Here is a 56,439-nt window from a genome sequence, read left to right on the forward strand (position 1 = left end):
CTGGAGCGGTTCGTGGCGGCATCGTTCAAATGAGTGCTAGTCCCTATTGACTAAGCACACCGAACACGGTGGAGCCATGGGTGTCTGCAGCGTATTTAGTCAGGGATTAGAGGTGTTTAGGAGGACGGTGCGTTACCTGCAGCCCGCTGCAGCGTTTGCGCAGGTCAGGTGTTCGTGAGCGATATCAGGGCCTTGGCACTGCAGTCGGCTGCAGGTGGGCGGCTGCGCGGAGGTGGGCTGCAGCCGGAAAGCGCCGCTTCTCTTGACTGTCTATAGAGCAGCCAAAATGCTCCGCCTGGGGGCTGTGGGATTGTTCCCGGCCCCCTTGCGTCTTTCCCGCGCTGATCTGCCGCTAAAGAGAGAGGATCAGGCGGCCGGTGGCGCTCTGCTGTTCCTCGTTTTGGGCTAGGAGGTTATCGAGCATCTTGGAGACGAACCTCTGCTTTGACTTGCGAAGCTGCGCGACGGCATCTATCTGACGTTGCAGCCGCGAGGTCGGGCCGCGCTTGCCGGGAGTGCAGGCAGGCACCTTGCCGACCAGCAGCTCGTTGAGGGCCAGATCGAGCAGTTCGCAGAGGACAGTGAGCATGTTCGCGCCGCCGGCGACCGCCCGACCTCATACTGGGCGAGGGTCTGCTGGGAGGTGCAAAGCTGGTCTGCGAGCGGTTGTCGAGTCATGCCGGGTTGCGCTGGCTACTAGTTGCTTGAAGCAAACATTCGTGCTCAAGCTCACGGACCTCCGAAAGAGCTTGACTCATTCGCGGCGTGTACTGGCACTTGGGTTTAGATCATCTGGCAATTGATCCAGTACTCTCCCATCGGTTGACAAAACAGGCTCTGTAAGTGGATTCTCACCTATGCCTTGTTCGCTCATCGGAACATCAAAGAGCGCCGCTGAAATCGTTGAAGCTCCGGCTAGAACAAAACAACCAAGAATAAAGCGCAAACCAAACCGAAGAGGCAGTTGACCAGAAATAAACAGGAACCCAATGATCGCGACAGAAAGCGTGAGAAGGATTAAACCAAAGCTGCCGCCGATTACAGAAGTGATCCATGCAATCGAGCTTGCCAGCACAGGTTCACCAGTTGGCTCAAACAATGATTGCTGCTGACTGATCACCATCCTCTACTCTGCCACCAGCACTTCACTAACGCACCGCCTACCATTGCGTCGTTCGAGCTGCACATACACATCCACGCTTTCGCGAACGTAGTGCCGCACATCGTCTCGGCTGAGTTTAGAACCTGATTGAAGCACGAGAAGTGAGAGCTGTTCAATTGCCCTCGCTGGTGTGTCGGCATGTACGGTCGTCATGGACCCCGGATGGCCGGTATTGACTGCGCGCAAGAATGTAAAGGCCTCCACCCCGCGCAATTCGCCCAAGACAATCCGATCGGGCCGCATCCTCAACGCGGCGATCAGTAGGTCTTCTGCGGTTACATTCGCTTCACTTTCTTCACCGCGTGCCGCGATCAGACCGACAGCATTTTGATGCCGAATGAACAGTTCGGGCGTATCTTCGATGAGTACGAGGCGTTCGGTTTCAGGTATTTCGCCGAGAAGCGAGTTGAGAAACGTTGTCTTCCCAGACGACGTACCGCCGGATACCAGAATGTTGCGTCGCTCCTTCACCGCACCTCGCAAATGGCTGGCTGCATCCCTCGCTCCTAAAGGCACAAGCTTCCGATCGGATAACCGGGACGCTGGACCGGCGTGCAACCCGTCAAACGCGTCAGCTTCTTCCCAATCAGAAATCGAAAGATCGGCGGAGACATGCCGGCGGATTGCCAGCGCATACCCTTCGCGTGTCGCAGGCGGTGCGGCAATCTGCACGCGGCTGCCATCGGGTAAAGACGCTGCTAGAAGCGGGTGCGCGCGCGAAATGCCCTGCGATGAATACGCCGCGATCTGGCGGGCAAGTCGTTCCAGCAATGCCGAACTGACACTTGGATCGTCGCGCCGTTCAATCCCGCCGCCCAGGCTCTCTATCCAGACCTCGCCTGGTCGATTGATCCAAATGTCGGTAACATCGTTGCGCCCAAGGTAAGGCGCGAGCGGGGCCAGAAAACTGTCCAGATAATATCCTGCGGTCTCCCCGGTGTCTCCATCAAGATCGGTCAAGCTCACGGATCAACACTCGAAAAGTCGAGATCGCGCGCGACGAACACCGATACGCTTGTGCCATGCTTAACCTTGAGCGTTGGGCGGATCGATTCTGTATCTGCAACCTGGACATTCTGGGTGCTGCCCGGCAGCGCGACTATGACACCGTCGCTTGCTTCGTTAACCGCAAGCCCAACTCCAACATCCAAGATCGAGTTCAGCAAGGCTCCGCCAAAACGCTGCCAGAACTTACCGTCTACCTTGCCTTTGATACCCGCTCTTCCAAGCGGATCTGATGAGGGCGAGTCGAGCGCGATCGTTGCGCCATCAGGCCGCATGAGCCGGGTCCACTGAACCAATGCCCGGTTCTGTCCGCGATCAATTCCGGTTTCGTACTCGCCATACAGCCTGCTACCGCGAGGTATCAGAACACGGGTGCCATCGAAGCCGTACATATCGCGCTGGACCAGCGCCCTGGCGCCGCCCGGGCGGGTGGAATCTAACGCAGTTTCAAGCACTGCGGGTATGACTGTGCCTTTGGGGATGGTCTGCGACGGATTGCTGAGGCGGCTCGCTGTCACGCGCTCTAGATCGGAGGTTGCCGCTGAGCTTGGCGCAGGAGGGCGAGGCGCACGGTTCTCGAACACCACCTGCGGGAGGGCTGGAGCAGGTGTGACGGGCTGCACGCGCGGCACAGGTTGAAACGTTGGAAGCAGCGCGGGCAGGACAGGAGCTGGCGGTTGAACGCGCGCCTGTACCGGTTGACGCGGCTCGATAACGGCCGGCTCTGCGAGTGGCTGCATATCAGCAAAGCGTTCGGGAATTCGCAGAGGGTCGGGAGAAGCAATGCGGCCATTGGTGGGGCCGCTTTGGGCTAGCGTTGAGGATGTATCAGCCGCTTCGCGCGCTGAGGACAGGGCATTGAAGAGCCACGCACCGGCAATCGCGAGCACGACGAGAAAAGCCCAAAGGGTCCAGTTTCCATTATTACCAGTAGCCACTACTGGCCGGATGTCACCGGGCTGTCGGTCGCTGCCCGAACCTGCTAGCTTCGCCTCATTCATTGGTCCTCCTCCGGCTTGGTGCTGCGCCGAGCGGTCGCCTTCTCTTTATCAATGCGGAAAACGAGCCGCTCGTGAACGCGGTCGATGACGAAGCGATCGCCGCGCATATAGCCTGCGACCACTTCTTCCTCGCCAGTGGGTCCGATAGCAAAAACTGCTGGAAGGGCTTGGCCTTCAGCGTATTTGATGACGGTTTTAGCGCCATTGTCTCGAACCAAAGCGGGCCGCACAGATTTATCGCCGCGCAATCGGTATGACCAGGCAAGGCCGGTTAGTTCTTCAGCCTTTTGCTGCTGCAGACCTTTAGCCAATCGTTCCGACCCATACTGAAGCCGTACCAGATAAGCTGCTTGCAATCCGCGTCCGGTTTCAAGGATAAACTCATACGAGCGCATATCGGTGTCCACTGCCAGACTGGCAGGTGCTGCACCCGCTTGCGGCGTGACTTGAATGCTGTCTTGCTCGATGGAGACCATCACGTCCCAGGCATTACTGCCGGAAAGGCTGGCCCGGCGGATTGTTTCGCCTGGCTCGAGCATCAGGGTCAATCCGGTCTGCGGCAAGGCCGTTAGAACGATTGCCTCGCCTGAGCGCCATTGCACTGTCTGAATGCGCGGCGTGTCTTGGCCAGGCGTAGGAAATATCTGTGCCGCCAAGGGGGAACAGATTAGGCAAAGCGCTGCGGTCAAGACGATTGGCTTCATGGTTGGGGCTGCGCTTCTGGCTGCTCAATGCCGTTAACGATGTTCTCTTCAGGCAGTGTTTCTGCATCTCGGCGATAGCTGGTGACCTGAAAGCCAAGCGGATTTATGTACCTGTCAGCCTCGGTCATCGCAGCGGTGCTAAAGCCGTACCCAATGATGGCGATCCAATGTTGTGAAATCTGCGGCGCTGCGCCCGGATCAATGCGGGCCGTGGTGAAGCGCACCATTGAACGCCCTTCCGAGAGGGTCGAGACGCTCTTTATCTCAGTCTTGATCGTCGCTCTGCCCGGCAAGTACGCAAGCGGGCTGGCCGGATTGCTTGCGTCCATTGCGCGGCTGTATTGCTGCGTTACCGTATTATCCGACCACAATCCCACCTTGCGATAATCGGTCTGCAGGCTGTCCTGCGAAAAGCTTTCGCGTGCGGTTACATACTGAACCAGCATTGAGCGGGTTAGCGCGGCATCGGGCGTGACAAGCATCTCGTCAATGGGGCTGAGGCCTTCCACATTGCCGGTTTGGCGGTCGACCAGTAGCGTGTAGGGCTCGACCGTCTTGAGCGGAACGAGAAGAACAAGTGCAGCCGCTTCGAGCAGCGCGATCAGCGCAGCGATGATCGCGACAGCCCAAGCGCGCCGGTTGGAGCGTTCGAGGTCCTCGGTAACGCTTTTCGCCCAGCTTTCGGCGACAGGCAGGTCGGGAAAATCGTGGTCTGGCCTAGCGGTCATGAAGTTTTGTCCCGCATGGTTGCGGCCCGTGATGGTCTGGTGGCGGAACGGCGGTAGGAATTACCCAGACGCGGCGATCTCGTCGCATTGTCTGGTGCTTCGCCAGCGTTTGCTGTTCTCGGCGTCTCGCTGCGCAGCAATCTCGAACCCAAATATTCGTTTTCGCGGCGGATCGAGCTTTCGATCTTGTTGCTGATCCGCTCCGCGCGCAGGATTTGAGGCTGCGATTGGAGCTGGTTCGAAGATACAAGGATTGGAGACGCCGCGGCCGGTTCGGCAAACCGCGCGAAGTCTGGCAGTGTAAGCCATCCGCGGTTGAACACAATTTTGGCGAGGAACCACAGCATCACCAGCTGCACGATTGCAAAGGCAAGCATGATCGCAAACAGTTCGGTCGGCGCTGACGGAACGGCATAGCCCAAGCTGCGCACGCGCACTGCATCGGCGAGGAATGGCTCAAGGATGGCCAGTTGTACGCTTAGCACCATGGTCGCCCCGACCGAGCCCGCCACGGTCAGGACAATCCCCTTTAGCCATCCGGCAAAAATCCCCCGCGTTTGATTGAAGAAGTATAACGCGGCCACAACTGGTGCGAGTGCAAGCAAGAGACCCGCTCCGATCCGCAGCAGCGCGAGCGAACCTATGACGCTCGCGAGATACAGCAGCCGTGCCGAGCCGAATGCGGAATCGTCTTGCAGGGCGGTCCCTTCGAAGGTCGCACCCGGCTCATTCTGATCAATGAATTGCCCTGTGTTTCGCCCGGTTCCGATCGTCGTCAATTGCACCACGGCATTGTCGACCTCCTGAAGCCGCGCAGGAAATCCTTCGGCGTTCGCGTTCCCGCTGCCCGCTTGGATCACGCTTGCGATCTCAGCAGGGCCTTTGAGGGTCACGTCGTAGACCACCGTGCGGAAGGCAGGCCAGGAAAACGCGAGTGTCAGGACAATGCCGATCTTGAGCACATCATAGACCAGATCGCGAGCCCCCGGAGTAGGGCCGAACAAAAGGCGGATGCCGAAAAAGGCGATAAACAGGGTAAGAAGGCCTGCGACCAAAGTGGATGCGACCGAACCAGGCTGACCCAGCGCCATATAGCCATAGCTGCCGATCACCTGCGCCTGACAATCGATATGCGACAGCACGCGCACAAGAAACTGTTCGCCCGTGATGATAGCAGGACAGGCCATCAGGCAGCTTTCTCCAGCAAAACGTGAAGCCAATTGGCGGGATCGGGGCCGGTCTTCCCGACCAGCTCGTCGAACAGCCTGACGGTCTTTTCGCGGCCCGACAAGATCGTCAGCAGGTCCTGCTCGCCCGACAGGTCAAGCCGCGCCACCACGCTTTCACGCCCATGCTTGATCAAAAAGCAATGCGAGGTGTCGGGCAAAGTGCGGACCAGATCAAATTCGTGGCGAGAAAGCCCGAACCCGTTGATGTAATGCTCCGGCCGCGCTTTTGGATTGATCATGAATATCTGCGTTGCAGCCTGTTCAATGATGGCGCTGGCGATCTGGCTTTCGAGCGCATCCTGCGCGCTCTGCGTGGCGAAACCGACAATGCCGTTGCGTTTGCGGATTGTCTTTTCCCAATCCTTGATCCGGCGCACGAACACTTCGTCATCAAGCGCCTTCCAGCCCTCGTCAATGATGATGATAGCGGGCTCGCCGTCCAGTCTTTGTTCGACCCGGTGGAAGAAATAGAACATCGCAGGCGTGCGGGCAGTTGGATCGTCAAGGATCGCGGTCATGTCAAAGCCGACTGTCTCCGATGAAAGGTCGGTCAGATCCTTGGCATTGTCGAACAGCCAGGCGCGCTCGCCCTGACCCCACCAGGGACGCAGTCTCGAATACAAATCATCTGAATGCGGGCGCGCTCCGCCCCGGAACAGCTCCACGAGGTAGCGAAGGCGGCGGCGTTCGATTGGCTGCTGGAAGCTCGTGTCGATAGCATCACGGATCTGGTCGAGTTCAGCGCTGGATGCGGTTCCAGCGAGCAGGGTTAGCCACTCGATCAGGAACTAACGGTTGGTCGGCGTGTCATCAAGCTGCAGCGGATTGAGACCGGAGCGCGTTTCAGAGGTTAACCGGTCATAGGTCCCGCCAATTGCACGCAAAAACAACTCCGCACCGCGATCCTTGTCGAAGAAGATGATGCGCGGATGAAAGCGGCGAGCCTGGGCGAGCAAGAAGTTAAGCACAACGGTCTTGCCGGAACCGGACGGCCCGATAACCGTAAAATTGCCAAGATCCTGATTGTGCCAATTGAAGAAATAGGGCCCAGCAGCGGTCGTCTCCAGCAAAGTAACTGCCTCGCCCCAATGATTTCCCTGCGCGCGCCCAACCGGAAAATTGTGCAGGCTGGCAAGGCCAGCAAAATTGGTTGTCGAAACCAGACCGCGCCGCCCGATATAGCGAAAATTGGCTGGGAACTGCGCCCAGAATGCCGGCTCCAGCGCAATGTCCTCGCGAACCGCATTGATCCCTAGATCAGCCAGCATCGCCGTGACTTCGGCAACGTGATCCTGAAGAGCAGCGATGCTTTCGGCATGGACTGCGATAGTTGTGTGATGCTCTCCAAACCCGGCGCGTCCGGCTGCGACTTCATCTTTCGCACCCGTGAGCTCGTCTCGCAGCGACAGCGCTTCATCCTCGGCCGATTTCATGCGCCTTAGCGCAAGGTTCATCTGCCCGAGTGCCTGCGCGCGCTCAACCATCGCAAAGCTCTGTGTGACGTGCAGTTCGAATGGAAGCCGGTACAGCTCGTCAAACATCCCTGGAAAGGTCGCTCCGGGATAATCTTTTACCGATATCATCGCGATGAAGCGGCGCGGCAGCTGACCCATCGGAGCAAGTTCGACCGTGTCCTGACCAAAACTGATTCGCCGGGCTGGGATAAAATGCCCAAGGTCCCCATGCGGCATCGCCACAGGACGCATATCGGCATTGAACAAGCAGGAGAGGAACTCCAGCGGTTCTGACCGTTTGCCATCGGGCGTGTCGTAAGCGCTCAGAGCCCGCGGATCATAGGCTGACAGGGACGCCGTCAGAGCTTCCCTCGCGCGGTCCAATGCGCTTTTCTCAGCAGCAATGAGCCCAGCATTGGTATTTGAACTGCGCGCGAACCGGCCGCGTAGCCGGTCGAGTAAACCGATGCGCCCTTGAAGCGGGCGACGCACGATCGTGAGAAACAGCTCATTTACATAAAGCTGTTTGCCGCTGAGCTTCTCCCGCCAGCGCTCGTCCAGCTGGACAGAGAAATCATCCGCCGTAACAGGACTGAGCGCAGCCTCGGCGCTCCTCCGCACTACGTGATGGTAGATTGCAAAGCGAGACGAACCAAGCGTCCGCAGCATCGCATCGCGTAGGCTGCTGCGGTAATTCAATTCCTCGCTATCTGCGGTTTCGAACAGCAGGCCGCCCAGCCTGACTGTTTGCATGAGCAAGCCATCGCGGGTCTCAATCGTTACATCGTCAAGATGCCGCGCGTAGGGCAGGTGCTCGCCAGCAGCAGTCTCGTACTTAATCGTTTTGGGATCGCGCGTCAGGGGCGGTAGGAATTGCATCGCCACACCGAGTAATTCTTGATCCGCGGACAGTTGCGCACCCGCGTTATCCAAAGGTCGAAGATACGCGGTTCGCGCAAGCTCACGAGGATACCTATGCCGTGAATGAGGACGGCAATTAGGAGCACCCACCATGCTCTAAATATCAGAAAGAGCTCTACAGCTATAATCGCGTTGATGACAAAAAATGTATAACTGACCCCGGCGAACATTTGCGGCCGCGTAAGCGCTACGAACAAGGTGTCACGGCGAAGCTCTTCGGTCACGGATTTTCCTTTGCGCACTCCAAGCACTTAATCAGAGAACATCTCTTGTGTCACTTGAGAAAATCTAAAGTAATGCCTCCTGCCAAGCGAAAAAATACGCCAAAACCTGAGAATCGACCATTACTTGCCTTTTAGTTGTCGCGCGCTAACCTCACTCGGCCTCGGGGATTGTCGTAAGTCCGAGCATCGCGATGCTCTTCAATCAAGGAGACATCGTGATGAGGATTTTGTCGAAGCGTCAGGTCAAGGAGCTGGTTCTGTATTCGCCTCAGCACATCGCACGCCTGGAAAAGGCCGGCCTATTCCCCAAGCGGGTACAGCTGGGCCCGTGCCGGGTCGGATGGGTTGAGGACGAAGTGCTGGAGTGGCTCCGCGTGCGCCTGGAAGGCCGAGACTAACCTGTCCGGCACTCCTGAAAAGGAGCGGGTGATCGGGGGTGCACACCCCGGTCACCCATTTAGGGGGGGATTAAAAGGGGGGACACATTGTGGAATGTGAGGCGTGTGGGGCGGCTCTTGGGGCGAGGTCTGCGTTTTGTCCAAAATGCGGTGAGCTGACAGTACGCGGAGCGTCGTTTGCAGAGCGCACAGCGTTGGCGCTGTCCGGCGGCGCGGGCCGCGCCGGCGAGCAGCTCTCTGCGCTGTCTGACTATGTCAGGCAACCAGAGAACCGCAAGCAGGTCATTGGAGGAGCAATCCTGCTCGCAGTTCTCCTTGCTATTTTGACAAGCAATTCGATCTCGAATGGAATCGGGTCGGTGTTCGAACGTGAACTTGCAGGACCTCAGCTAACGGCTGAAGGTTTACCCTACTTTACTGCTTACGAAGACGTCTTCGTCTCTGACGCGATCGCCTACCACGTGATAGGTCCTGCAAATGTCCGTGCCTTCCCGACGAGCCAAGACACCGAAGTCCTTTTCAGTTTAGCCGAAGGAACCCTTGCAAGCGCAAGCGAGGTAAAAGCGTTCGACCCAAGCTCTCGGTGGCTCAAGCTCGCCGACGGCCAATATGTATGGGGCCGAAATTTGGAGCCCTTCGAGATCATCGCGGACGGAAACGTCGCTGCGATCCCTGACTTCTTACATGGCACTTGGTCTTCGATGGACACATGCCGAGGTTTTGATGCCAACCACGAGATTGTGATCGAAGCGGATGGCTTCCGGTATTCGGGCATGACCGGAAGATTGGAGAGCATCTCGGCAGATGATCGCGGCAAGCCAATCTACAACTTCGCAATGAGTGATGAAGAATGGAGCTGGTTCGAAAGCTATAGCATCACGGTCAATGAGGGCGCGATGACACTTTTCTTCGATAGTCTGGTCAATCACGAAAGAGGCTTCAGGCCATTCCACCGACCTGAAATCGACTGCACGGCAGCGGTCTTCGAATGATCGATGGGGATAACCCCATTTCGCGGCGCTTCCCATGGACGACCAATCGAAGCATCCAGCGTCCGGAGCTCTTATCGCGCTTGATGAGCCACAGACCCTGGCCATCAGCATACTTGCCTGACCCAAGGTTCTTGGCCTTCATTTGCGTGAGTGCACTGAACTTCAAAAGCCACCTTTCTAGCCACCCTGATGGGTGCGACACAGTGGTATTTGATGTTCAGCGATGCGTCAATGACATCACCTCAAACGCCCGGGTTTCCAAGGGTTTTAGTGATGATATGTTCAACTATGGGAAAAGAGTAATGGTGCGGTCGAGAAGACTCGAACTTCCACGGGCGTTAGCCCACAACGACCTCAACGTTGCGCGTCTACCAGTTCCGCCACGACCGCACTCGGGTAATCTGGACAACAAAGCTGTGCTGCCCCTGGTAGGAGCGCGCCCGTAGCAAGGGGTTCCGGGCAGTGCAAGCGCTTTGACGCGCACTGCGCTGCCGGATGTCGTATTTTGGGATGGCGCGCAGGAGACGAGGCGGGCGCTGCTGCTTGGCCGAAACGCTGCCCGGTGCGATCAGTTAGGTGCCCAGCCGATTTCGACCAAGCGGGCTGCGGCGGGCACGTCGGCGATCGCCTGCGTCACGTTCATGCTCTCACCCGGGGCAAGTTCCCGCTGTGAAGGGACGATGGGCCAAGTGCCGACCTGCCGCCCTCTTTCATCGCTGAAGACCACCAGCAGACTGGGAACCGTAACCGTTTCTTGGCTATCATTGGTGATGGTGCCGCGGACACGAAAGATTTCCGCACCTGTCTCAAGCGTTTCCGTGCGCTGCCCCTCGACAGGAAAATCGAGAGTGAGATCGGAATTGCCGATCCCGAACGTAGGTTGCTGGATCGGGACCCAGCTTGGCAGGCCGTAATAATTGACAGCAAAGACGGTGCCCGTCGCGAGCAGGGCGAACGCCGCTGCGGCGATGGTCCACATTTTAAGCGGATTGCGCCGCGCGCTGAAGGGCGGGGAATAATCGAACCCGGATTCTGCCTCAGTATCTTCATCCTCGTAGGGATAGTGGTAATCAGCGTCATCGCCGGTTTCGGCATCGGCGTGCTGATCGGCCAGCGGGTCTGCGACCGGTTCGCTGGGTTCGTCTACAATGGGCCGGGCCACCGGCTCTTCGGCAAACGGTTTTTCGGTTTCTCCGCGGTCCTTGTTGGTCAGACCCTGCCTTAGAGCACGCGCTGCAATGCCGCCTGCTACCGGATCGACCGGATCAACCCCTTGCGGACGGGAATACGGGGCTTTCACGCTGTCTGGCGTGCGCCAGTGGTTGACCGATGGAGCCGCTGTTTCGGCAGGCGGCGTAGGTGCAGGCGCCGGACTCGGTGTGGGCGCTGGTCCCGCCTCAGGTTCAGCCCGTTCCGGTGACGGAGAAGCCTCGGTAGGGGCGGGGCTGGGGGCCGGGGTAGCGGCGGAAGGTGTTTCATCTGCCTTTTCGGTGAGGTCCAGCGGCTGCGGATCCTGAAACCAGGAATGCTTGCACTTGGCGCAGCGCACCGTCCGGCCTTCGATCCCGATGGCCGAATCCGGCACTACATATCGCGTCGAGCAAGCAGGGCAGGAAATAATCATGGTGTAAAATTCAATAAGCACGGGGGCGGCGGGCACAAGTGCGGGGCACGCTTCACCGCCCGAATCGGTGCTTTTTTCCACATCGCTGCACCATTCGGGTGCTTTGAGGGCGGCAAACCCACACCTGTTTGGCAGGATTGGCTAGCACCGGCACAAGGGCGCTGATAAGCCCGACTGATGAACGAGCGGCCAAGCGAAATTGTGAAATTCGACAATGTCGGGCTGCGCTATGGCACTGATCCAGAGGTGCTGAGCGATCTCAGCTTTACGCTCCATCCGGGCAGTTTCTATTTCCTGACCGGAGCCAGCGGGGCGGGTAAGACAAGCCTTTTAAAACTGCTCTACCTTGCGCAGCGGCCTTCGCGCGGCGCGATCCGCATGTTTGGCGAGGACATGATTACCTTGCCGCGGGAACGCCTGCCGGAATTTCGCCGGCGGCTTGGTGTCGTGTTCCAGAATTTCGGGCTGGTCGATCACCTGTCTGCGTTCGACAATGTTGCCCTGCCGCTGCGCCTGTCCGGCACGCATGAAGGCAAGGTGATGAAAGCGGTGTCGGATATGCTTGAATGGGTGGGCCTGTCGCACCGTGCGCAGGCCATTCCGGCCAGAATGTCAGGCGGGGAGCAACAGCGCGTCGCCATCGCCCGCGCTGTCATCGCGCGCCCCGCCATGCTGATAGCGGACGAGCCGACCGGCAATGTCGATCCCGAAATGGCGCTGAAACTGCTGCGCCTGTTCGAAGCGTTGAATAACCGGGTCGGCACGACAGTCGTTGTCGCCACCCACGACGTGCACCTTTTGAAGAAAGTGCCGGATTCGCTCATCATGCGGCTCAACAAGGGCCGCCTTTCCGACCCGACCGGTGCGCTCCGCTTTCCCCCGCTCCGCGAAACCACGGGCAAGGTGGGCGCATGAGCAACAATCCCGCCGCTCCCGAAGGCAGAAAGCCGCCCAGGACTTTCGCGCCAAGCCCCGATGCAAAGGCAAAGCTGCGCGGTAGCCTGGCGGGAAAATTGCTGCCGCAGACCCGTTTCGGAGGACCGATCCCGTGGGTCATAGCGATCCTAATCGCGCTGGTGGTGATTGCGGCGGCGGGCGGATTGTCGCTGCGCAACCTTGCCGACAGCGCGCGCGCCGATCTTTCCGGCTCTGTAACCGTGCAGATTGTCGAAGCCGATCAGGCACGCCGCGCGCAATTGGCGCAGGATGCAGCCATACTGCTCTCTGCTCAGCCGATCGTGGCCGATGTTCGCATTGTGCCGGAGGCCGAGCTTGCCGCATTGCTTGAACCGTGGCTGGGCACGGCGGCGACGGGCGATACGGTGCCGATGCCCGCTCTAATCGATGCCGAATTGGTGCGCCGCGCGGATGAGGCGGAGATTGCGACGCTTCAGGCGGCGCTGGACGCGGGCGTGCCCGGCGCACGGATTGATGCGCAGTCGGATTGGCTGCGGCCCGTCTACGATGCGCTGGCCGCTTTGCAATATCTGGCGCTTGCGCTGATTGCGCTGGTGGCGCTGGCGACTGCTGCGGCGGTTTGGCTGGCCGCGCGCAATGCCTTTTCGAACCACCGCGATACGGTGGAGATATTGCACCTGCTGGGCGGAACCGACACACAGATCACCCAGATATTCCAAAGGTCCGTCGTGCGCGATGCCGTCTTCGGCGCGGCGATGGGCCTGGTGCTGGGCCTTGCGGCGGTCTGGCTGCTTGGGCGGCAGTTTTCCGCACTTGATAGCGGAATGATTGGCGCGGGCGGTCTTGGTATGCCGGATTGGATTGTGATTGCAGCCATACCCGTCGCTGGCGTAGTGCTGGCCCTGATCACGGGGCGGATCACGATTAAGCTCGCCCTCAAATCTATGTTGTAAAGCTGGACGATGGTGTTTCGACGAGCCTTTTCTGCCGCGGTCCTAATCTGGGCGCTGGGCTTTGTCTGGTTTGCGTTCGCGCTGCCGGAACCGGCCAGCCCTGTTGAAACCGATGCCGTGGTCGTCCCGACCGGCGGCGGAGGCAGGATCGCGCAAGGGATCGCAGTGCTTGATGCGGGCCTTGCCGACCATTTGCTGGTCAGCGGCGTCGACCGCGAAGTGAAGCCCGGCGAATTTGCCGCGCAATTCGGCGTCGATGAGGCGCAACTGGAATGCTGCATCACATTGGGCTTTGCCGCGGTCGATACGCGCAGCAACGCCTCTGAAACCGCCAAATGGGTCGAGGATAACGAGGTCCGGTCGCTCCGGCTGGTAACGACTGACTGGCACATGCGCCGCGCCGCAGGGGAGCTGTCTCGCACGCTGCCAAACGGGGTGACGGTCGTGCGCGATGCTGTGCCGTCCGAACCCAGCTTTGCAAACCTGTTCCTCGAATATCACAAGCTGCTGGCCAGCTGGGCTGCAGGACTGATCGGCCTGTGAAAACCATTGCGGCGATTTTGCGAAGTCTGGTGTTCTACCTCGTCTTTTACGGATTTTCCGCCGTGCTGGTGGTGGCCTCGGTTCTCGCCGTGCCGTTTGGGCGGGAAAGACTAAGAGGTGTGGTCGCCACCTGGGGCGTCTGGCATCGCTGGTGCGTCTGCAACATAATCGGGATTGAGATTGTCCAAGAGGGTGTAATCCCCGACGAGCCTGTGCTGATCGCGGTCAAACACGAAAGTTTTTTCGAAGCAATCGACATGCCGCGCCTCTTCAGTTTCCCGACCGTGTTTGCAAAACGCGAATTGTTCTGGATCCCGGGCTGGGGTTATTCTGCCAAAGTATATGGTCTGATTCCCGTCGCCCGCGATGGCGGCGCGGGCGCTCTGCGCACCATGATCTCCACCGCGCGCAGCCGCGTGAACGAAGGCAGACCTCTGGTGATTTTTCCGGAGGGGACGCGGGTGCGACACGGGCACGAAGTTCCGTTGCAATCCGGGTTTGCGGGCATTTACAAACTACTCGGCCTGCCGGTCGTGCCGATCGCGGTCGATAGCGGGCCGCTGTATCACCGGCTGGACAAACGGCCCGGTACTATCACCTATCGCGTAGGCGAGACGATCCCTGCCGGATTATCGCGCCCTGAAATCGAAAAGCGGGTCCACTCTGCGATCAACGCGCTGAATCGCTGAATTCGCGCCTATCAGGAATGATCCTCTCGCCCGAAGTCGGGGCGATCATCGTCCTGACCCTCCTCAATCACCTGCCTGCGGATCGCGCGGGTCCGGCTGAACAGGTCATGCAAAGTGTCGCCGTCGCCTGACCGGATGGCGCGTTGCAGCGCGGTCAGGTCTTCGCTGAAACGGCCCAGCATCTCCAGCACGGCGGACTTGTTCGACAGAAAGACATCGCGCCACATCACCGGATCGGACGCTGCAATGCGGGTGAAATCGCGAAAGCCGCCAGCGGAATATTTGATCACCTCGCTGCGGGTCACATCCTCAAGGTCGCTGGCGGTTCCGACGATGGTGAAGGCGATAAGGTGCGGGATGTGGCTGGTCACGGCCAGCACCAGATCGTGATGTTCTGCATCCATGATCTCGACCCGAGCGCCCAGCTGCGTCCAGAATGCGCTCAGCGCTTCGACGGCCTGCTGGTCGGCATCCTTGGCCGGTGTGATGATGCACCAGCGATTGGTGAATAGGCTGGCAAATCCGGCCTCCGGCCCGCTTTGCTCGGTGCCGGCGACGGGGTGGGCGGGAATGATCGTGTGGTTCGGCAGCGCGGCCAGCAGCGCCTCGGCAACGCTTTGCTTGGATGAACCCACATCGCTGATAATCGCATGATCGGGCAGGGCCGGGGCCATGGCGCGCGCCGCCGCCTCCATCGCGCCAACGGGCACACACAGAATTACCAGATCGGCATTGGCGACGGCATCTTCGATTCGGTCGCACACCGCATGCACCAGGCCGCGATCCTTGGCCCTTGCGCGGACATCGGGGTCACGGTCAAAGCCCGAGGTGTGAATGCCGGGCGCGTGTTCACGGATTGCGAGCCCGACCGAACCGCCCAGCAGGCCTAGGCCGATTACAGCAACGCGCTGGATCATGCGGTTTCACCGCAAAGCTGGCGCAGGACGGCGATGATCCGGTCCATATCCTGCGTCTTGCCGATGGTGATGCGCAAGGTGTGGTCCAGTCCGGGTTCAGGCAGGTGGCGCACGGCATATCCCGCCTCCGCTATCGCGCCCAGCGCGTCTTTGGCCGTGATGCTGCCGGTAAATTCGACGAGGAGGAAATTCGCCTCGCTAGGCACGCTGGAAAGGCCGTGATTGCCCAGCGCCGCAATCGCCTCTTCCAGACGTGTGCGTTCAGCACGGTTATGCTCCCGGCTTTGTGCGACGAATTCCTGATCGCCCAATGCGGCGAGCCCGGCGCGCTGACCGCTTACCGTGACGTTGAAAGGGCCGCGAATACGGTTGAGCGTGTCGATCAGGCCGGGCGCACCTGTGGCCCAGCCAATGCGTTCCGCGGCAAGACCGTAAATCTTGGAAAAGGTGCGCGTCACCAGCACGTTTTCATTCTCAGCGGCAAGTTCAAAGCCGACATTTTGCAAAGCCGGGTCGAGATATTCTGCATAGGCTTCGTCAATGACCAGCAAAGCGTCTTCTCGCAGCCCTGCGTGAAGGCGTCTTACCTCGTCAGGCGCGATCCAGGTGCCGGTTGGATTGTTCGGATTTGCGAGGAACACTACGCGGGTGTTGTCAGTCACCGCGCCAAGCAGCGCATCGACATTCGCGGTAAAATCGGTGTCTTCGGCTACAACCGGCGTCGCCCCGCACCGGCGGGCGGCGATATCGTATACGGCGAAAGATCGGCGGCTGAACAGCACCTCGTCGCCCGGCCCGGCAAACCCTTGCGCGGCGAGATTGAGGAGTTCGTCCGATCCCGTCCCGCACACGATCCGGTCTGGATCAAGCCCGTGAAGCTCGGCCAGTCTCGCGCGCAAGGCGGCCGATGATGGATCCGGATACGTCGCCGCCTCATCGCGCGCAGCCTCCAGCGCGCTAAGTGCCGCCGGGCTTGATCCCAGCGGGTTTTCATTCGCCGACAGTTTGACAAGCGCGCGGCCATCGCTCGCGGTGGACTTGCCCGGTTTGTAGGCGTGGATGCCAAGGATCCAGGGTTTGGGTTCGGGGCGTGTGGTCATACGGGGCGAGGCGATAACCGCTTCGCCCGCGCAATAACAGCGGCAATTGAAGGTGCTGGGGGCCAAGTCCGATTGACACCGCGTCAGGCCTCCCCCAATTCGAAAAGCCGATGAACGCCGCGACCGCCTCCAACCTCTATTCGCTCCCTGCCGATCTGCCGCTCGATAGCGGTCAGGCGCTGGGCGGGGCGCAGATCGCGTATGAGACATATGGCGATCTGGCGGCGGACCGGTCCAACGCGATACTCGTCTGTCATGCCCTCACCGGCGATCAATATGTGGCGAGCGAGCATCCGATCACGGGCAAACCCGGCTGGTGGGAGCGGATGGTCGGGCCGGGCAAGCCGATCGACACGGATCGCTACCACGTCATTTGCGCCAATGTGATCGGCAGCTGCATGGGTTCTACCGGCCCGGCGAGCGCGGGCAAGGATGGTGCGCCTTATGCAATGCGCTTTCCCGTCATCACCATCCGCGACATGGTCCGCGGGCTGGTCGCCTTGCTTGATGGGCTGGGAATTGACCGGCTGCATGCGGTCGTCGGCGGTTCGATGGGCGGGATGCAGGCGTTATCCCTTGCGGCAAACTGGCCGCAGCGCGCCCAGCGGGTTCTGGTCATCGCCTCGACCGCGCGCCATTCGGCGCAAAACATCGCGTTTCACGAGGTCGGCCGGCAGGCGATCATGGCCGATCCCGCATGGTCCGACGGCAATTATTATGCAGGCGAGGCCTCGCCTGACAACGGCCTCGCGGTGGCGCGCATGGCTGCCCACATCACGTATCTTTCCGAAGCGGGCCTGACAGAGAAATTCGGGCGGCGTTTGCAGGACCGGCCCGACGGGACAAAGGGCGCGAAAAGTTTTGGCTTTGACGCCGATTTTCAGGTCGAAAGTTATCTGCGGTATCAGGGCAGCGGCTTTACCCAGCGGTTTGACGCGAACTCATACCTCTACATCACCCGCGCGATGGATTATTTCGATCTCGCTGAAGAGCATGGCGGCAGGCTCGCCAATGCATTCGAGAATGCCAGCGCGCGGTTCTGCCTCGTCAGCTTTGACACCGATTGGCTGTATCCGACCTCCGAAAGCCGCCACATCGTTCACGCTCTTAACGCGGCAGGGGCTAAGGTCAGCTTTGTCGAATTGTCAGCGCCCAATGGCCACGACAGTTTCCTGCTCGCGCACGAGCAGCTTGACCGGGTGGTTCAGGGGTTCATCGAATGACCGGCGCGCATCCCGCCTTAAGACCCGATCTTGCCGCCATCGCCGCGCATGTCAGGCCCGGTTCGCGCGTGCTGGATATTGGCTGCGGCGACGGCGCTTTGATGGCGGAGCTTGAGGCGGCCAGCGATGTCGATGCGCGCGGGCTGGAGCTCGATCCGCAGATGGTGGAACGCTGCGTCGCTCGCGGGCTTTCGGTGGTTCAAGGGGATGCGAACGCCGATCTGGAAAATTACCCGGACAAGGCATTCGATTACGCGATCCTCAGCCAGACCCTGCAAACAGCAGCCCGGCCCGATCTGATGCTGGATGAGCTGCTGCGCGTCGGGGCCAAGGCGTTCGTCAGCTTTCCCAACTTTGCCCATTGGCAAACCCGCGCCGCGCTGATGTTTGGCGGGCGTATGCCGGTCACGCGCGCGCTGCCTGTCAGCTGGTATGAAACCACCAACATCCACCACGTTACCGTTGATGATTTCCGCGAATTGGCCCGCGCAAAGGGCGCGCAGATAGAACGGGCGTGGTTTTTCGCAGGCGAGAAACAAATCGGCGCGCCAGCAGCAAACTGGCGCGCCGAATTCGCGGTGTTTCAGCTTTCGCGTTAAGCGTCAGCCGCGATTGATGCCGCAGACCTTGTGGCCGTCGGGGTCGAGGAAATAGCACAGGTTCATCGTGCCCATCGAACCTTCACGCGGTCCGGGTGGGTCTTCGACGCTGGTGCCCCCATTGGCGATGGCAACATCGTGCAGCTTTTGAACCTGGTCCAGACTGTCACAGGCGAAACCGATCGTGAAACCGTTCGCGGTGTTTGCAGGCTCGCCATTGATCGGCTCGCTGATAGAGAAAGTGTGCCCGCCGTGGATATAGAACAGCCGGGTCTGGCCGGTGTCGTTGACATGTTCCATCGGCTCGCCCGCGCCCAGCACGCCGAGCACGGCATTATAGAATGTTTTGGACCGCTGAATATCGCTTGATCCGATCATTACGTGGCTAATCATATTTGAATGGTTCCTCTCCAGATTCATCCCCTGACTAAGCGAGCCGCTAAGACGCGGCAAGCGGATCATTGCTGTAGTGGGCGGTTAAGTTGTTCCATGATAGGTTCGCGAACATGTTCACTCATATCACCGCCGCCGCCCTGCTCGCCTTGACGACGCAGGCCCCCGCAGCATCGATGCATCAGGTCCAGCTAAGCCCCGCTTTAAGCCAGCAAAGCAAGGCGCTGGTGCGCTGCTCGGCTGCCTTTGCGCTGATTTCGTACGGGCAGGACATCGGCAATGAAGCCGCGCTGAAATGGCCGGTGCTTGAAACGCGCGGGAAGGAATTTTTCGTGCGCGCCCTGGCGCAGCTGATGGATGAAACCGGGCTTGACCGTGAAGGTATCTCGGCGCTTGTCGGCGCGGAGGCGCAGCGCCTTACTGATGCGGGCGAGACCGAAAAAGTCATGCCTGCGTGCCTGATTATGCTGGACGGTTCGGGCCTCTAAAAAACTGCGTTGACGCAGCGTCATTGTGTTGGCTTTTGCTGATGCTTTCGGGCATTGGTTAATGCGTAATGTGGCAACTCTATCAATTTCCCCTGTGTCCCTTCAGCCGTAAAATCAGGCTTTTGATGGGCGAGAAGAATATTGCCTACGACCTTGTCCGCGAAGATCCGTGGTCGGCATCCGACATGTTCTTCAACCTGAACCCCGCTGGCCGAACTCCGGTTCTAGTGAATGAGGATAAATGTGTAGCTATCGCTGACAGCCGGGCCATCGGGGAATATTTTGAAGAGACGGTGGATCGGTCCCCGATGATCAACGGGACGGCGACAGGCCGCGCGGAAATCCGCAGGCTAACGGCGCTGTTCGATGAAAATTTCTACAACGACGTCACAGCCCCGCTTTTGTCAGAGCGGATGAAGAAACGCATCGTCCTGCGCCAGCCGCCAGACAGCCGCGCCCTGCGCGAAGCGATGAAGATGGCGCATGGCCACCTTGATTACATGGACTGGTTGATCGACAACCGCCCGTGGCTGGCGGGATCGACGATGAGCATGGCCGATCTGGCCGCCGCCGCGCAGATCAGCGTGGCGGATTATCTCGGCGGGATCGACTGGAACGGGCATGAACAAACGCGCGGATGGTATGCGGTGTTTAAAAGCCGCCCCAGTTTCCGCCCGCTTCTCACCGAGCGGATGGATGTTATCAAACCGCCTGCGCATTACGCGCTGGTCGATGGTTAGGGTTGGAACGCCTGCGCCCCAGCACCATTTAAGGTGTGATGGAGAACCAGAATGACCGATGATCCAAAAACTGTTTCAGACACCGAATGGCGCGAAAAGCTAACCCCTGAACAATACCACGTCCTGCGCGAAGCGGGGACAGAGCGCGCCTTCACCGGCGAATATGACAAGCACTACGAAGACGGCGAATATATGTGTGCGGGCTGCGGCACGGTGCTGTTTGAAAGCGATGCGAAATACAATAGCGGCTGCGGCTGGCCCGCTTTCACCAAACCAGCGGACGAGGAAACGGTCGAGGAAAAGCGCGACGTTTCCTTTGGCATGATCCGCACAGAGGTGCTGTGCGCAAAATGCGGCGGACATCTGGGCCACGTATTTCCCGATGGCCCGCCAGAGGCGGGCGGAATGCGGTACTGCATCAATTCCGCCGCGCTCGATTTCGACAAGGACGATTGAGCCTGCTTGCGCAATCCCCGATCCAAACCGCGAACAATGTGAAGCCGAGTGTTCACGCAGGGTTACAACTTGCCTATGCACTGCCGGGACGACCATTTTATTGCATGGACCGGTAAAGCAGCATGTCGAAACGGGGTGACCGATTGCAGAACAAGGGCAAGCGCGGCTCTCGCCGGGCTGCGGCTGAGCGTGCCGGTTCGGGTACCCGTTCACGCCGGGGCAAGAGCAGCCCCAAATCGTCCCGCTCCGCAAAATCCGGCAAGCCGCAATCGCCGATCTGGCGCTGGACCAAAAGGCTGGCACTGTGGGGCGGCGCGGCGGCGCTGCTGGGTGCGATCTTCCTTGCATTTGCGGTCGGTTTTGCGGCGCGGTCAATTCCCAGTTTCTACCAGTTAAAAGCGACACAAAACGCCCAGACCATCCTTGTCCGCGCGCGAGACGGGTCTGAAATCGTCGAATTGGGGCCAAGTTTCGGCGAATGGCTCGATTACGATGACATCCCCGACAACATGAAAAATGCGATGGTCGCTGTCGAAGACCGGCGGTATTTCTCGCACTTCGGGATCGACCCCTACCGGCTCGGCGGAGCGATCATCGAAGGGGTGACCGGCGATGACCGTATCGGCGGCACGTCGACCATCAGCCAGCAGCTCGCCCGCAACGTCTTTCTCAATTCCAACCGTACGTTCGACCGTAAGGCGCGCGAAGCGGTGCTGGCGATGGCGCTGGAATGGAAATTCTCCAAAGAACAGATTCTCGAGCTGTATCTCAACAAGGTGTATTTCGGCGGCGGCGCATACGGTGTCGACAGCGCGAGCCGCAAATTCTTCAGTCACCCGGCCACCGATCTCACCGTCGCGGAGTCCGCGATCATCGCGGGTCTGGTAAAAGCGCCCAGCCGGTATTCCCCCACCGCCGATGTCGATGCTGCCGTCGCCCGTGCGCGCACGGTTTTGCGGTTGATGCGCGAGCAGGGATATATCACCGCGCAGCAGGCCAGCGTCGACGTCGATACCGTTGAATTGAAACAGCAGGCCGGACAAAATTCGGTGCGGTATTTCACCGACTGGGCGCTGCCACAACTGGATATCCTGTTGCCGGAAACTTTCGCTCCGATTGAGGTCTGGACGACGCTGGATGTCGGTATGCAGCGCGCTGCCACCGCCTCGATCGAATCCAACACGCCCGATGGTGCGCAAGGCGCTTTGGTAAGTCTGGACCGCGACGGTGCGATCCTCGCGCTGGTGGGCGGCACCGATTACGTCGAGAGCAATTTCAACCGCGCAACCAGCGCGATGCGCCAGCCCGGTTCGTCCTGGAAACTGTTCGTCTATCTCGCCGCGCTGGAGGCGGGATACACGCCCGACGACCGCGTGGTTGATACCCCGGTTACGATTGATAACTGGAGCCCGCGCAATTCCAACGGGCGCAATATCGGTGAAACCAACATGCGCACCGCCTTTGCCTATTCGGTCAACACCGTCGCGGCGCAACTGGGCAATGAAGTCGGCTTCGGCACGGTTGCATCAATGGCGCGCCGGTTTGGCATCACCACGCCTGTTTCCACCTTCCCCTCGATGGTGCTTGGCTCTTCCGAAGTTCGCCTGATCGACATGACGCGCGCATTTGCAACCGTGTCTTCGAAAGGTGTGGGGGTGCAGCCTTACGGCATCTTGAAAGTCACCGCCGCCAGCGGTGAAACGCTATACGAACGCGAAGAACCCCGGCGCAACACTGTGGTTGCCGATTATGTCGTGGCCGGAATGACCGATCTTTTGCAAACTGCGGTCCAGACTGGCACGGGCCGCGCGGCGCAGATCGGCAGGCCGGTCGCGGGCAAGACCGGGACCACCAGTTCGAACAAGGATGGCTGGTTTGTCGGCTTTTCCTCTGGCGTGACAACAGGTGTGTGGATGGGCCGCGATGACGCGCAGCCTGTGCCCGGCCTACAGGGCGGCCGCTCGCCTGCGCGCGCATTTGCCGCCTATATGCGCTATGCGGTGAAGGATCGTCCGGTCGAACAGTTCGATATAGAGTTGAACCTGCCGGAATGGCGGTTGGAGCCGGATGAGGAATATCTCTACGGCGACCCGGACGATTATTACTTCATCGACGAAGACGGCAATCTGATTGAGCCGGGCCGCCGCGATCCGTCGAACAATCCGTTCGATATTGAGGGCGAGCAGCGCGATCCGCCGGTCGATCAGGGCCGCATTGAAACACCGCGTGTCGATCCGCCGCCTGCGGTGAGCGAGGATTTCCTTGAACGGGCGACAGGCGGGGAATTGCCCGGCGGCGGTAACAATCGCACCGCGCCTGCGCCCGATCCCGGCACCCCGCAGCGCCAGCAGACATCGGGCCGGGTGCCAGACGGCGTGCGCGTGATCCGGCCGGAGCAGGACACCGCCGCGCAGCAATAATTGTGGCTGCATGGGATACGAAAAAGGGCGCTGCCAGCATCTGCTGCAGCGCCCTTTTTCATGTGGGTGTTAAATCCCGCTTAGCGCAGGCGGACCGGCAGGAAGCGCGGCGGCTGTCCGCGGCGCTGGATGCGAAGCAGAACGGCATCGCGTCCCTCTGTTTCGGCAGCGGCAATCGCGCCGCGCAGTTCCTCGACCGTGGTCACGGGATTATACTGCGCAGACAGGATGATATCGCCGCGGCGCAGCCCCTTTGTGCCAGCATCGGAGTTTGGATCGACCTGACCGATGACTAGGCCCGATGTACCCTCATCGACGCCTAGTGAGCGCGCAATTTGCGGGGTCATGGCGAGCACCTGAAGGCCCAGTTTTTCCGCGATGGTGCTGTCGGTTTCTTCCGGGTTCATCGGCTCTTCCGATTCCGGGTCGAAGGTTTGCTGGCTTTGCAGCAATTCTTCTTCACTCGGTCGGCGGCCCAGGGTGGCGGTAACCGCCACTTCGCGCCCTTCGCGCAGCACCGTGATCGGAACGCTGGTTCCCGGTGACAGGTTGGCCACGAGGAAGGAGACGGTCTGTTCCGAGGTAACTTCGTTGCCGTTGATCTCGGTCACGATGTCGCCGGGACGCAGGCCTGCTTCGGCAGCGGCGCTGTCATCCTGAACGCTCTGGATTATTTCACCGCGATTGCGGGCAAGGCCAAGCGAATCGGCAAGATCATCCGACATCGGCTCAAGCCCAACGCCCAGGAAACCGCGCTCGATCTCCATGCCTTCTTTAAGCTGGTCGACAATCGGCGCTGCAATTTCAGAAGGGATCGCAAAACCGATGCCGACACTTCCGCCCGATGGCGAGAAGATCGCATTGTTGATGCCAATCACATTGCCTTGCATGTCGAACAGCGGCCCGCCCGAATTGCCGCGATTGATGCTGGCGTCGGTCTGGATATAGCGGTCATATGCGCCGCCCTGTCCGGTGTTGCGGTACACAGCGGAAACGATGCCGCTGGTGACTGTCCCGCCAAGTCCGAAGGGATTGCCGATGGCAACGACCCATTCGCCGACGCGCGTCGCGGCTGAATCGCCGAACTTCACAAACGGGAATGTGCGCTGCGCATTGATTTTCAGCACGGCGAGGTCGGATTGGGCATCCGACCCGATCAATTCCGCCTCGTATTCAGTGCCATCCGGCATCGTGACGGTGATTTCTTCCAGCGTGGCCCGGTTGTTCGGTGTGACCACGTGATTGTTGGTCACCACGAAACCGTCGGCGGAAATGATGAAGCCGCTGCCCAGCGATTGCGCCTCACGCGTCTGCGGTTGCTGCTGTTGCTGCTGTCCGCCGCGGCGGCGATTGAACAGCTCGGCAAAAGGTGTGCCTGCAAACGGGTTGCGCGTCACCTCGACCCGTTGGCGGGTGGCGATGTTGACCACTGCGGGCTGCAGCTGTTCAGTAAGGTCGGCGAAGCTGGAGGGTGCACCTGCGCGCGGAACCACATCGCTCATCACGCTGCTGTCGTTCTGCGCAACCTGCGCGCCGGCGGGATGGCCGGTCATAAGTGATACCGCAGCGCCGCCAACCAGCAGCGCACTTGTCAGTCCATAAACGTACCGCACGTTATTCACGTCCTCTAATTCCTTCTTTACGGGCCTGTAACGGGCGAAAACCGCCTCGTGTTCCGACCCAGAGTTTCTTACCCCTATCCTGTTACCATGCGCCTAGACCCGCTTAACCGCGATTGAACACGCTTGTAGTCGGTAGCGTATCATCAGCGGTTCGTCGGAAGACGGCCCGATCAGCGGCGTCCTCTGAACTGACGCAGATATTCGTTGTCGGGCGACAGGATGATCGAGCTTTCGCCGCGGCCTTCCCCTTTGGCAAAGCTGCTTTCATAGCTCTGCATCGCACGGTAGAAATCGTAAAAGCTCTCATCCTTGCCAAATGCCTCGGCAAAAATGCGCGCCGCTTCGGCGTCGGCTTCGGCGCGGATGATCCGCGCGTCGCGTGTGCCCTGCGCACGGATGGTCCGTGCCTCGCGTTCACGATCCGACTCCATCCGCTGGAATGCTGACTCAAGTGGGCGGCCCGATGGAAGGTCGGTGCGTTTGATTTGCACATCGATCACCTCGGCACCGTATTGACGAGCCTCGCGGTCAAGGTTTTCGCGAACATTGGCAAGCGCACTGCCGCGCTCGGCGGTCAGCATTGCAGCGAACGTCCGGCGGCCCAGCTCCTGCCGCAGGGCAGAGTTGAGGATCGGTTCAAGCGCGGTGCGCACACCGTCGGTTGTGCCTGCGCGTTCCACCATGCGGATCGGATCGACGATCCTGAACCGGGCGTAAGCATCGACAAGCAACCTTTGCTGGTCGTTGGACAGGACCTCTTCTTCGGTCATTTCGAGGTCGAGGACACGCTTTTCCACGGTCCTGACCGATTCGATCAGCGGCCAGCGGAAATGCAGTCCGGCAGAATAAGACCCGCCGGGTGTGTTCAGTGTGCGGACCGGTTCACCCGTGCGCACGATGACGACTTGTTCTTCTTCATTCACGATAAACGCGCTCATGAAAAAGCCGATGATGGCGATGGCAAAGGCGATGACCGCCCAGCGGTAATTATTCCAGAGAGCTTCCATGATTACTGCCCCTGCTGAGTTTGATTGGGTTGCACGGTGATCTGCGCGCCCTGCGCGGGCGCGGCCCGGCGGCGCAGTTCAGGCAGCGGCAAATACGGTGTCACGCCTTCTGCTTCCAGAATGGTCTTGTCCGTCTGGGCGAGGACACGCTCCATCGTCTCGTAATAAAGACGCTGGCGAGTGACTTCGGGTGCGAGGGCGTATTGTTCGTACACCTTGTCGAATGCTTCGGCTTCACCTTCCGCGCCTGCAATTGTCTGCTGGGCGTAACCGCGCGCCTGGTTGCGCGAGGCATCGGCGTTTTGTTCGGCCACAGAAACGTCGCGGAACGCATCGACGACTTCGCTGGGCGGGTCGGCCTTGGCGATTTCGACGCCGACGACCTGAATGCCGGAACGATATGCATCAAGCGTCGCCTGCATCCGTTCGCGGACCGATTGCTGGATTTCAGCACGGCCTGCGCCGGTAAAGGTTTCATCCAGCGTCTTTTCAGCGACGGACGCGCGCATTGCGGCCTCTGCCACTTCGCTTACGGTTTCGATCGGTTCTGCGAGCTGGAATTTGAAGTCCGCCAGATCGTTGATCCGCCAACGCACGATGTAGCTTAGATCGACAAGGTTCTGGTCACCCGTCAGGATCAGTTTCGCGTTTTCGCCCGAGGTCGGGATGTTGACGGCGCGAACGCCCTCAACGTCTTCGATATCGACGGTCTGGATCGGATACGGTGCCGTAAGGTGCAGACCGGAATCAAGCGTCCGGCTGTATTCACCAAACGTTTTGACGACCGCTTTTTCCTTTGGATCGACCAGATGCAAACTGGATAGCAGGATGCCGATCACCAGGACGCCGACAGTAAGCACGGGGGCGAGGCTGCGTCCGCCCGGTCCTTCGGGAAAGCGGAAACCGGGGCCGCCTGTGCCGCCGCCGCGCCGCGGACCTTCGGGACCGCGGTTCTTGAAAATATCTTCGATACTGGCAGAGCGCCGTTTTCCGGCATCGGTGCCGCCGCCCGGCAGCCACGGATTGCGCGGACCGTCTGATCCGCCGGAACCTTCGCCCGATGGACCGCCGTCTCCTCCGCCGCCATTATTGCCATTGGAGCTTCCGCCGGAGCTTCCTCCCCACGGGTTCTTTTTTCCAGCCATGGCGAGGGACTGTCCGGCGCTGCCAAGGCGTGTTCTGAAACGATCAAAAATCTGCATACATCCGTTATAGGTACGCTATCTGGCGAAAAACAGGGGTGGCGGCTGCGAATTTGATGATAGAGGCCCATCGCTATGACAGAAGGCCGGAAACCCGAACCGAATTCGCGCAGTGAAGATGCGCGCCTACGCGCTGCGTTACCTGACAAAATCGCTGGCCGGGTGCAGTCAGCGCAGCTTGTAAATGGCCGCGCAATCATCGTCGCGGACGCCGGCGACATGCGCCCCGAGGAACGCGATGTGCTTGAGGCGGCCTTCAAACAGGCTTTGAAGGATGTCGCTGGCGTAGAAGATGTGCGCGTCGCTCTCGTCGCAGAGCGCAAGCGGGCGCGGATCATCGCCATCGGATCGGGCAAGGGTGGCGTGGGAAAATCGACGCTGACGACCAATATCGCGGTCGCCCTCGCCAAGGCAGGGCACAAGGTCGGCGTGATCGACGGGGACATTTACGGGCCTTCGCAGCCCAAACTGCTCGCCACAGAAAAATTGAAGCCTGAGGCATCGGGTGAAAGACTGATCGCGCTGGATAGTCCGCACGGCGTGAAAGTGCTGTCGATGGGGCATCTCGTCGCGCCGGGAAAGGCGCTGGCGTGGCGCGGCCCGATGGCGGGAAAGGCGCTGGGACAGCTGGTAGAGGCGGATTGGGGCGACACCGATCTGCTGCTGATCGACTTGCCGCCTGGCACAGGCGATGTGCAATTGTCGATGATGGCTGATAGCAAGCCTGATGGCGCGGTGCTGGTTTCCACGCCGCAAGACCTCGCCCTGATCGACGCTGCGCGGGCAGGCCAATTGTTCGAGCAAGGCGAGGTGCCGATCATCGGTTTGGTTGAAAATATGGCCGGATATGAATGCCCGCATTGCGGCGAGCTGAGCGATCCGTTCGGACAGGGCGGCGTGGAGAAATTCGCCGCCGCGCTTGAAATACCGTTCCTTGGCCGCGTACCGCTGCGGCTGGAAACCCGGATCAGCGGCGATGCAGGTCAGCCTCCTGCGGCAGGCAGCGGCGAAGGGGCCGCCCCATTCGAAGCGATTGCGGCGCGGATCGCTAACTGGCTGAGCGGAAAGGACGTTTAATCCATGCAGGTTTCGCGGCGTGGCATACTGACAGGCTCTGCCATTGGTGGCGGTCTGCTGGTCGCGTGGTATGTCCTGCCCCGCAATTATCCCGTCCCGCTGCAACCCGGCGCGCGCGAGCATGTTTACAGCGCCTATCTTAAAATTGCCGAAGACAGCGTGGTCACTATCGCCGTCCCTCAGGCCGAAATGGGGCAGGGCATCACGACCGTGCTGCCGCAGATCATCGCGCAGGAACTGGGCGCGGACTGGCGGCAGGTCGCAGTCGAGCCGGCGCCGATTTCCGCCGCCTATGCCAACATCCCGCTCGCGCGGCGATGGATGGAGATGTGGGACCCCGTCGCCGCTGGTCTGTCGGAAACGACCGATGACATTCTTGTCGAACGGTTCGCTGGCGAAGCGCGCTTTACCGCGACCGCCGATGGAACTGCGGTCGATGCGTTCGCCGATGATTGCCGCTCCGCTGCCGCCGCCGCGCGGGCAATGCTCGCGCAGGAAGCAGCGGATCGCTGGGACGTGTCTTGGGAAGAATGCCTGGTCGAACGCGGCATCGTTTCGCAAGGGGAAAACCGCGCCACATTCGGAGAGCTGGCAGCAGGCGCGGCGGAGCGCGATGCGCCCGAGCCGCCCCCGCTCCGCCCGGAATTTCCCGAAGCGAGCCCGGCGCCCGATATGGCCGATGCGCCCCCATTTTTCCCCCGTATCGACCTGCCTTCGAAGGTCGATGGATCATACCAGTTTGCCAGCGATGTCCGCCTGCCCGGCATGGTCTATTGCGCGATTCGGCACGGCCCGAATGATGGATCTGAGCTGACCGGTTTCGAGCCGGATGGAGCGGACAATGTCGCGGGCGTCGTTGGCGCGGTGAAATCGCGCAATTGGCTGGCGGTGGCGGCGACGAACTGGTGGAGCGCGCAAAAGGCTCTGGAGGCGATGAAGCCGCAATTTCGCACGGCTTTTCCGGTTGGCAGCGCAGAGATAAACGCACGCCTTCGCACGTCCGTCGATGGCGGAGCCTCTTTTCGGATCGCGGAAACCGGCTTTGGCGAAGAGGCGATGACGCGCATTGACATGGCGCGGCGATACGAGGTGGAGCCTGCCCCTGCGGCTCCGCTGGAAACGGCGAGTGCAGCCGCGCGGTTTACAGACGGCCGGCTGGAACTTTGGATTGCCTCACAAGCGCCCGAACAGGCGCGCAGGGCAGCGGCAAAAGCGGTCGGCCTCGCGGTGGAAGAGGTCGCGCTTTACCCGATGCCGGCAGGCGGCAGTTTCGATGCCCGGCTGGAACATGATCACGCGATTGAAATCGCGGTGATCGCAAAAGAGCTGGGCCGGCCCGTCCAGCTGACATGGTCCCGCCGCGACGAGATGATAAAGGCCCGCCCGCGCACCCCATCTTACACTTTGGTAGGCGCGCAATTGTCACAGACAGGCGATGCCGCGATTGAGGCGCTGCGCCTCAGGATCGCCTGTCCGCCTGCCAGCCACGAATTCGGAAAGCGGCTGTTCGGCAATCGCACCAGTGCTGCAGCCATTCGCGAAAGCGCGGGGAAAAAAGACGCGCTCGCCTGCGAAGGTGCGGTGCCTGCCTACCGGTTGCCCAGCGTCGTGGTCGATCATATCCCTGTTGAGATTGGCCTTCCTGTCGGACGGGTGCGCGGCAATTCGCACAGCTACACCGCGTTTGCGATCGAAAGCTTCGTTGATGAAATCGTGGCCACCACCGGCAGGGAGCCGCTGTCCTACCGGATGGTCATGCTGGGCGATGACGTGCGGCTTGCCGCGTGCCTGCAACGCGCGGCCCAGATGGCCCGCTGGAACGGCGGTGAGCAAGGCAGCGGCCAGGGCATTGCCTGTTACCGTATCGGCGATCCGCGCACCGGCGGCCGCATTGCCTGCGTGGCCACCGCACGTCAGGGCGAAGGCGGCGTGCGCGTGGTAGAAATTAGCGCGGCGGTGGATATCGGGCGGATCATCAATCCCGATATCGCGCATCAGCAGATCGAAGGCGGGTTGATTTTCGGGATCGGCGTGGCGCTGGGCAACGCCTTGCAGTTCCGCGCCGGTCTGCCGGAAAGCTTCGATTACGCTGATCTAGGGCTTCCCACGCTGGAGGATTGCCCTGAAATACAAATCGAATTTATCCCCAGCACTGCCCCCAGCGCGGACCCCGGTGAACTGGGCGCGGTGATCGCTCCGCCAGCGATTGCAAACGCGCTGTTTTCGGCCACGGGCTTGCGACTGCGGCGTCTGCCCCTACTTTCAGGTGGGATCTGATAATCGCTGGGGGGCTGTGCCCTTCGGGTATTTGTTACAATCAAGGATAAAGATCGCCCCAGCGGCGTTGACCCCATCATGACCTGGCACCCCCAACGCCTTCCCAACGATCACCCGCCGGTAAACAGCGGCTCTATTGGCGTGCTGCTGGTCAATCTTGGCACGCCTGATGGCCCTGACCCCGGCTCGGTCAAACGGTACCTTAAACAGTTCCTTTCCGATCCGCGCGTGATCGAGATCCCGAAACTGGCCTGGCAGCCGATCCTGCGCGGTATCATCCTCAACACCCGCCCACAAAAAAGCGCGCAGGCCTATGCCAAGATATGGACCGACCGCGGATCGCCGCTGGCTGATATAACTGCGCGTCAGGCAGAGGCGATTGCCGATGATCTGGGCGAAAACATCGTGGTCGATTACGCGATGCGGTACGGCTCTCCTTCGATCGAGCAGCGCCTGACAGAACTGACCGCGAAAGGCTGCGACCGCATCCTGATCGCGCCGATGTATCCTCAATATTGCGCCGCGACGACCGCGACCGTGTTTGATGAGGTGGCCCGTGTGCTGGGCGAAATGCGCTGGCAGCCCGCGCTGCGGTTCGTGCCGCCGTATCACGACGATGCGCTGTATCTGGATGCGCTGGCCGATGATCTCAGCCGGCAGGTTGGCGCGCTCTCGTTCAAGCCGGAGACGATGCTTATGTCGTTTCACGGCATGCCTCAGCGCACTCTGGAAAAAGGCGATCCGTATCATTGCCACTGCCACAAGACCGCCCGCCTGCTGCGCGAACGGCTGGCGACGCGGGCTGAATTTGACGGTGTGCGGTTTGAAACGACATTCCAGTCCCGCTTTGGCCCGGCCCAGTGGCTGGAACCTGCGACCGACGACACGTTGGTTGCCGAAGGTGAGAAGGGTACAAAGCGTCTGATCGTGGCCGCACCCGGCTTTGCGGCGGATTGCGTCGAGACGCTGGAAGAGCTCGCGCTGGAGGGGCGCGATGAATTTCTTGAGGCAGGGGGCGAGGAATTTGCCGTGCTCGACTGCCTCAATGTCTCCGCCAGCGGGATCACGATGATCGACGCGATGATCCGGCGCGAGCTTTCCGGCTGGATTTAGCGCGCAGGCTTATTTACACAGAGGTCAGTTGTTAATCCGAACTGGATATGGACCTCGCCATGGCTACTCTTGCACCGCATTCGCCGACCACCTTTGAACACTGGTCCAAAGGCGTCCTGTCCGAAGACGACCTGTCCCATATTCCGGGCGAGGCGGGCTGGCCGGTTGTCGGCAACACGTTCAAACAGCTGGCCGATCCGCATGGTTTCACCCGGCGCATGATCGCGAAGTATGGCAAGGTCTATAAAACGCACTCATTCGGCGGCTGGAACATTGCCCTGATCGGCGCCGAGGCGAACGAGATGGTGCTGTTCAACAAGGACAAGATTTTCTCCAGCGAGCAAGGCTGGGGGCCGGTGTTGGACCAGTTGTTCCCGCGCGGGCTGATGCTCATGGATTTCGATCATCACCGGATTGATCGGCGCGCGCTGTCGATTGCGTTCAAGCCGGGGCCGATGCGCCACTATTCGGGCGCGCTCAATCGCGGCATCGCGAAAGATGTCGCGAACTGGGAAGGGCGGATGGAGTTTTATCCCGCGATCAAGAAATTGACGCTGGACCTCGCCGCAGACAGTTTCATCGGCATCCCGTGGGGGCCGGAGGCGGACAAGATCAACGTCGCGTTTGTGGACATGGTGCAGGCATCCGTCGCGCCGGTGCGCAAACCGCTGCCTTTCACGAAGATGAAGCGCGGCGTCGATGGCCGCAGTTTTCTGGTCGATTACTTCACCGCTGAAACGCACAAACGGCGCGCGGAAGGCGGCGGGCAGGACATGTTCAGCCAGTTTGCCACCGCCACACGCGAAGATGGATCGCTGCTGCCGGTCAGCGAAGTGGTCGATCACATGAACTTCCTGATGATGGCCGCGCATGACACCATCACCTCCAGCGCAACATCGCTGATCTATCACCTCGCGAAAAACCCGCAGTGGCAGGAAAAAGTGCGCGAGGAATTGATCGCGGTTACGGGCGGTCCCGATGCGTCGGGCAATCCGCGCCCGCTTGATTATGATGATATGGGCAAATTGGAAGTTACTGAAATGGCGTTCAAGGAGGCGCTGCGCATGGTGCCGCCCGTGCCATCAATGCCGCGCCGCGCGCTGAAAGATTTCGAATACGAAGGGTATCATGTGCCAGCGGGCGCGCATGTCGGGATCAACATTTACTGGACCCACCATTCCGAGGAATACTGGGACAACCCGTCAGCATTCGATCCGATGCGCTTCACGCCCGAGCAGGTAAAAGCGCGGCATAAGTATGCCTGGGTGCCGTTTGGCGGCGGCGCGCATATGTGTCTGGGACTGCACTTTGCGTATATGCAGGTGAAGGTGCTGCTGGCGCAGGTGCTGCAGCAATACCGCATCGAAGTAGCAGACGGTTATTCACCGGACTGGCAGGAATGGCCGATCCCTCAGCCAAAGGACGGGCTGAAAGTCGAGTTCAAAAAGCTTTGATTTGCGCACGCCATCCGACGCGCGACTTCCTCGCTCACGCGATCTAACAATCGCCTCGGCGCGGGCGGGCGGTCGCCCTTGCAGCGGCTATTACCACTGTTCTGTTCTGTTCAGTGCTTCTGGAATGAAGCGATCAGAAATCCCACGCGATGCCTTCGCGTTCCCAGTCGCCGTAGCGGGTCGGGGATAGCGCGCGCGGCTCATCCTTCAATGGATCGACCGCCTTCGGCTCGGGCGCGGGATCGTTGGTCCAGTGCGCTGGCTTCTTGAAATTTTTAGCGGCAGCTGATTTTTGTTTGGTCATGGTATGATGTGAACGCGCAGACTGGCGCTTGGTTTCAATATCTCTATGAGCATCGTCCATGCAAGATGCACCAGGTTTCCCCGCGCGCCGCGCCGCGCTCAAATTGCTCGATGCGGTTTTGCGCCGCGGAGAGACAATCGAGCAATCCGAAAAATCCGCTTTGCAGGGGGTGGACGCGAATGCCGATCGTGCCCTTGCAAGGGCGATTGCGGGTGAGACATTGCGCTGGCTCACCGATCTCGACCTGCTGATCGACAGCGCGACGAAGAAACGCCTGCCGGATGACGCCAAGCCGCGCACCGCACTGCGATTGATGTTGGCGCAGGCATTGCGGCTGGACACGCCGCCGCACGCTGTCATCGCGACCTGCCTGCCGCTGCTGTCGGGCGGCCCGCGCAGGCTTGCGCACGGGGTATTCTCAACCCTGATGAAACGCGAGGTCACCTTGCCTGATGCGCCGACCATGCCCGACGCGGTGCTCGTGCGCTGGGGCGCGATGGCCACCGCGGTCGCGCCCGGCCTGATCGATCCGCCGGAGGTGGATCTGGCGCTAAAAGACCCTGCCGAAAGTGATGAACGCGCCGTGGCGATGGGCGGTGTCAGCCTTGCCTCAGGCCATGTGCGTTTGCCGCGCGGCACGCCGATTGAGAAGATGCCCGGTTATGTCGAAGGCGCGTGGTGGGTGCAGGACTTGGCCGCGCAAATCCCCGCGCGGTTACTGGGCGCGGGCGAAGGCGCGGGTGCCAGCAGGCGAGCGCTCGATCTATGCGCTGCGCCGGGCGGAAAAACGTTGGGCCTCGCCGCAGCCGGCTGGAACGTCACCGCACTCGACATAAGCGGCAAACGGCTTGAAATGCTGCGCGACAATTTAAAACGCACCGCTCTCGAAGCGGAAGTGGTGAAGGCCAACGCGCTGACCTATCATCCGGCCAAGCAATTCGATGCGATCCTGCTCGATGCGCCGTGCACCGCGACCGGCACCTGCCGCCGCCATCCCGACGTGCTCCACCGGATCGGCCCGCGCCAGATCGGCGAGATGACCGAAATCCAGCAATCGCTGATCCATCAGGCAGTCGAATGGCTGCCCAGCGGAGCGATGTTCGTTTACGCGGTGTGTTCGCTCGAAACCGAAGAAGGCGATGATCAGGCGCGCTGGATCGACGAAACCTTTGATTTGGAGCCGGTCCCTGTAACCGCCGAAGAACTGCCTGCAGGCATTTCACCAACGCGCGAAGGCTGGGTCCGCACCCACCCCGGTATGCTTAAAGAGCAAGGCGGGCTGGACGGGTTTTTCATCGCGCGCTGGCGTAAAGCCTAACTGTCTTCCTTCACATATTGCTGAAAGCTCTTGCGCAGCTTCATGATCTTGGGCGGGATTACAGCGAGGCAATAGGGGTTTCGCTGCCCTTCGCCTTCCCAGTATTCCTGATGGTAATCCTCTGCCGGATACCATTCCTTGCCCTGCGATCCGCCGTCCAAACCTTCTATCGTGGTCACGGCCATCGCGCCGTTTTCAGCGTTCCAGCGCCCGATGGCCGCTTCGGCTTCGGCGGCCTGTTCGTCTGAAAGCGGAAAAATTGCGCTGCGATATTGCGTGCCGACATCGCCGCCCTGACGGTTCAGCTGGGTCGGATCATGCGTGCCCAGAAATACGTCGTAAATTTCAGGCAGGGTGATGGTGTCGGGATCGAAAGTGACGCGAATGCCCTCTGCATGGCCGGTCCTGCCAGTGCACACTTCCTTGTAAGTCGGGTTCGCGGTTTCGCCGCCGATATATCCGCTTTCAACTTCGGTCACGCCGATAACATCCTTGAACACCGCCTCGGTGCACCAGAAGCAGCCGCCTGCAATGATTGCCTGTTCCATGAGCTTTCGATCTCCTTTTCGACGAATGACATAGGTGGGCTGATCGGTATTGCCAGTGCTGGCGGCACGGGCTTGTCATAAAGGCGCGTCTGCGTCAGGACATGCAGCACGCAACATCAGCATAGAGGATCCCCTATGAAACCGCTTTCATTCGCTTCGTTTGCCGCCATTGCCGGCGCACTCACCTTTGCCGCAGCCAGCCCAATTGCCGCCGACGATCATACCGATGCGCCTGAACTGGCCGAGGTTCTGGCCGCAGAAACCCGCGCCGATGACCGCGCCCGTGACCAATATCGCAACCCGGCTGAAACGCTGGCGTTCTTTCAGGTTGAACCGACGATGACCGTCGCGGAATACGGACCAGGCGGCGGATGGTATACGCGCGTTCTGGCCCCGTGGATCATGCCGCAGGGCAAATATATCGCGTTCAACGGGGACAGTGACGCGCGCACCTATAGCAACCGCGCACAGGAAGCCCGCGCCAAGGGTTGGACCGAGACATTCAAGTCCGGAATGGCAGAGGCCAGCGGCATGTCCGCCGATGATATCACCGCATTCGAACTCGACGAAATGCCCGAAGAGCTCGCCGGTACAGTGGACCGGGTGCTGATCTTCCGTTCGATGCACGGTCTTGCCAATGGCAACACCGCAGATGATGTTCTGGATGCAGCGCGCATGATGCTCAAAGATGATGGCATGGTCGGCGTGGTCCAGCACCGCGCGCCCGCCGATGCAAGCTTCGACGATTACTCGCCTGCGCCCGGTTATATGAAGACCGAGCAGGTCGTCGCCATTTTCGAGGCCAACGGCTTTGAACTTGCGGGCAGCAGCGAGGTCAACGCCAACCCGAACGATCCGGCCAATTGGGAGGGCGGCGTGTGGACGCTTCCTCCGGTGCTGCGTTACGGCGATGATAACCGCGAGCAATATCTCGCCATAGGTGAAAGCGACCGCATGACGCTGCTTTTCAAGAAAGCCGACTGAGCCTAAAGGGCGGCGGCATGAACACACTGACTGTCGCCGCCCTCCAGCTTTCGCTGGGATCACCAGACGAGGCCGCCAATATCGCCGCCGTGTCGGCTTTGGCCGAAGACGCCGCCACGCGCGGGGCCAAGGTGATCCTGCCACCAGAGCTGTTTTCCGGCCCCTATTTCTGCCGGGAAGAAGACGAGGCGCTGTTTGCGCTCGCCAAACCGCTTGCCGATCACCCGAGCGTGATTGCGATGCAGGCGCTCGCCAAACGGCTCAACGTTGCGATCCCCACCAGCTTTTTTGAACGCGACGGGCATCATTATTACAACACGCTGGCTATGATCGGCCCTGATGGCGCGATCATGGGCACCTACCGCAAAAGCCACATTCCTGACGGGCCAGGTTATGAGGAAAAATTCTATTTCCGCCCTGGAAATGACGGGTTCAAGGTGTGGGACGTGCCCGGCGACAGCGGGCAGAGCGTGCGCATCGGCGTCGGCATTTGCTGGGATCAGTGGTATCCCGAATGCGCGCGGGTGATGGCGCTGAAAGGGGCCGAGGTCTTGCTCTACCCTACCGCAATCGGGTCAGAACCGTACGACGCGGACCTTGATACCAGCCGGATGTGGCGGCGCGCGATGATCGGGCACGCGGTTTCGAACTGCATGCCGGTTGTCGCCAGCAACCGCATCGGATCGGAAGGGGGCGATGATGGCGGTGCGGGCCAGCAAAGTTTCTATGGCCATTCCTTCATTACCAATGAGTGGGGCGATCTTGCCGCCGAATTCGGCGCGAAGGACACCGGCGTCCTGATCGCGTCTCTTGATCTCGCCAGCGCGGCGAAGCACCGCGCCGGGATGGGATTTTTCCGCGATCGCCGCCCGCAATTGTATGGCCGGATTGCAGAAGACATTTGAGCAGCACCTACCTGATCGCGCTGGGATCGAACCGGCGGCACCACCTTTATGGCCGCCCGCCAGAAATCGTGCGCGCCGCGATGGAGGAAATGGCCGCTTTGGGCATGGTGGCGGCGCGATCTCCCATCATTGCCAGCCCGCCCATGGGACCGGCGCAGCGCCGTTTTGCCAACGCCGTGTGTGTGCTGGAAAGCGAATACGATCCGCTGGCCCTCCTGGCCGCTCTCAAGCGGATGGAGGCGGAATTCGGTCGGCGTCCGGGCCGGCGCTGGGGCGACCGCGTGCTCGATCTCGATATTATCTTGTGGAGCGGCGGTATCTGGAGCGACAACACGCTATCGGTTCCTCACAGCGAATTTCGCCAACGCGATTTTGTGCTTCAGCCTGCGAAAGCCATCGCCCCGGACTGGCGTGATCCGGTCAGCGGTCTGACCATTGCGCACCTCGCCGCGCGCTGCAGATAGTCACTTTTGTTTGATCGAATGTAAAACGCCCGGACTGCGCTGGGCGTCCGGGCGTTCGAATTTCAGATTTTTGCGTGGGCAATCAGGCAGCAAGTTTGCGCCGACGGCGACTACGGCCAAAGCCTAGCGCGGCGAGCGCCAGTGCCAGCAGGCCGATTACGCCCGGAGCGGGTACGTCGACAACGGTATATTCGCCAACCTTCTTGACGTAATCGCCAGCGACCACTGGATCGCCCCACCACGACCACAGGTTGAACTTACCGTCACCCATCGACTTGAGCATTTGCGGGTGCGTGCGTGTGCCGTTTACGGTGGTATCGGTGTATTCTGTACCATTAATCAGGCGAACACCGTCCATTTCGGTAAGGGTTGCGGCAAAGCTCGGCGTTGGTCCGCCCTCAAAGTTTGCGAAATCGGGGCTGGTGAAAGTCGCGTTGAGTTTGTCACCGGTCCATGAACCGGTCTGTTTCTCGGTGTCGATGGTCAAGACGTCCCCATTGGTCATCTTGTATTCGAAAATCGCGGCTGATGCCGGTGCTGCTGTCGCCAGCGCCGCGCTTGCCGCGGCAGCCATGGCGGCGGTTTTGAAAATCTTGCTCATAGTCTTTCCGTCCTGTGCGAATAGTTTCGTCATTGGTTAAGCAACAGGCGTGCCACTCTTGCGCGGGCCAAACGATTGAGGGCATCTCACTGGTTAACGCGGCTCCGGATAATGGAGCGATTGTAAGGAAAGCCGACAATTAATCGCTGCGAACCACCTGTTAAGCGTTCCTGTGTACGACAGCGCGCATGACCAGTTTTGCGAATCTGCCTGCGCGCCGCGCATCTTCGTTTATGGCGCTATCGCTTGTGCTGGCAGCGCCGCTCACGGGCTGCGACACGCCGCCCGCCGATCCCTATGCCGCTGCGCAGGGTGCGCTGGCTGATGGCTCTCCGCGAATTGCGCTCGAATATGCAACGGAGGCGCTGAAGGCTGATCCGGCCAATGCAGAGCTGCGGATGTTCGCTGGCGATGTCGCGATGGCGCTGGGCAATCCGGACCGCGCGATCACCGAATACAAGCATCTTACCGAAAGCGAAGCGGCCACGCCGCTGGTCAAGGCCAAGCTGACCGAGGCCTATGTCGCGGGCAATTACCTGCAGGCCGCCGGGGACATGGTCCAGAGCCTCGATTTTGCCGAGCCGCTTTCATTCACCGCCGCCATCGGACTGGACATGGCAAAGGGAGAATACACGCAGGCGTATGACCGGCTGACCGAGGGTCTGGCAGCATTCCCGTCCGATCCCCGCCTCGTCACTATCGATGCGCAGCGGCTCTGGTCGCTGTCGCGCCGGGACGAAGCCCGCGCGCGTCTTGCGCCGGTGCTTGTCCTGTCTGAAACTGTGACGCAGGCTCATTTGCTCGCCGGTCAGATGGATCTGGCTCAGCGCGCGCCCAAATCGGCGGCGAAGCATTTCGAAAAAGTGCTGGCAAAAGAACCGATGCAACAGACTGCACTCCTCGCCATGGCGGCGATTGCGCGCGATCGGGGCGATGACGAAGAAGCCACCGCATGGATTGAGCGGGCCAGCGCGAGCGGCTTTACGCATCCCGTTGGAATGCTGTTCCTCGCGCAAATGGCCTATGATGGCGGTGACATTCAGAAAGCGTATGAGCTGATCGAGCAGGTTCCGCCTGCCATCGCGAGCGCGCCCGACTTTGCGCGGCTACGCGGATTTATCGATGCAGCGCGCGGCCAGAATGGCGCGGCGATTTTGGCGTTGAAAGGCTACATCGAAGACACTGGCGGGGATATTCTGTCGCGCCGGGTGCTTGCGCAAAGCTATCTTGAGGGGGGCGAGGTCGACAGCGCGTGGGAGGCGATCGAGCCGGCAATTGCCGACCCTCAGGCCGATGGCGGGACATTGCTGATGGCGCTTGACCTTGCAAAGCAATCGGGACGCGGCAATGTGGCTGCGATCAAGGCCGCAATCGCCCGCCGCGACGCAGCGCCAAACATTTCTGAGCCAATGCGCAAAGCAGGCGATGCGATTCGCGCTGGCAACTGGGCGCAGGCGGATGCCATTTACGCCCCTCTGCTTGAGGGGAATGGGCGCGGCGATCCCGCTCTTTTGAACAACGCAGCGGCGGTTAAGACCAAGTTGGGCGAGCATGCAGCCGCGGTTGCGCTTGCCCGCAGAGCGTATGAGCTAGCACCGGAAAGCCCGGTGGTCCTCGATACGCTGGGCTGGGCGCTATGGCAGAAGGGCGGGGCGAAAAGCGAAGCGCGCGCTCTGCTGACGCAGGCGCGAAGGGGCGCACCAACCAATCGCGAAATCATCGCGCATTGGGTCGCCGCACATGAAGGCACGCAGATCGCGGCCAATTAAGCGGGACGAAAAAGCAGAAAAGACCACCGGATCGATCCAAACGCTTGACCAGTGGGCGCGCCCTGCCTAGGTGAGCGCTCCGATTGGCGCACACAGTGCCGCCAAGCACCCTTTGGGGCCCTTAGCTCAGTCGGTAGAGCAACTGACTTTTAATCAGTAGGTCGCTGGTTCGAACCCAGCAGGGCTCACCATATTCTCTCCGCTACCGCTTCGCTGCCTTCGTGCCGGTATGTCGGGCTCGATCAGCTTGCTTCGATGTTCTTGCTGTCCAGCCATTGTGCCAGCTTTACGCCGCCCGTGATCAGGAACGGCACCAGCACAATCGACAGCACGACCTTTGCGATCACCTGTCCAATGAGCAGGTCCATGATCGGAAACAGGCCGTAAAACGCGAGCGTGATGAAAATCACCGAATCCACCGCCTGGCTAAGCGCGGAGGCGATGGCGCCGCGGATCATCAATCCGATCGTCGTACCTTCGCCGCTGCCGCGCAGGCGCGAGAATATCCAGATATTGAGCAGCAGCGACACGATATATGCGGCTGGACCCGCGGCCCAGACCCGCCATACGGTGTTGTGCACCTGCTCAAACGCAGCCAGATCCTCTGCTCTGCCATTCACCATCTCAACCGATGGCGGCAGCGCCAGCACCAATTGCATCAGCACGCTGGCGATCAGCAGCGGGACAAAGCCCAGCCACACGATCCGCGTGGCGTATTTCTGTCCGTAAAGCTGGGACACCGTGCTCGAAATCACGACTAGGATCAGAAACGCGAAAATGCCTGATTCCACGGCAAGATCGGTTGGCACCAATTGCACCTGTTTGTATGCCAGAACCCCTGCCAGAACAGTCATGCCGCCATACAGCATCAGGTAGACGAACAAGCCCAAGGGCATGGCAATGGCGGGTTTCGCCGTAGTATCAGTTTCGCTCATGCCCGACGGGGTAAGGGGCGCGGCCGGAAAAGAAAAGCCACGCAGCGCGCGCTTTCACCGGCGGCCATCATCCGGCGGGGAACACGGGCGGACGCGCTCTTGCGCTCGCACTTGCAAAATGCCACGCACACTGCGCGCGCTGCATCGATAGCGCACGGGATCGTCACACTTACTAAATACCGGGGGCCTCCAAGCCGTGAGCGACAGTATCGCGTCCAACCTGTTCAGCCTGCTTGGCATTGCGGCCATCCTTGGTGTCGCTTTTCTGCTGTCGAACGGCAAACGCCGGATCAAATTGCGCGTCGTGGGCGCGGCCTTTGCATTGCAAGCTTTCATGGCGCTGCTCGTCCTGCGCACCGATTTCGGGGTGGCGACGATCCAGTTCCTGTCCGACGGGGTGATCGCGCTGCTCGATTATTCGAAGGTCGGGATCACCAGCGTATTCGGCCCGATGGAGAACAATCCGTTCGCCAACACCTTTGTCATCGCGGCCCTGCCGGTCATCGTGTTCTTCGCGGCGATCGTCTCGATCCTTTATCATCTTGGCATCATGCAGAAACTGGTGCGCTGGGTTGGCGGGGCGATCGGCTGGATCACCGGGATCAGCAAGGTTGAGGCGCTGGGCAGCGCAGCGAACATCTTCGTGGGCCAATCGGAGAGCCCGCTGGTCGTGCGGCCTTATCTCGCATCATTATCGCCCGCGCGATTGTTTACATTGATGAGCGTCGGGATGGCCGGTGTCGCGGGAACCATCCTTGCCGCCTATGCCAGTTTTATCGGATCGGAAGCGGTGCCGTTTTTGCTGGCGGCGGCGTTCATGTCGGCACCTGGCGGTATCCTGATGGCAAAAATCATCATGCCTGATGACGAAGAACCGCGCGGTGCCACACAAAACGTGGGGCAGATGGCCGCTGCGCAGGTCCGTGCAGGCTCCGGCGTTCCTGCTCAGGCGACCCGTGTCACGATGTATAACGAAAACGGCGAAGAGATCGAACTGCCGCAATCGCGCATTTCGGGAGAGGGCCCGGCAGCCATCGTCGAAGGTGGTAAGGCCGCCGAGGTGGAAATGGCCGAAACCTTTGAAGAGGGACAGCGCCCCGCCAATATTATCGAAGCCGCCGCGCAGGGCACCCAGACAGGCGTGAAACTGGCCGTCGCCGTCGGTGCAATGGTGATGGTGTTTGTCGCGCTGGTCGCGCTTGCCAACGGACTGCTTGGCGGGATTGGATCAGGCATTGTCGCGCTTGCTTCGGGTCTTGGTGTGCCTTTCGGGGAGCAGACCGCGGCGTGGCTCAGCACGATCAGTTTCCAGAAATTGCTGGGCTATCTGTTTGCCCCGGTCATGTTCCTGATCGGCATTTCGGATTGGGATCAGGCGCAGATTGCCGGCGGCTTGTTCGGGACGAAGATTGTCCTCAACGAATTTGTCGCGTTCATCGATCTGGGCGCAATGACAGCCGGAGAACTGACGGATCGCAGCCGTGCCATCGTGACTTTCGCGCTGTGCGGATTTGCCAACTTCTCCTCGATTGCGATCCAGATGGCGGTGACGGGCGGCCTCGCCCCGAACCAGCGCCCGGTGATCGCGCGTCTTGGGCTGAAGGCATTGGCCGCAGGCAGTCTGGCAAACCTGATGAGCGCTGCGTTGGCGAGCATTTTCTTGCCGCTTTAATGTGATTCGCATACCCCTTGGCAGGATTGCATCTGCGGGTGTAAAGCGCCGCCATGACTGACGCACCAACGACCACCCGATCCACTGCTGGCATTGCCAGCGTTTCGCTGTCCCAGCCGCTTGAAGATATCGCGGATGAACTGGGCGGCAGCTTTGCCGAATACGGTTTTGCCATCGTTCGCGATCACGGCATTCCGCAGGAACTGATTGACCGCGCCGAGCAGAAATCGCGCGAATTCTTTGCGCTGCCTGACGATGTAAAGCGCGGTTACAAGGTCGAAGGCGGCGGCGGTGCGCGCGGCTACACTCCGTTTGGCACGGAAAAGGCCAAAGACGCCGAGATATCCGACCTGAAAGAATTTTGGCATGTTGGCCGCTCGATTGATGAGGGGCACGAACTGGCCGAATTCATGGCGCCGAATGTGTGGCCATCCGAAGTCGACAGTTTCAAACAAACCTTCAGCGAACTCTACGCCGCATTCGATCATGCCGGATTGCGCGTGCTAGAGGCGATTGCCCTTCATCTGGGGTTGGAGCGGACGTTTTTCGCGCCGACGGTCGAGGATGGCAATTCGGTCATGCGGTTGCTGCATTATCCGCCGCTTGGCCCGGAAGCGCCCGAAGGCGCGATCCGCGCTGCTGCGCACGGTGATATCAACACGATCACCCTGTTGCTGGGCGCAGAAGAAGCCGGGCTGGAATTGCTCAGCAAAACAGGTGAGTGGCTGTCGGTTGACGTGCCGCAAGGGGCGCTGGTCATCAATGTCGGCGACATGCTTGAACGCCTGACCAATGGCGTTTTGCGCTCCACCACGCACAGGGTTGTGAACCCGAGCGGAGAGGCGGCGCGCCGGTCGCGGTATTCGATGCCGTTTTTCCTGCATTTCCGCCCCGACTATATGATCGAGCCGCTGCCAAGCTGTGTCGGTGAAGGCGGAGTGGACGCTGCGCACACGCCGATCAGCTCGCACGATTTCCTGATGCAGCGCCTGCGCGAGATCAATCTCGCCTGATCGGCTGCTGGATGCCCGGCTCTGGATTCGGTTTCGAGGCTAGGGCGCTGCGCGCGCGAAACAGGGCAATCGCTGCGCAAGATTTCTAAAGCGCGAAAATACAAAAATTTCGTGGCTTGGGTGCAACACTCACCTTCAAATCCGCTGGTTTCTGGGACTTAGAGCGCCGGTTTTTACCGCGATGCAGCAAAACGTGGCGCACCGCGATTTCAGTTTCATCGAATTGTCACAAAACAGTCGCTTTTGTGCAGCGCAACGCGCTTAGTGAAGGCGCCGTTCAACAGCTTACTTCGTGATTAGGGGCTAATCCATGAAACTTAAATATCTCTTGGCAGCGAGCGTCGTCAGTCTCTCTGCGGCCGCCACCATCGCAACACCGGCTGCCGCGCAGCAGATTACTTCGGGCATCGAAGGCCAGGTCACCGACGAAACCGGTGCCAGCCTGCCGGGCGCGGTTGTTACCATCGTCGACACCCGCACCAACGCGACGCGCACCAGCACCACCGGCGCCGACGGCAATTTCCGCGTTGCCTCGCTCCAGCCGGGCGGCCCTTACACCGTAACGGTCACCGCTGCTGGTTACGAAGGCCAGAGCGTTGAAGACGTGTTCACCACCATTTCGGGCAACACCGGCTTCAACTTCGCGCTGACCCCGACCGTTGCAGGCGGCAGCGACAACACAATCATCGTTACCGGCGCCCGCGCGCAGGTTACCCAGCTAGCCGTTGGCCCGGGCACCGCATTCGGCACCGATACGCTCGAAGCGTTCCCGTCGATCACCCGCGACGTGCGCGACATCATCCGCATCGACCCGCGCGTCAGCCTTGACCGCGACAACGAAGTCGACCGTATCTCCTGCCTCGGCGGCAACGATCGTTCGAACACCTTCACGGTTGACGGCATCGTCCAAGCCGACGTTTTCGGTCTGAACGGCACCCCGTTTGCTGCACGTAACTCGCTCCCGCTTCCGTTCGATGTTGTCGATCAGGTTTCGGTCGAGTTCGCTCCGTTCGACGTTGAATATTCCGAATTCACCGGCTGTCTGGTCAACGTTGTGACCAAAGCCGGTTCGAACGAATTCAGCGGTTCTGCTTTCATCACCTATTTCGACGAAAGCCTGTTCGCTGACGACATCGACGGCCGCCCGCTGAACGCTGGCGAAGAGAAGCGCTGGGGCGTTACGCTGTCCGGCCCGATCATCAAGGATCGCCTGTTCTTCAGCTTTGGTTACGAAGAAACCGATCTGGGTGAAGGCAACAATTTCGGCCCAGCAGGCGGCGGCTTCACCAACGAAGCCGAATTCGTTTCGCAGGCCCAGTTTGACGAGTTCGCCCGCATCGCGCGCGACGTATATGGCCAGGATATTGGCGGTTACCCGACCCAGCTTCCAGAAAGCGCCGTTCGTTACTTTGGTCGTCTCGACGCGCAGATCACCGACGATCACCGCCTTGAGGGGACATATCAGCGCCTCGAAGAAACCAACGTCGAAAGCGACACTGGCGGCCAGAACCTGACCGGCCTGAACAGCTTCGAAGACGAAGGCACGATCTCCGACTATTATTCGGTCCGTTTGTATTCGGACTGGAGCGACACGATCTCCACCGAACTGCGCGTCAGCCGCGCTGAAGTGGGCGACGTTCAGGGCCCACTCGGCTTTGGCGAAGCGCAGGCCGAAAACCCGACCGTGCGTCTGGCTGTCGGTGTTGCACCTGATGGCACCTCGACCGAAAACGGTCTTTTGAGCACTGGTCCGGGCATCTTCCGTTCGGCCAACCAGCTCGACACCACGATCAACCAGGCCCGTTTCCAGATGAACGTGGACGCAGGCAGCGGCCACTTCCTGAAATTTGGTGCAGAAGTGAACGATCTTGAGGTGTTCAACCTCTTCGCGATCAACGCAACCGGCACACTGTTCTTCGACGGTCTCGAAGATTTCGAGCAAGGCCTTGTCGCTGACGGTGCCTTCTCCAGCGTCTTCGCCGATGTTGATGACCTTGTTGGCGGCGGCCCACTTGGCGGTGGTACAATCGCAGCCGGCATCGATGGCGATATCAACAATGCAGCTGCACGCTTTGGCCGTCAGATCTATTCGGTCTACGCGCAGGACGAATGGCAGGCGACCGATCAGCTTTCGATCAACACCGGCATCCGCGTCCAACTGTATGACGGCGATGCACCGGCGCCGAACCCGAACTTCTTTGATCGTTACGGTTTCACCAACGCCGTTTCGTTTGGCCGTCTTGAGCCGGTAATTCTGCCGCGCTTCTCGGCAACTTACGAATTCGACAATGTCGGCTTCTTCTCGAACAGCCGTTTGACCGGCGGTGTCGGCATCTTCTCCGGCGGTGACCCGGTCGTGTATTTCTCGAATGCGTTCTCGAACAACGGTTTCTCGAGCGCGAACGGCGATACCTTCGATTGCGATGCCAGCGAACTGACGACCGATGCCACAACCGGCCAGATCGATGTTGTTACAGGTGGTAACTTCACCGGCTTCCCGCAGTGCGCGATCAATGCCGGTGCGGCAACTGCCGCGCAGGGCGGCGCTGACGTTCAGTCGACCGATCCGGACTTCAACGTTCCGACTGTGACCCGTGCCAACCTTGGCTTCCAGACCGAAATCGGCAGCGAAACCGGGTTCCTTTCGGGCTGGCGTCTGAACCTCGACTACATCTACTCGCGTTTCAATGACACGCTGAACTTCGTCGATCTGTCGCAGGCGGTTAACCCTGACCTCGGCATCAACGGCTTCACGGTTGACGGTCGTCCGATCTACCGGGCCATCGACGCAACGCGGGATGGTTGTAACGCCACGCTGGACGGAACAGGCGGCACCGGTGCCACCTATTCCAATGTCACATCGGATTGCTTCGGCACCAGCCGGGATGACAACATCCAGCTGACCAATGGCCCAAGCTATGAAAGCCACAGCTTCTCGGCCATCCTTTCGAAAACGTTCGATGGCGGCGTATTCACCGATGGCGGCAGTACGCGCATCAACTTTGGTTACGCCTACACCGATTCGGACAACAACCGGAACGTCGGTTCCTCGACTGCAACGTCGTCCTATGATGTGACCGCAGCGTTTGACCGTCAGGATCCTGCGATCTCGACGTCGAACTTCGAAACCCGTCACAACTTCACCGCGTCGCTGGCGTTCCGCGAAGAGTTCTTCGATGGGTACGATACCAGCCTCGCCGTGTTCTTCCGGGCACGTTCGGGCCGTCCGTACAGCCTGACCTTTGATGGCGGCGGCGTGTTCAACGACAGTGCATCGGGTAGCGACAACGCACTGCTTTACATCCCGACAGGTGTGAACGACGCAGCGATTTCGCCAGATTCCGACGCCGCAGCAGTTGCTTCGCTCGTCGATTATCTCGCGAATAGCGATGTCGCTGACCAGTGTGATTTCACTCCGGGTCAAAGCATCGCGCGTAACAGCTGCACCAATGACTGGTACTATGACATGGATGTCCGGTTCAGCCAGGAACTGCCATTCATCGGCAGCCTGACGGGTATCAAGGAAGACCGTGTCGAGCTCTTCGTGGACTTCGACAACTTCCTGAACATCCTCGACAGCAGCTGGAACGTCCTGCGTTCGCGCAATCAGTTTGTTGACCTGGTCGATGGCGGCGTTGACGACGAAGGCCGTTACATCATCTCTGGCTTCAACCCGGATGATGACAACGACATCGCGATCTCGCCTTCGGCTTGGCGTATCCAGGTCGGTGCGCGCTACGAATTCTAATTCGCAGCATTCCGATTATTTGAAACAGCAGCGGCGGGGCCTTCGGGTCCCGCCGTTTGTGTTTGGGGCGCTTGTTCTTGCACGGTGAATTATGGCGCACCGGCTCTGACGCGGCGATCGCGGAATAGCGATTTTGGCCACGTGCAGGCAGCCGGACAGACTACCGCCTGAAGCGGGGTCGCATCACCGGATCGAGCGTCATGCCGTTTGCCTTGTCTCGCCGCCATCTGCATTGCTGTCCGCAAGGTTCAGCAGCGATCCTGCAAGCATCGCCTGATCGCCCAGCGATTGCTCCTGCCGCAGTGCGCGTTCAAAAGCGGCGGCCTGTTCGCCAAGTTCCGGCTCCCCGAACATGGCGGCTGTTCCGGCAAGTTTATGAACTGTTCGGGCAAGCTCCATGCGCGCCTCACCTGTCATCGCGCCGTCCGACAGCGTTCCGCTGCGCGAGGCCTTTCGTACCGCCTCGACAGCTTCGCTGCGCCGTTCTTTCCAGCGACTGATCAGCTCGGACGATTGAACTTGCGGAACGGCGGTGTCGCCCGGCCTCGCACTCCGCGGCGAGCGTGCTGTGTCCGCCGTTGGAGGGGAAGCGTGGCTATCGCGCTGCGCGCCGCCACTGGCAGTTGGCTGGCTGTCGATAATTCGGGTCGGCAGCCAGCGTTGCAGCGCGCGGGCCAGTTCGGCGAAGACCAAAGGTTTGGCGAGGTGTGCCTGCATCCCCGCGTCACGGGCCGCTGCGATGTCTTCGGGAAAGGCATTTGCAGTGAGTGCGACGATAGGGAGCGTTTCAGGGGTGATCCCTTCGGCCCGGATCGCGCGGGTGGCGGCGTATCCGTCGCAGCCCGGCATCTGGATATCCATAAGCACAAGGTCGAACGGCGCCCCGCGCATCATACTGTCCATGACCATGGAAATCGCCTCGTTCCCGTCATGCGCAATGGCGACTTTCTGGCCGCAGCGTTCCAGCATTTCAGAGACGAGCATCCGGTTGATGTCGTGATCCTCGGCCAAAAGGACGCGGGCATCGCTCGGCAAATCCTTTAACGAGAGGGTTTCGCGCGGGCTTTCCTGTCCAGGCCGCGGTGCGGTGCGCAGCGCAGGCAGCGTCAGGGTAAAGCATGAGCCTGCACCTGCCTTGCTATCGACCTCGATCGATCCGCCCAGCAATTCGGCCAATTGCCTGCTTATCGTAAGGCCCAGCCCGGTCCCGCCAAACCGGCGTGATGTGTCGCTTTCCGCCTGTGTGAAGGGTTGGAAAATCGAACCGATACGGGAATCGCTGATCCCGATCCCCGTATCGCGAACCTCAATCCGCAGCATTGTATCGTCAATCGTATAGCGGACGATGATCTTGCCGGTTTCGGTGAATTTCACCGCATTGCCGATCAGATTGAGCACGATCTGACGGATGCGCAGCCCGTCGCTTATGATCCATTCGGACGCGCTTTCGGCGGGACGGTCTGACATGACCTCACGCTGGCCTTCACGCTCTAAAGACAGTCCCAGCCCCTTTTTCTCGGCATTCGCCTGATGGAGCGAAGTGCATTCGAACAAAGTCCGGTACAAGTCGATCGGTGCATGTTCGATCGCGATCTGGCCTGCCTCGATCTTCGACAGGTCAAGGATATCGTTGAGCAGCAACATCATCGACCGCGCCGATTGCACAATCAGATCGGTCTTGTGCCGTTGATCGGGATCAAGATCGCTTTGCAGGAGCAATTCCGAGAATCCCAAAACGCCGTTCATAGGGGTGCGGATTTCGTGGCTCATATTGGCGAGGAACGCCGATTTCGCATTGGCCGCATTTTCCGCATGACGGCGCGCGCGCGTCAGTTGCAGTTCGAGCTCCACCCGTTTGGTCACATCGCGGGCGGACACCACGAACCCCTCTCGCTGGCCGGTCACGGGATTGTAGGCGGCGGCGCAATCCGCCTCAATAAACACCGGTATCCCTTCGTCGCTGTCCAGAAACCGGCGATAAGTGAACCGCTCTTTTTCGCTCGCCCCGGTCAACAGCCGCCGCTGCGCCAGGGTGATCCGGTCACGCGAATCCACGTGCATCCGGTCTGTCGGACGCCGGCCGATAAGTTGGTCCGGCTCCTCCCCCAAAACATCGCGAACCGATGGAGAGGCGTAGGTGCAGGTGCCGTCGGAAGTGTATCTCATAACTGCATCGGTGATGTTGTCGGCCAACAGGCTAAATTGCCGCTTGCCCTGGTTAAGCTCCTCTACGATGCGGTTTTTCCCGGTCAAAATCGCGGCAATCGGCAATCCGGTAAGGAAGTTTGCGACGATGAAGCCCTGCACAAGCAGCACCTGAACGCTCGGCGATGATGACGTGCGGTGGATGGAGCCGTAATCCGCCCATGTCATCGCGCTTGTGACTATAGCGACCGCGAGGACGTAAAATGCCGTTCCCAACCCGCCTAGGCGAAAGGCATAGAGCAGCGTGATCGGCGGGATCAGGAACAGCAGCGGGTAAATATCCTGCCGAAAAACAAGAAACGCACCTGCGGTCCCGCCGGCCAGGATGACGGTCCGCTCCAGCCATTCGCCTTGCGACAGGCGGGCGGGGGACCGCATCGCATCGAAACCGAGCAGCACCGTCGGCACAATCAGGATCATGCCCATGCTGTCTGTGAGGTACCATGACAGCGCGCCGGACCAGATGGCCCGCGCGTCTGTGCCCATCGCCGTCGCTGCAATTGCTGCCGCGATGAGCGGCCCGATCAGCCCTCCGGCAGTTATGAACCGCGCGAGGTGGGGCAAATGCATCATGTCGGGCCGGTCGCCGCAGTACTGGCGTGTCATCGACGTTACCACCAAAACGCACGCGACATTCGCGATCGAGAATACCGTCGACATCCCCACCGTGGCTCCGGCCAGCGCGTTGGCCAGCAGGCTGGCGGCAAACATGCCGATGAAAAACGGGATTTCGTTACGCAGCCGTGTCTGCAATAAAAACGCCACTGCAGCGGCATTGGGTAACCATATGCTCGCCAAAGTCGCGTCGAATTTGGACAATGAAAGGCTGAGCACGCCAAGCAGAAAAAAAACAGCCGCCCCAGCTAAAGATGCCGTCAGCGTTGCGCCGTCAAGGCGGCCGGTGGCAAACCGGGCCGCGCGCTGACGTTCCTCGTCCCGCCTATCGGGGAAACCGCCGGCCTCAGCCTGCGTTATTGTCCACTGCATCGCTAACCTCCGCGAACTTAAAAAAGAAAAGCACGCGACAACCGGGCGCGATCGCATTCATAATGGAGTGAAAATGCCGAAAGCTGGTTTATGCCGACCCACGTAAAGTCCCGTTATCGCAGTCCGCTGCGCCGCCCGCGCTGGTGGCTGGTCGTGCTTATCGTGCTACTTCACGCAGCGGCGCTTTATGGCATTGCCCGTGCTCTGGCGCCGGACCTGACCGCCTCTGTCGAGGATAGCGTCGTGTCCGCCTTTACCGTTACGATCACCAGTCCGCCCGATCCGCCGCCGCCTGAAAACGAGCCTGAGCCGGATGAGGGCGCGCAGGGCGATCCGGGCGCCGAGGACGTGCCGCAGCCTGTCAGCGCGCCCGAACCGCCGATCAAAACAACGCCTGATCCCCTGCCGCAGGCGTCCTCCACCGGCACGGCCACACAGTCCGGCGCGAATGAAACGGGCGAGGGCACGGGGGCGGCGGGGCGCGGCACAGGCACCGGCAGCGGCAATAGCGGCAGCGGGCAGGGCGGCATCGCGGTGAGCAAGCCGGTCCTTATTTCGGGCGAAATCAACAATGCGCGCGATTACCCTATCCCCGCAGGCGGACGCGATGCGCGGCGCGGGACGGAGGTGATCGTACGGGTCACTGTCGGCATTGATGGCAGGGCGCGCAATTGCTCGGTCTACCGGGCCAGCCCCGATGCCGAAGCGGATGCGATCACGTGCCGGCTGGTGGAACAGCGCCTGCGGTTCCGCCCGGCGCAGGATGCCAATGGAAACCCCGTGCCCGCCCCGTTTTACTGGCGGCAGAAGTGGTTCTAATTTCTCAATAAACCCAAAGTATTGGCGCCAGAACGGGCGGAATGGGCTGGCATCGTAACCTTTGCCTGATATAGGGCGGGCGCGTATTCACCCCCGGTCTTTTAACGAAAGCCATTCATCGGCCATGTCCAATCCGATCCATCCGGTAATTCTGTGCGGCGGCAGCGGCACCCGGCTCTGGCCGCTTAGCCGAAAGGACCGGCCGAAACCCTTTTTGCCGCTGATCAGTGAGCAAACCCTGTTTGAACAGGCGGTCAGCCGCGTTGCTGGTGACGCCCGGTTCGCCGCGCCGCTGGTCGTCGCAGGGGCGCAGCATATTGCCCTTATCGAGGCGCAGCTGGGCGGAGAAAACGGCGCTGATGCGGGTCACCGGCTGATTGTGGAGCCATGCGCCCGCAACACCGCGCCAGCGATCGCACTGGCGGCGGCGCTGCTTCCCGAAGACGACATCATGCTGGTTTGTCCCAGCGACCACCACATCGCCGACCCTGATGCCTTTCGTGCCGCTGCGCTGGCCGCAGCCGCGCTTGCCGCTGATGACTGGCTGGTATCATTCGGGATCGCGCCGACCTATCCCGAAACAGGCTATGGCTACCTGCTTCGCGGGGATGAAATGCCCGGCGGGTTCGGCATTGCCCGCTTTGTCGAAAAGCCCGATCAGGCCCGCGCACAGCAATATCTGGAGAGCGGGGATTATAGCTGGAACGGGGGCATTTTTGCCTTTCGCGCTGGGCACCTGATGCAGCAACTGGAAACGCACCGGCCCGAAATGGCCCGTCTGGTGCAGGAATCCGTGGCCGGGGGACGGGGTGAGGGCGCGCGGTTTTACCCCGATGAGGCGAAATTCGCCGCGATTAAGGGGGATTCGATTGATTACGCGATCATGGAAAACACTGACCGCGCAGCGATGGTGCCAGCGGACATGGGCTGGTCCGACATTGGCAACTGGGCCGCGTTGCAAGATGCGATCCCCGCCGCTGATGACGCTGGTAACGTGGCGCGCGGCCCGGCTGATTTGGCCGGTTGCAGCAATGTGCTCGCAATGTCCGACGGGCCGCGCATATCCGCTGTCGGCCTCGACAATGTCTGCATCATCGTGAGTGATGGTGAGGTTCTGGTCACGACCCGCGAAGGCGCGCAGCAGGTCGGCAAATTGCCGGGCGCAGCGAACCAGTGAGTGCGCCTGACACTTCCGCTATGCCGGTAAAGCTCCCCACCCGCGAGATCGCGAAAGTGTGGGGCCGCGACGATTTGCCCATGCCGTTTACCAAACAGCGCGACCAGCGCATTGGCGAAATCTGGTATGAACCTCACCCCGAACTGCCCGATCTGCTGGTTAAATACCTTTTCACGAGCGAAAAATTGTCGGTCCAGGTCCATCCGCGCGCAAGTGACGCCAAGGCTGGAGAGGTGGGTAAAGAGGAATGCTGGCTGGTGCTCGATGCGCAGCCGGGCGCGCAGCTGGCCATCGGTTTCAAAAATGAATTGACGAGCGAGGCTGTCCGCAAGGCTGCGCTGGATGGCTCTATCGAACAGCTGCTGTCATGGCATGATGCGAAAGCGGGCGATGTCTTCTATCTTCCCGCCGGAACGGTCCACGCCATCGGCCCCGGCCTGTCGCTGGTGGAGGTCCAGCAAAACAGCGACACGACGTTTCGGCTTTTCGATTACGGCAGGCCGCGCGAACTGCACCTCGACCGTGCCATCGCCGTGGCTGAAACAGGACCATACAGCGCTTTCCATAAAAGCGCCGCCGGGCAAAACGGCTCGCTATTGGCAAAAGGTCCGCATTTCCGGTTTGACCGTGTGCAGGGTGCGCCTGACGCAGACCTGTTGAACACATATTCGGGCAAGTTGCTGGCGCTGCCGATCTCGGGCGAGCTGCTGGCCGATGGCGGGGCGCGCGCCGTTTCTGGTGAATGCCTTTACGCCCCCGATATCAGCGCGATTAATTTCGCCCGCGCGGGGGTAACGCTGCTTACCCGTCCTGTGCTTGGCTGAATTCGCGCGTTTCCTTGGCATAGGCCGTGATCAGTTTTTCGATCTCTTCCCGGCCATAGGGTTTGCGCAGGAGGCCAATCGCGCCAAGTTGTTCGATCTGGTCTTTCAATTCGGCATACCCCGTGGCGAGCACAAAGCGCACGCCCTTGGCCTGCAGCTCTTTTGCCACCGGCTCGCTTGTTTCCGATCCTAGGTTGAAATCGATAATCGCAAAATCGGGCACCCTGTCCGCGATTGACGCCAGCGCGCCTGCGACATCGCTTTCCACCTGCACCGATTCCACGCCCAGCCGTTTCAGGTTCTCTTCGGTGTCGAGCGCGATCATCATGCTGTCTTCGACCACCAGAACGTGACCGGGAAGCGAGGACCGTTTTTCGCATGATGTGCGCGATCCAGGGCCCCCGCCGGTATCGTTGGCCGTTTCTGGGCCGGACGGTGCGCCGCGGGCGTGGTAATTTTCTCCCATCAACACCGAGGCACTGTCATGCGGGATCACATCCTGAAGCACTTTATCCAGCAACAGCGAGAACATCTGGCTGAACACTTCAGCCACGATGCGCAGTGAATAGGGCGGCAGTTTGGGCTCGGTATGGTGGCACGAAATCATGCCCCACAGCCGACCCTGACGCACGATGGAAATCGTCATCGATGCGCGCACGCCCATATTGCGCATATATTCGGCATGCATTTCCGAGTGCGATCGCAGCACGCTCATCGAAAGGTCCAGCGGATCGCCGCACATCGAGCAGGGCGGTTCAATCGGAACAGCCTCAGCCTCCATATCGGCGATGATGCGGCACCGGTTGCGGCGAAACAGGTCCCGCGCCTGCTGCGGGATGTCGGCGCGCGGAAACCTGAGGCTAAGGAACGGCTTGAGATCTTCGCGGCGGTTTTCGGCAATCACCTCGCCGCTTTCATCCGTGTGCAATGTGTAGACCATGACGCGGTCATAGCCGAGCATTTCGCGCACCAGCTGCGCGGCTTTGACGCACAATTGATCAAGCTCGCGGATCGGCTCAAGCCGTGACAGAATCGGCCCGATCATAGCGAGGTGATCGGAATATTCCTCCTCCGCATGCGGCTCGAATTCGATAACAACCTTGCCTTCGCTCGGGTGGACGGCGCAGTCGAACAAATCGCCCCCGCGCACCAGTTGCAGTCCGGAAATCCGTTCAACGTTGTCGCCGCCCGATTGGCGCAGCAAGGCATCTTTCAACGCGTCGATTGCGCCGGGGAGAAAATGATCGGCGAGCCGGTCACCCTCCGCCGGCAAATCGTCCAGCCCCAGCATCTCGCCGCAATTGATGGAACGGTGCGCGATCATCCAGTCAGCGTTCACGGCAATCAGGCCGCCAAAGGATTGCACGGCGGCGATATGGTGGATCGGTTCGCGGTCGCATTCGGTCAGTTTGGACGGGGGGTAATCGTGATTCATGGCGATCTCATCGGGCAGGCCCGGGGCGCATCGCGCAGGGCGCCGTCGGGTGTTGTCAAAATTTCAGTGTTGGTAAGGATATGATCGAAAACCGCGCTCGCACTGGTGGCGCTGCGCAGGCAGGATCGCAGAGTTTCAAGTTTGGCAGCGCTGCCGATCAAAAAATCACTCCGATGCAGTGCAAATGCAGTGGGCGTTCAGTTAGTTTTAAAGGTAATGCCCCTGAATGCAAAGCGGCACTCGCCAGCTTACACGGTCTGCGTACGGACCATTAGGTGTAACGCCTTGGTTCCCCAAAATTCCTGACACGACCGCCGCTTATTCAAGCAGTTTGGTCGCCTGTGTCCTGACTGCCTGTTCCAATGTTCCGCGCAGAAAGCCGAGCATTGCGGGCAGATTCATCTCGATAACGACCTCGTCGTCGTAAACCTCCACCGCACCATTGATGCGCTGGCCCACGGCGGTCACGACCATGTCCATCTGGTCTTGATCAGGCCAAGTGGTTTCGATTGTTGCCATGCCGGGCGGAAAATAACCTGCAATCTCGTGGCTGCGCTCTCGCATTCGGCGGCGGACCTCCTCTTTGCCGAGGTCGTGGGGCAGATTGACGCGCATCTGCCGGCTCAGCCCTGCTTGCCGTTGGACGCGTTCATGTCTTCGAGCAATTCGTCGCCGCCATAGCGGTATTCCAGATACCGATCCTTGATCGCAAGATCGTCCAGCGCGCCCTCTGCAAGGCGGCGTGTTACACGGTCGACTTCGCCTGACAGCTTGCCGAGGCTGTCGGTCAGGCGCTGGTCGGCGGTCTTGCCCGCATGAGCCTCACCGCGCATTTGCTCGGGCACCTTGCGATAATTGTCGATGGTTTCCGGGATGTATTCACCGACCAGTTCGCGCACTTCGCGCACCGACGGATGGTTCGCATCCACGGTTTCAAGCTGAAGTCCGAGCGAATCGAGCTGCACGCCGAGCTGATCGACGATCTTGACCGCGGGCGGCGGCAGGGCTGGGCGCTGCGCCTCCAGCCACAATTCCGTGCGCGCCACCATCTGTTTCGGATCGCCTTTTGCCAGTTCGGTGCGCTTGGGCACTTTGACCTTGGGAAATTGCGAAAACAGAATGCCCGCCCCGACAACGGCAAAAAACGCCGCGACTATGCCCCAGAAACCGATGCCGCCCAAAACCGCGCCCGCGACAGAGATCGCGATGAAAATACCAAGCACCGCTACGCCGAAATACCCGGCGCGCTTGAGCAAGTTTTTCAGTTTGGCATTGGCCGATCCCTTGCCAATCGACGGTTCCAACCGGTGGCGACCGCCGGTGCGATTGTCCCGAACCAGCCTCTTGCCGTCTGACAGGGCGCGGTCGGTCTCGTGGCTGAGGTTCGCCATCAGCTATCCAGAGCAAGCAGCGACGGCCCGCTCGCCACTTTGGACTGGGCCTGCGCCTGCCCTTCGGCGCGGGCGATGTAGCCTTTGGATTTCTCGACCTCGTCGGTGAGGACATTGACGGTCTGTTTCATGCTGCTGAGTGCGCGCACCTTGAACTCGTCAACTTCGTCCATCGTGTCATAGATATTCTGGAACGCGCGTTGCAGCGTTTCCAGCGGAATGGTGCTGGAGGCGGCCTGTTCGTGGATCTGGGCGGTCTGTTCGCGCAGCAATGTGCTGGTGGAATCGATGATGTTGGTCGTCGTTTCGTTCAGCGAGGTGATCTGCTGGAGAACCAGTTTCTGGTTGGTCATCGCCTGCGCCACCGTCACCGCCGTGCGCAGCGCGCCCACGGTCGTGGTGCTGGCGCGGTCCACGCCTTTCACCAGCTCCACATTGTTCTTTTTGACGAGGTCGAGCGCGAGATAACCCTGCACGCTGACCGCCATCTGCGTGAGCAAATCCTGCGTGCGCTGGCGGACATAGAACAGCGCGCTTTCGCGCAGCGCCTTCGCCTTGGCCGGGTCGCTGGAATCCAGCTCCAGCGCCTTTGCCTCCAGCCGCTCGTCAAGCGTTTTGGCGATATGGATCATCTGCTCCAGCTCGCCCATCGCCTCCCACAGTTTCTGGCGTTCGGTGTCGATGGCCGCGTTATCGAGGTGCAGTTC

At 60.3% G+C, this 56,439-nt stretch carries 51 protein-coding genes, 2 tRNA genes and 2 pseudogenes (1 of these 55 only partly in view); 28 read left to right on the plus strand and 27 right to left on the minus strand.

What is annotated here, in order from left to right:
- Window positions 1–352: 352 nt before the first annotated feature.
- From ACGHU1_RS14340 to ACGHU1_RS14385, 10 genes and pseudogenes are all read right to left on the minus strand, one after another.
- Window positions 353–589, minus strand: a complete 237-nt coding sequence (locus tag ACGHU1_RS14340; protein WP_390588226.1) for a hypothetical protein — start codon at window positions 587–589, stop codon at window positions 353–355.
- Between the two features lie 41 nt (window positions 590–630).
- Window positions 631–678, minus strand: a pseudogene (locus ACGHU1_RS14345) (hypothetical protein); the annotation flags it as partial.
- Window positions 679–754: 76 nt separating this feature from the next.
- Complete coding sequence (locus ACGHU1_RS14350) at window positions 755–1,123, minus strand: hypothetical protein (RefSeq protein ID WP_390588044.1); 369 nt, start codon at window positions 1,121–1,123, stop codon at window positions 755–757.
- A gap of 3 nt (window positions 1,124–1,126) precedes the next feature.
- Complete coding sequence (virB11, locus tag ACGHU1_RS14355; RefSeq protein ID WP_390588046.1) at window positions 1,127–2,128, minus strand: P-type DNA transfer ATPase VirB11; 1,002 nt, start codon at window positions 2,126–2,128, stop codon at window positions 1,127–1,129.
- The gene (locus tag ACGHU1_RS14360; RefSeq protein ID WP_390588047.1) at window positions 2,125–3,168 is read right to left on the minus strand and encodes a TrbI/VirB10 family protein; all 1,044 of its coding nucleotides are present in this window, start codon (window positions 3,166–3,168) and stop codon (window positions 2,125–2,127) included. Before ACGHU1_RS14360 ends, virB11 begins: the two co-directional genes overlap by 4 nt.
- Window positions 3,165–3,872 carry a TrbG/VirB9 family P-type conjugative transfer protein gene (locus ACGHU1_RS14365; protein WP_390588048.1) on the minus strand — a complete coding sequence of 236 codons (708 nt, stop codon included), beginning with the start codon at window positions 3,870–3,872 and terminating at the stop codon, window positions 3,165–3,167. Before ACGHU1_RS14365 ends, ACGHU1_RS14360 begins: the two co-directional genes overlap by 4 nt.
- On the minus strand, window positions 3,869–4,600 hold the full coding sequence (locus tag ACGHU1_RS14370) for a virB8 family protein (RefSeq protein WP_390588049.1): 732 nt from the start codon (window positions 4,598–4,600) through the stop codon (window positions 3,869–3,871). The genes ACGHU1_RS14365 and ACGHU1_RS14370 overlap by 4 nt, the downstream gene beginning before the upstream one ends.
- Window positions 4,597–5,787, minus strand: coding sequence for a type IV secretion system protein (locus ACGHU1_RS14375; RefSeq protein WP_390588050.1), 1,191 nt, complete (start codon window positions 5,785–5,787; stop codon window positions 4,597–4,599). The genes ACGHU1_RS14370 and ACGHU1_RS14375 overlap by 4 nt, the downstream gene beginning before the upstream one ends.
- Window positions 5,787–8,162, minus strand: a pseudogene (locus tag ACGHU1_RS14380) (VirB4 family type IV secretion/conjugal transfer ATPase). Before ACGHU1_RS14380 ends, ACGHU1_RS14375 begins: the two are co-directional and overlap by 1 nt.
- Window positions 8,141–8,374: a type IV secretion system protein VirB3 gene (locus ACGHU1_RS14385; protein ID WP_390588220.1), complete on the minus strand. Its 234-nt coding sequence runs from the start codon at window positions 8,372–8,374 to the stop codon at window positions 8,141–8,143. Before ACGHU1_RS14385 ends, ACGHU1_RS14380 begins: the two are co-directional and overlap by 22 nt.
- 272 nt (window positions 8,375–8,646) lie before the next feature.
- Here ACGHU1_RS14385 and ACGHU1_RS14390 point away from each other — a divergent pair, with 272 nt between their 5' ends.
- Together ACGHU1_RS14390 and ACGHU1_RS14395 are read left to right on the plus strand one after the other, a co-directional pair.
- Window positions 8,647–8,826 (plus strand): helix-turn-helix transcriptional regulator, encoded by a 180-nt coding sequence (locus ACGHU1_RS14390; protein ID WP_390588222.1) that lies wholly within the window; start codon window positions 8,647–8,649, stop codon window positions 8,824–8,826.
- A 194-nt stretch (window positions 8,827–9,020) separates the two neighbouring features.
- Window positions 9,021–9,818: a hypothetical protein gene (locus ACGHU1_RS14395; protein WP_390588051.1), complete on the plus strand. Its 798-nt coding sequence runs from the start codon at window positions 9,021–9,023 to the stop codon at window positions 9,816–9,818.
- Window positions 9,819–10,121: 303 nt separating this feature from the next.
- Here ACGHU1_RS14395 and ACGHU1_RS14400 read toward each other — a convergent pair.
- A tRNA-Leu gene (locus tag ACGHU1_RS14400) sits at window positions 10,122–10,208 on the minus strand.
- A 178-nt stretch (window positions 10,209–10,386) separates the two neighbouring features.
- Window positions 10,387–11,403: an FxLYD domain-containing protein gene (locus tag ACGHU1_RS14405; protein ID WP_390588053.1), complete on the minus strand. Its 1,017-nt coding sequence runs from the start codon at window positions 11,401–11,403 to the stop codon at window positions 10,387–10,389.
- Window positions 11,404–11,619: 216 nt separating this feature from the next.
- Between ACGHU1_RS14405 and ftsE the strand changes: the two genes are divergently transcribed.
- The 4 genes from ftsE to ACGHU1_RS14425 are packed head-to-tail and all read left to right on the plus strand — an operon-like array spanning window position 11,620 to window position 14,545.
- Window positions 11,620–12,357: a cell division ATP-binding protein FtsE gene (ftsE, locus tag ACGHU1_RS14410; protein WP_390588055.1), complete on the plus strand. Its 738-nt coding sequence runs from the start codon at window positions 11,620–11,622 to the stop codon at window positions 12,355–12,357.
- Window positions 12,354–13,313: a cell division protein FtsX gene (locus ACGHU1_RS14415; RefSeq protein WP_390588057.1), complete on the plus strand. Its 960-nt coding sequence runs from the start codon at window positions 12,354–12,356 to the stop codon at window positions 13,311–13,313. Before ftsE ends, ACGHU1_RS14415 begins: the two co-directional genes overlap by 4 nt.
- A 12-nt stretch (window positions 13,314–13,325) precedes the next feature.
- Complete coding sequence (locus ACGHU1_RS14420; protein WP_390588224.1) at window positions 13,326–13,856, plus strand: YdcF family protein; 531 nt, start codon at window positions 13,326–13,328, stop codon at window positions 13,854–13,856.
- Entirely contained in the window at window positions 13,853–14,545 is a 693-nt protein-coding gene (locus ACGHU1_RS14425) for a lysophospholipid acyltransferase family protein (protein WP_390588059.1), read from the plus strand. Before ACGHU1_RS14420 ends, ACGHU1_RS14425 begins: the two co-directional genes overlap by 4 nt.
- 11 nt (window positions 14,546–14,556) lie before the next feature.
- Here ACGHU1_RS14425 and ACGHU1_RS14430 read toward each other — a convergent pair whose 3' ends face one another.
- Together ACGHU1_RS14430 and hisC are read right to left on the minus strand one after the other, a co-directional pair.
- Entirely contained in the window at window positions 14,557–15,462 is a 906-nt protein-coding gene (locus ACGHU1_RS14430) for a prephenate/arogenate dehydrogenase family protein (protein ID WP_390588060.1), read from the minus strand.
- A complete protein-coding gene (gene hisC / locus ACGHU1_RS14435; protein ID WP_390588062.1) occupies window positions 15,459–16,562 on the minus strand; it encodes a histidinol-phosphate transaminase in 1,104 nt (367 codons plus the stop codon). Before hisC ends, ACGHU1_RS14430 begins: the two co-directional genes overlap by 4 nt.
- 110 nt (window positions 16,563–16,672) lie before the next feature.
- Between hisC and ACGHU1_RS14440 the strand changes: the two genes are divergently transcribed.
- Together ACGHU1_RS14440 and metW are read left to right on the plus strand one after the other, a co-directional pair.
- Window positions 16,673–17,785: a homoserine O-acetyltransferase gene (locus ACGHU1_RS14440; RefSeq protein WP_390588064.1), complete on the plus strand. Its 1,113-nt coding sequence runs from the start codon at window positions 16,673–16,675 to the stop codon at window positions 17,783–17,785.
- Complete coding sequence (gene metW / locus ACGHU1_RS14445; protein WP_390588066.1) at window positions 17,782–18,384, plus strand: methionine biosynthesis protein MetW; 603 nt, start codon at window positions 17,782–17,784, stop codon at window positions 18,382–18,384. Before ACGHU1_RS14440 ends, metW begins: the two co-directional genes overlap by 4 nt.
- A 3-nt stretch (window positions 18,385–18,387) precedes the next feature.
- On the opposite strand, the gene ACGHU1_RS14450 is transcribed toward metW, so the two are convergent.
- Window positions 18,388–18,777 (minus strand): VOC family protein, encoded by a 390-nt coding sequence (locus ACGHU1_RS14450; RefSeq protein WP_390588068.1) that lies wholly within the window; start codon window positions 18,775–18,777, stop codon window positions 18,388–18,390.
- Window positions 18,778–18,890: 113 nt separating this feature from the next.
- On the opposite strand from ACGHU1_RS14450, the gene ACGHU1_RS14455 reads away from it, so the two are divergent.
- The 4 genes from ACGHU1_RS14455 (at window position 18,891) to ACGHU1_RS14470 (ending at window position 22,881) form a co-directional block, all read left to right on the plus strand.
- On the plus strand, window positions 18,891–19,265 hold the full coding sequence (locus ACGHU1_RS14455; protein WP_390588069.1) for a hypothetical protein: 375 nt from the start codon (window positions 18,891–18,893) through the stop codon (window positions 19,263–19,265).
- 68 nt (window positions 19,266–19,333) lie between these two features.
- Window positions 19,334–20,005: a glutathione S-transferase family protein gene (locus ACGHU1_RS14460; RefSeq protein ID WP_390588071.1), complete on the plus strand. Its 672-nt coding sequence runs from the start codon at window positions 19,334–19,336 to the stop codon at window positions 20,003–20,005.
- Between the two features lie 51 nt (window positions 20,006–20,056).
- Window positions 20,057–20,461 carry a peptide-methionine (R)-S-oxide reductase MsrB gene (gene msrB / locus ACGHU1_RS14465; protein WP_390588073.1) on the plus strand — a complete coding sequence of 135 codons (405 nt, stop codon included), beginning with the start codon at window positions 20,057–20,059 and terminating at the stop codon, window positions 20,459–20,461.
- Window positions 20,462–20,583: 122 nt separating this feature from the next.
- Window positions 20,584–22,881: a transglycosylase domain-containing protein gene (locus ACGHU1_RS14470; RefSeq protein WP_390588075.1), complete on the plus strand. Its 2,298-nt coding sequence runs from the start codon at window positions 20,584–20,586 to the stop codon at window positions 22,879–22,881.
- 80 nt (window positions 22,882–22,961) lie between these two features.
- Here ACGHU1_RS14470 and ACGHU1_RS14475 read toward each other — a convergent pair whose 3' ends face one another.
- The 3 genes from ACGHU1_RS14475 to hflK all read right to left on the minus strand — a co-directional run bounded on the left by ACGHU1_RS14475 (window position 22,962) and on the right by hflK (window position 26,655).
- Entirely contained in the window at window positions 22,962–24,503 is a 1,542-nt protein-coding gene (locus ACGHU1_RS14475; RefSeq protein WP_390588077.1) for a Do family serine endopeptidase, read from the minus strand.
- 170 nt (window positions 24,504–24,673) lie between these two features.
- A complete protein-coding gene (gene hflC, locus ACGHU1_RS14480) occupies window positions 24,674–25,510 on the minus strand; it encodes a protease modulator HflC (protein ID WP_390588079.1) in 837 nt (278 codons plus the stop codon).
- A 2-nt stretch (window positions 25,511–25,512) separates the two neighbouring features.
- Entirely contained in the window at window positions 25,513–26,655 is a 1,143-nt protein-coding gene (gene hflK, locus ACGHU1_RS14485) for a protease modulator HflK (RefSeq protein ID WP_390588080.1), read from the minus strand.
- Window positions 26,656–26,787: 132 nt separating this feature from the next.
- On the opposite strand from hflK, the gene ACGHU1_RS14490 reads away from it, so the two are divergent.
- From ACGHU1_RS14490 to ACGHU1_RS14505, 4 genes are all read left to right on the plus strand, one after another.
- Window positions 26,788–27,789 (plus strand): Mrp/NBP35 family ATP-binding protein, encoded by a 1,002-nt coding sequence (locus ACGHU1_RS14490; protein WP_390588082.1) that lies wholly within the window; start codon window positions 26,788–26,790, stop codon window positions 27,787–27,789.
- Between the two features lie 3 nt (window positions 27,790–27,792).
- The gene (locus tag ACGHU1_RS14495; protein WP_390588084.1) at window positions 27,793–30,066 is read left to right on the plus strand and encodes a molybdopterin cofactor-binding domain-containing protein; all 2,274 of its coding nucleotides are present in this window, start codon (window positions 27,793–27,795) and stop codon (window positions 30,064–30,066) included.
- A 78-nt stretch (window positions 30,067–30,144) separates the two neighbouring features.
- Window positions 30,145–31,179, plus strand: coding sequence for a ferrochelatase (gene hemH / locus ACGHU1_RS14500; protein ID WP_390588086.1), 1,035 nt, complete (start codon window positions 30,145–30,147; stop codon window positions 31,177–31,179).
- A gap of 59 nt (window positions 31,180–31,238) precedes the next feature.
- Window positions 31,239–32,633, plus strand: coding sequence for a cytochrome P450 (locus tag ACGHU1_RS14505; RefSeq protein WP_390588087.1), 1,395 nt, complete (start codon window positions 31,239–31,241; stop codon window positions 32,631–32,633).
- A gap of 133 nt (window positions 32,634–32,766) precedes the next feature.
- Here ACGHU1_RS14505 and ACGHU1_RS14510 read toward each other — a convergent pair whose 3' ends face one another.
- The gene (locus ACGHU1_RS14510; protein WP_390588089.1) at window positions 32,767–32,997 is read right to left on the minus strand and encodes a DUF1674 domain-containing protein; all 231 of its coding nucleotides are present in this window, start codon (window positions 32,995–32,997) and stop codon (window positions 32,767–32,769) included.
- Between ACGHU1_RS14510 and ACGHU1_RS14515 the strand changes: the two genes are divergently transcribed.
- Window positions 32,996–34,255 (plus strand): RsmB/NOP family class I SAM-dependent RNA methyltransferase, encoded by a 1,260-nt coding sequence (locus ACGHU1_RS14515; protein ID WP_390588091.1) that lies wholly within the window; start codon window positions 32,996–32,998, stop codon window positions 34,253–34,255. The genes ACGHU1_RS14510 and ACGHU1_RS14515 overlap by 2 nt on opposite strands.
- Here ACGHU1_RS14515 and msrA read toward each other — a convergent pair.
- Complete coding sequence (msrA, locus tag ACGHU1_RS14520) at window positions 34,252–34,803, minus strand: peptide-methionine (S)-S-oxide reductase MsrA (protein ID WP_390588093.1); 552 nt, start codon at window positions 34,801–34,803, stop codon at window positions 34,252–34,254. The genes ACGHU1_RS14515 and msrA overlap by 4 nt on opposite strands.
- Before the next feature lie 135 nt (window positions 34,804–34,938).
- Here msrA and ACGHU1_RS14525 point away from each other — a divergent pair, with 135 nt between their 5' ends.
- Genes ACGHU1_RS14525 through folK form a run of 3 tightly spaced genes read left to right on the plus strand, consistent with a single transcriptional unit; the run spans window position 34,939 to window position 37,156 of the window.
- Window positions 34,939–35,787, plus strand: coding sequence for a class I SAM-dependent methyltransferase (locus ACGHU1_RS14525; protein WP_390588095.1), 849 nt, complete (start codon window positions 34,939–34,941; stop codon window positions 35,785–35,787).
- A gap of 17 nt (window positions 35,788–35,804) precedes the next feature.
- Window positions 35,805–36,692, plus strand: a complete 888-nt coding sequence (gene aguB / locus ACGHU1_RS14530; RefSeq protein ID WP_390588097.1) for an N-carbamoylputrescine amidase — start codon at window positions 35,805–35,807, stop codon at window positions 36,690–36,692.
- Window positions 36,689–37,156, plus strand: a complete 468-nt coding sequence (gene folK, locus ACGHU1_RS14535) for a 2-amino-4-hydroxy-6-hydroxymethyldihydropteridine diphosphokinase (protein ID WP_390588099.1) — start codon at window positions 36,689–36,691, stop codon at window positions 37,154–37,156. The genes aguB and folK overlap by 4 nt, the downstream gene beginning before the upstream one ends.
- Before the next feature lie 82 nt (window positions 37,157–37,238).
- Here the strand turns inward: folK and ACGHU1_RS14540 are convergent, their stop codons facing one another.
- Window positions 37,239–37,757: a PEP-CTERM sorting domain-containing protein gene (locus ACGHU1_RS14540; protein ID WP_390588101.1), complete on the minus strand. Its 519-nt coding sequence runs from the start codon at window positions 37,755–37,757 to the stop codon at window positions 37,239–37,241.
- A 188-nt stretch (window positions 37,758–37,945) separates the two neighbouring features.
- Here ACGHU1_RS14540 and ACGHU1_RS14545 point away from each other — a divergent pair, with 188 nt between their 5' ends.
- Both ACGHU1_RS14545 and ACGHU1_RS14550 read left to right on the plus strand, forming a co-directional pair.
- Complete coding sequence (locus ACGHU1_RS14545) at window positions 37,946–39,526, plus strand: tetratricopeptide repeat protein (RefSeq protein WP_390588102.1); 1,581 nt, start codon at window positions 37,946–37,948, stop codon at window positions 39,524–39,526.
- A gap of 115 nt (window positions 39,527–39,641) precedes the next feature.
- A tRNA-Lys gene (locus tag ACGHU1_RS14550) sits at window positions 39,642–39,717 on the plus strand.
- 51 nt (window positions 39,718–39,768) lie between these two features.
- Here the strand turns inward: ACGHU1_RS14550 and ACGHU1_RS14555 are convergent.
- Window positions 39,769–40,461, minus strand: coding sequence for a queuosine precursor transporter (locus ACGHU1_RS14555; RefSeq protein WP_390588103.1), 693 nt, complete (start codon window positions 40,459–40,461; stop codon window positions 39,769–39,771).
- Window positions 40,462–40,657: 196 nt separating this feature from the next.
- On the opposite strand from ACGHU1_RS14555, the gene ACGHU1_RS14560 reads away from it, so the two are divergent.
- From ACGHU1_RS14560 to ACGHU1_RS14570, 3 genes are all read left to right on the plus strand, one after another.
- Complete coding sequence (locus tag ACGHU1_RS14560) at window positions 40,658–42,133, plus strand: NupC/NupG family nucleoside CNT transporter (RefSeq protein ID WP_390588104.1); 1,476 nt, start codon at window positions 40,658–40,660, stop codon at window positions 42,131–42,133.
- 53 nt (window positions 42,134–42,186) lie between these two features.
- Window positions 42,187–43,146 carry an isopenicillin N synthase family dioxygenase gene (locus tag ACGHU1_RS14565; RefSeq protein WP_390588105.1) on the plus strand — a complete coding sequence of 320 codons (960 nt, stop codon included), beginning with the start codon at window positions 42,187–42,189 and terminating at the stop codon, window positions 43,144–43,146.
- 310 nt (window positions 43,147–43,456) lie between these two features.
- On the plus strand, window positions 43,457–46,894 hold the full coding sequence (locus ACGHU1_RS14570) for a carboxypeptidase regulatory-like domain-containing protein (RefSeq protein ID WP_390588106.1): 3,438 nt from the start codon (window positions 43,457–43,459) through the stop codon (window positions 46,892–46,894).
- Window positions 46,895–47,092: 198 nt separating this feature from the next.
- On the opposite strand, the gene ACGHU1_RS14575 is transcribed toward ACGHU1_RS14570, so the two are convergent.
- Entirely contained in the window at window positions 47,093–50,086 is a 2,994-nt protein-coding gene (locus tag ACGHU1_RS14575) for an ATP-binding protein (RefSeq protein WP_390588107.1), read from the minus strand.
- 90 nt (window positions 50,087–50,176) lie between these two features.
- Here ACGHU1_RS14575 and ACGHU1_RS14580 point away from each other — a divergent pair, with 90 nt between their 5' ends.
- The 3 genes from ACGHU1_RS14580 to ACGHU1_RS14590 all read left to right on the plus strand — a co-directional run bounded on the left by ACGHU1_RS14580 (window position 50,177) and on the right by ACGHU1_RS14590 (window position 52,906).
- Entirely contained in the window at window positions 50,177–50,905 is a 729-nt protein-coding gene (locus ACGHU1_RS14580; protein WP_390588108.1) for a TonB family protein, read from the plus strand.
- 124 nt (window positions 50,906–51,029) lie between these two features.
- A complete protein-coding gene (locus tag ACGHU1_RS14585) occupies window positions 51,030–52,082 on the plus strand; it encodes a mannose-1-phosphate guanylyltransferase (protein WP_390588109.1) in 1,053 nt (350 codons plus the stop codon).
- Window positions 52,083–52,102: 20 nt separating this feature from the next.
- Entirely contained in the window at window positions 52,103–52,906 is an 804-nt protein-coding gene (locus ACGHU1_RS14590; protein WP_390588111.1) for a class I mannose-6-phosphate isomerase, read from the plus strand.
- On the opposite strand, the gene ACGHU1_RS14595 is transcribed toward ACGHU1_RS14590, so the two are convergent.
- From ACGHU1_RS14595 to ACGHU1_RS14610, 4 genes are all read right to left on the minus strand, one after another.
- Window positions 52,884–54,341, minus strand: coding sequence for a GAF domain-containing protein (locus ACGHU1_RS14595; RefSeq protein ID WP_390588113.1), 1,458 nt, complete (start codon window positions 54,339–54,341; stop codon window positions 52,884–52,886). The genes ACGHU1_RS14590 and ACGHU1_RS14595 overlap by 23 nt on opposite strands.
- Window positions 54,342–54,659: 318 nt before the next feature.
- The gene (locus ACGHU1_RS14600) at window positions 54,660–54,956 is read right to left on the minus strand and encodes a polyhydroxyalkanoic acid system family protein (RefSeq protein ID WP_390588115.1); all 297 of its coding nucleotides are present in this window, start codon (window positions 54,954–54,956) and stop codon (window positions 54,660–54,662) included.
- Window positions 54,957–54,964: 8 nt separating this feature from the next.
- On the minus strand, window positions 54,965–55,732 hold the full coding sequence (locus ACGHU1_RS14605) for a hypothetical protein (RefSeq protein ID WP_390588117.1): 768 nt from the start codon (window positions 55,730–55,732) through the stop codon (window positions 54,965–54,967).
- Window positions 55,732–56,439, minus strand: partial view of a toxic anion resistance protein gene (locus ACGHU1_RS14610; RefSeq protein WP_390588118.1) — the 3' portion only. Its footprint extends 525 nt past the window's final position; the window shows 708 of its 1,233 coding nt (coding positions 526–1,233); its start codon lies beyond the right edge, outside the window; it ends in the stop codon at window positions 55,732–55,734. The genes ACGHU1_RS14605 and ACGHU1_RS14610 overlap by 1 nt, the downstream gene beginning before the upstream one ends.

This window comes from Erythrobacter sp. MTPC3 (genome assembly GCF_042854385.1).
GTDB lineage: Bacteria > Pseudomonadota > Alphaproteobacteria > Sphingomonadales > Sphingomonadaceae > Erythrobacter.

Coding starts and splice junctions, on each gene's coding strand:
- ACGHU1_RS14340 (WP_390588226.1), bottom strand. CDS start 589: ATGCTCACTGTCCTCTGCGAACTGCTCGATCTGGCCCTCAACGAGCTG.
- ACGHU1_RS14350 (WP_390588044.1), bottom strand. CDS start 1,123: ATGGTGATCAGTCAGCAGCAATCATTGTTTGAGCCAACTGGTGAACCT.
- ACGHU1_RS14360 (WP_390588047.1), bottom strand. CDS start 3,168: ATGAATGAGGCGAAGCTAGCAGGTTCGGGCAGCGACCGACAGCCCGGT.
- ACGHU1_RS14365 (WP_390588048.1), bottom strand. CDS start 3,872: ATGAAGCCAATCGTCTTGACCGCAGCGCTTTGCCTAATCTGTTCCCCC.
- ACGHU1_RS14370 (WP_390588049.1), bottom strand. CDS start 4,600: ATGACCGCTAGGCCAGACCACGATTTTCCCGACCTGCCTGTCGCCGAA.
- ACGHU1_RS14375 (WP_390588050.1), bottom strand. CDS start 5,787: ATGGCCTGTCCTGCTATCATCACGGGCGAACAGTTTCTTGTGCGCGTG.
- ACGHU1_RS14385 (WP_390588220.1), bottom strand. CDS start 8,374: ATGTTCGCCGGGGTCAGTTATACATTTTTTGTCATCAACGCGATTATA.
- ACGHU1_RS14390 (WP_390588222.1), top strand. CDS start 8,647: ATGAGGATTTTGTCGAAGCGTCAGGTCAAGGAGCTGGTTCTGTATTCG.
- ftsE (WP_390588055.1), top strand. CDS start 11,620: ATGAACGAGCGGCCAAGCGAAATTGTGAAATTCGACAATGTCGGGCTG.
- ACGHU1_RS14415 (WP_390588057.1), top strand. CDS start 12,354: ATGAGCAACAATCCCGCCGCTCCCGAAGGCAGAAAGCCGCCCAGGACT.
- ACGHU1_RS14430 (WP_390588060.1), bottom strand. CDS start 15,462: ATGATCCAGCGCGTTGCTGTAATCGGCCTAGGCCTGCTGGGCGGTTCG.
- hisC (WP_390588062.1), bottom strand. CDS start 16,562: ATGACCACACGCCCCGAACCCAAACCCTGGATCCTTGGCATCCACGCC.
- ACGHU1_RS14440 (WP_390588064.1), top strand. CDS start 16,673: ATGAACGCCGCGACCGCCTCCAACCTCTATTCGCTCCCTGCCGATCTG.
- metW (WP_390588066.1), top strand. CDS start 17,782: ATGACCGGCGCGCATCCCGCCTTAAGACCCGATCTTGCCGCCATCGCC.
- ACGHU1_RS14450 (WP_390588068.1), bottom strand. CDS start 18,777: ATGATTAGCCACGTAATGATCGGATCAAGCGATATTCAGCGGTCCAAA.
- ACGHU1_RS14455 (WP_390588069.1), top strand. CDS start 18,891: ATGTTCACTCATATCACCGCCGCCGCCCTGCTCGCCTTGACGACGCAG.
- ACGHU1_RS14460 (WP_390588071.1), top strand. CDS start 19,334: ATGTGGCAACTCTATCAATTTCCCCTGTGTCCCTTCAGCCGTAAAATC.
- msrB (WP_390588073.1), top strand. CDS start 20,057: ATGACCGATGATCCAAAAACTGTTTCAGACACCGAATGGCGCGAAAAG.
- ACGHU1_RS14470 (WP_390588075.1), top strand. CDS start 20,584: ATGTCGAAACGGGGTGACCGATTGCAGAACAAGGGCAAGCGCGGCTCT.
- hflC (WP_390588079.1), bottom strand. CDS start 25,510: ATGGAAGCTCTCTGGAATAATTACCGCTGGGCGGTCATCGCCTTTGCC.
- hflK (WP_390588080.1), bottom strand. CDS start 26,655: ATGGCTGGAAAAAAGAACCCGTGGGGAGGAAGCTCCGGCGGAAGCTCC.
- ACGHU1_RS14490 (WP_390588082.1), top strand. CDS start 26,788: ATGACAGAAGGCCGGAAACCCGAACCGAATTCGCGCAGTGAAGATGCG.
- ACGHU1_RS14495 (WP_390588084.1), top strand. CDS start 27,793: ATGCAGGTTTCGCGGCGTGGCATACTGACAGGCTCTGCCATTGGTGGC.
- hemH (WP_390588086.1), top strand. CDS start 30,145: ATGACCTGGCACCCCCAACGCCTTCCCAACGATCACCCGCCGGTAAAC.
- ACGHU1_RS14505 (WP_390588087.1), top strand. CDS start 31,239: ATGGCTACTCTTGCACCGCATTCGCCGACCACCTTTGAACACTGGTCC.
- ACGHU1_RS14515 (WP_390588091.1), top strand. CDS start 32,996: ATGCAAGATGCACCAGGTTTCCCCGCGCGCCGCGCCGCGCTCAAATTG.
- ACGHU1_RS14510 (WP_390588089.1), bottom strand. CDS start 32,997: ATGGACGATGCTCATAGAGATATTGAAACCAAGCGCCAGTCTGCGCGT.
- msrA (WP_390588093.1), bottom strand. CDS start 34,803: ATGGAACAGGCAATCATTGCAGGCGGCTGCTTCTGGTGCACCGAGGCG.
- ACGHU1_RS14525 (WP_390588095.1), top strand. CDS start 34,939: ATGAAACCGCTTTCATTCGCTTCGTTTGCCGCCATTGCCGGCGCACTC.
- aguB (WP_390588097.1), top strand. CDS start 35,805: ATGAACACACTGACTGTCGCCGCCCTCCAGCTTTCGCTGGGATCACCA.
- ACGHU1_RS14540 (WP_390588101.1), bottom strand. CDS start 37,757: ATGAGCAAGATTTTCAAAACCGCCGCCATGGCTGCCGCGGCAAGCGCG.
- ACGHU1_RS14545 (WP_390588102.1), top strand. CDS start 37,946: ATGACCAGTTTTGCGAATCTGCCTGCGCGCCGCGCATCTTCGTTTATG.
- ACGHU1_RS14555 (WP_390588103.1), bottom strand. CDS start 40,461: ATGAGCGAAACTGATACTACGGCGAAACCCGCCATTGCCATGCCCTTG.
- ACGHU1_RS14565 (WP_390588105.1), top strand. CDS start 42,187: ATGACTGACGCACCAACGACCACCCGATCCACTGCTGGCATTGCCAGC.
- ACGHU1_RS14570 (WP_390588106.1), top strand. CDS start 43,457: ATGAAACTTAAATATCTCTTGGCAGCGAGCGTCGTCAGTCTCTCTGCG.
- ACGHU1_RS14575 (WP_390588107.1), bottom strand. CDS start 50,086: ATGCAGTGGACAATAACGCAGGCTGAGGCCGGCGGTTTCCCCGATAGG.
- ACGHU1_RS14580 (WP_390588108.1), top strand. CDS start 50,177: ATGCCGACCCACGTAAAGTCCCGTTATCGCAGTCCGCTGCGCCGCCCG.
- ACGHU1_RS14585 (WP_390588109.1), top strand. CDS start 51,030: ATGTCCAATCCGATCCATCCGGTAATTCTGTGCGGCGGCAGCGGCACC.
- ACGHU1_RS14590 (WP_390588111.1), top strand. CDS start 52,103: ATGCCGGTAAAGCTCCCCACCCGCGAGATCGCGAAAGTGTGGGGCCGC.
- ACGHU1_RS14595 (WP_390588113.1), bottom strand. CDS start 54,341: ATGAATCACGATTACCCCCCGTCCAAACTGACCGAATGCGACCGCGAA.
- ACGHU1_RS14600 (WP_390588115.1), bottom strand. CDS start 54,956: ATGCGCGTCAATCTGCCCCACGACCTCGGCAAAGAGGAGGTCCGCCGC.
- ACGHU1_RS14605 (WP_390588117.1), bottom strand. CDS start 55,732: ATGGCGAACCTCAGCCACGAGACCGACCGCGCCCTGTCAGACGGCAAG.